The organism is Shinella sp. M27 (genome assembly GCF_049199905.1).
In the GTDB taxonomy this organism is placed as follows: Bacteria; Pseudomonadota; Alphaproteobacteria; order Rhizobiales; family Rhizobiaceae; genus Shinella.
In genome coordinates, this window is the sequence record NZ_JBLZPK010000007.1 from 85,312 (window position 1) to 140,876 (window position 55,565).

At 62.2% G+C, this 55,565-nt stretch carries 54 protein-coding genes and 2 tRNA genes (1 of these 56 running past the window's edge); 27 read left to right on the forward strand and 29 right to left on the reverse strand.

Going from position 1 to position 55,565, the window contains the following annotated elements; translation table 11 throughout:
* Positions 1-419, reverse strand: a 419-nt coding sequence (locus tag ACOZK4_RS01580) for a metallopeptidase family protein (RefSeq protein ID WP_421590031.1), incomplete at its 3' end; no start/stop codon positions are given.
* 386 nt (positions 420-805) lie between these two features.
* Here ACOZK4_RS01580 and ACOZK4_RS01585 point away from each other — a divergent pair.
* From ACOZK4_RS01585 to ACOZK4_RS01595, 3 genes are all read left to right on the forward strand, one after another.
* Positions 806-1,117, forward strand: a complete 312-nt coding sequence (locus ACOZK4_RS01585) for a (2Fe-2S)-binding protein (RefSeq protein WP_313524097.1) — start codon at positions 806-808, stop codon at positions 1,115-1,117.
* Complete coding sequence (bfr, locus tag ACOZK4_RS01590; protein ID WP_421590032.1) at positions 1,083-1,568, forward strand: bacterioferritin; 486 nt, start codon at positions 1,083-1,085, stop codon at positions 1,566-1,568. Before ACOZK4_RS01585 ends, bfr begins: the two co-directional genes overlap by 35 nt.
* Before the next feature lie 413 nt (positions 1,569-1,981).
* On the forward strand, positions 1,982-4,951 hold the full coding sequence (locus ACOZK4_RS01595) for a calcium-binding protein (protein ID WP_421590033.1): 2,970 nt from the start codon (positions 1,982-1,984) through the stop codon (positions 4,949-4,951).
* 55 nt (positions 4,952-5,006) lie between these two features.
* Here ACOZK4_RS01595 and ACOZK4_RS01600 read toward each other — a convergent pair whose 3' ends face one another.
* From ACOZK4_RS01600 to obgE, 10 genes are all read right to left on the reverse strand, one after another.
* Positions 5,007-5,534 (reverse strand): RNA pyrophosphohydrolase, encoded by a 528-nt coding sequence (locus ACOZK4_RS01600; protein WP_421590035.1) that lies wholly within the window; start codon positions 5,532-5,534, stop codon positions 5,007-5,009.
* 9 nt (positions 5,535-5,543) lie between these two features.
* Positions 5,544-6,749, reverse strand: coding sequence for a divergent polysaccharide deacetylase family protein (locus ACOZK4_RS01605; RefSeq protein ID WP_421590036.1), 1,206 nt, complete (start codon positions 6,747-6,749; stop codon positions 5,544-5,546).
* A gap of 70 nt (positions 6,750-6,819) precedes the next feature.
* Positions 6,820-8,142, reverse strand: coding sequence for a S41 family peptidase (locus ACOZK4_RS01610; RefSeq protein WP_313524109.1), 1,323 nt, complete (start codon positions 8,140-8,142; stop codon positions 6,820-6,822).
* Entirely contained in the window at positions 8,132-9,508 is a 1,377-nt protein-coding gene (locus ACOZK4_RS01615) for a murein hydrolase activator EnvC family protein (protein ID WP_421590169.1), read from the reverse strand. Before ACOZK4_RS01615 ends, ACOZK4_RS01610 begins: the two co-directional genes overlap by 11 nt.
* 206 nt (positions 9,509-9,714) lie before the next feature.
* Complete coding sequence (gene rlmH / locus ACOZK4_RS01620) at positions 9,715-10,197, reverse strand: 23S rRNA (pseudouridine(1915)-N(3))-methyltransferase RlmH (RefSeq protein WP_421590038.1); 483 nt, start codon at positions 10,195-10,197, stop codon at positions 9,715-9,717.
* A gap of 80 nt (positions 10,198-10,277) precedes the next feature.
* A complete protein-coding gene (gene rsfS, locus ACOZK4_RS01625; RefSeq protein ID WP_117371367.1) occupies positions 10,278-10,691 on the reverse strand; it encodes a ribosome silencing factor in 414 nt (137 codons plus the stop codon).
* 103 nt (positions 10,692-10,794) lie between these two features.
* The gene (locus tag ACOZK4_RS01630) at positions 10,795-11,403 is read right to left on the reverse strand and encodes a nicotinate-nucleotide adenylyltransferase (RefSeq protein WP_421590171.1); all 609 of its coding nucleotides are present in this window, start codon (positions 11,401-11,403) and stop codon (positions 10,795-10,797) included.
* A gap of 37 nt (positions 11,404-11,440) precedes the next feature.
* Entirely contained in the window at positions 11,441-12,718 is a 1,278-nt protein-coding gene (locus ACOZK4_RS01635; RefSeq protein ID WP_421590040.1) for a glutamate-5-semialdehyde dehydrogenase, read from the reverse strand.
* Entirely contained in the window at positions 12,711-13,880 is a 1,170-nt protein-coding gene (gene proB / locus ACOZK4_RS01640) for a glutamate 5-kinase (protein WP_421590041.1), read from the reverse strand. Before proB ends, ACOZK4_RS01635 begins: the two co-directional genes overlap by 8 nt.
* 1 nt (position 13,881) lies before the next feature.
* Positions 13,882-14,892 (reverse strand): GTPase ObgE, encoded by a 1,011-nt coding sequence (gene obgE, locus ACOZK4_RS01645; RefSeq protein WP_421590042.1) that lies wholly within the window; start codon positions 14,890-14,892, stop codon positions 13,882-13,884.
* An 85-nt stretch (positions 14,893-14,977) separates the two neighbouring features.
* On the opposite strand from obgE, the gene ACOZK4_RS01650 reads away from it, so the two are divergent.
* Positions 14,978-15,838 (forward strand): endonuclease/exonuclease/phosphatase family protein, encoded by an 861-nt coding sequence (locus tag ACOZK4_RS01650; protein ID WP_421590043.1) that lies wholly within the window; start codon positions 14,978-14,980, stop codon positions 15,836-15,838.
* A gap of 32 nt (positions 15,839-15,870) precedes the next feature.
* On the opposite strand, the gene ACOZK4_RS01655 is transcribed toward ACOZK4_RS01650, so the two are convergent.
* The 4 genes from ACOZK4_RS01655 to rplU form a co-directional block, all read right to left on the reverse strand.
* Entirely contained in the window at positions 15,871-16,461 is a 591-nt protein-coding gene (locus ACOZK4_RS01655) for a GNAT family N-acetyltransferase (protein ID WP_421590044.1), read from the reverse strand.
* Positions 16,458-17,090 (reverse strand): GNAT family N-acetyltransferase, encoded by a 633-nt coding sequence (locus ACOZK4_RS01660; RefSeq protein WP_421590045.1) that lies wholly within the window; start codon positions 17,088-17,090, stop codon positions 16,458-16,460. Before ACOZK4_RS01660 ends, ACOZK4_RS01655 begins: the two co-directional genes overlap by 4 nt.
* 126 nt (positions 17,091-17,216) lie before the next feature.
* On the reverse strand, positions 17,217-17,486 hold the full coding sequence (rpmA, locus tag ACOZK4_RS01665; protein ID WP_023515222.1) for a 50S ribosomal protein L27: 270 nt from the start codon (positions 17,484-17,486) through the stop codon (positions 17,217-17,219).
* 25 nt (positions 17,487-17,511) lie between these two features.
* Positions 17,512-17,880, reverse strand: coding sequence for a 50S ribosomal protein L21 (gene rplU, locus ACOZK4_RS01670; protein ID WP_050745338.1), 369 nt, complete (start codon positions 17,878-17,880; stop codon positions 17,512-17,514).
* Between the two features lie 340 nt (positions 17,881-18,220).
* Between rplU and ACOZK4_RS01675 the strand changes: the two genes are divergently transcribed.
* The 3 genes from ACOZK4_RS01675 (at position 18,221) to ACOZK4_RS01685 (ending at position 19,581) form a co-directional block, all read left to right on the forward strand.
* Positions 18,221-18,310: transfer RNA gene (locus ACOZK4_RS01675), tRNA-Ser, on the forward strand.
* A gap of 154 nt (positions 18,311-18,464) precedes the next feature.
* Complete coding sequence (locus ACOZK4_RS01680) at positions 18,465-18,686, forward strand: hypothetical protein (RefSeq protein ID WP_421590046.1); 222 nt, start codon at positions 18,465-18,467, stop codon at positions 18,684-18,686.
* Between the two features lie 193 nt (positions 18,687-18,879).
* Positions 18,880-19,581, forward strand: coding sequence for a hypothetical protein (locus ACOZK4_RS01685; protein ID WP_421590047.1), 702 nt, complete (start codon positions 18,880-18,882; stop codon positions 19,579-19,581).
* A 37-nt stretch (positions 19,582-19,618) separates the two neighbouring features.
* On the opposite strand, the gene ACOZK4_RS01690 is transcribed toward ACOZK4_RS01685, so the two are convergent.
* Both ACOZK4_RS01690 and ACOZK4_RS01695 read right to left on the reverse strand, forming a co-directional pair.
* Entirely contained in the window at positions 19,619-20,707 is a 1,089-nt protein-coding gene (locus ACOZK4_RS01690) for a HigA family addiction module antitoxin (protein WP_421590048.1), read from the reverse strand.
* Positions 20,708-20,749: 42 nt separating this feature from the next.
* On the reverse strand, positions 20,750-21,082 hold the full coding sequence (locus ACOZK4_RS01695; protein ID WP_421590049.1) for a type II toxin-antitoxin system RelE/ParE family toxin: 333 nt from the start codon (positions 21,080-21,082) through the stop codon (positions 20,750-20,752).
* A 166-nt stretch (positions 21,083-21,248) separates the two neighbouring features.
* On the opposite strand from ACOZK4_RS01695, the gene ACOZK4_RS01700 reads away from it, so the two are divergent.
* The 3 genes from ACOZK4_RS01700 to ACOZK4_RS01710 all read left to right on the forward strand — a co-directional run bounded on the left by ACOZK4_RS01700 (position 21,249) and on the right by ACOZK4_RS01710 (position 24,729).
* Positions 21,249-22,241, forward strand: coding sequence for a site-specific integrase (locus ACOZK4_RS01700; protein WP_421590051.1), 993 nt, complete (start codon positions 21,249-21,251; stop codon positions 22,239-22,241).
* A 938-nt stretch (positions 22,242-23,179) separates the two neighbouring features.
* On the forward strand, positions 23,180-24,196 hold the full coding sequence (locus ACOZK4_RS01705; RefSeq protein WP_421590052.1) for a hypothetical protein: 1,017 nt from the start codon (positions 23,180-23,182) through the stop codon (positions 24,194-24,196).
* A gap of 188 nt (positions 24,197-24,384) precedes the next feature.
* Positions 24,385-24,729: a hypothetical protein gene (locus ACOZK4_RS01710; protein WP_421590054.1), complete on the forward strand. Its 345-nt coding sequence runs from the start codon at positions 24,385-24,387 to the stop codon at positions 24,727-24,729.
* Positions 24,730-24,762: 33 nt separating this feature from the next.
* Here the strand turns inward: ACOZK4_RS01710 and ACOZK4_RS01715 are convergent, their stop codons facing one another.
* On the reverse strand, positions 24,763-25,017 hold the full coding sequence (locus ACOZK4_RS01715) for a hypothetical protein (protein WP_421590055.1): 255 nt from the start codon (positions 25,015-25,017) through the stop codon (positions 24,763-24,765).
* 204 nt (positions 25,018-25,221) lie between these two features.
* Between ACOZK4_RS01715 and ACOZK4_RS01720 the strand changes: the two genes are divergently transcribed.
* Positions 25,222-25,788, forward strand: coding sequence for a recombinase family protein (locus ACOZK4_RS01720; RefSeq protein ID WP_421590057.1), 567 nt, complete (start codon positions 25,222-25,224; stop codon positions 25,786-25,788).
* 126 nt (positions 25,789-25,914) lie between these two features.
* On the opposite strand, the gene ACOZK4_RS01725 is transcribed toward ACOZK4_RS01720, so the two are convergent.
* The 5 genes from ACOZK4_RS01725 to ACOZK4_RS01745 are packed head-to-tail and all read right to left on the reverse strand — an operon-like array spanning position 25,915 to position 33,640.
* Complete coding sequence (locus tag ACOZK4_RS01725) at positions 25,915-26,658, reverse strand: NYN domain-containing protein (protein WP_421590058.1); 744 nt, start codon at positions 26,656-26,658, stop codon at positions 25,915-25,917.
* The gene (locus ACOZK4_RS01730; RefSeq protein WP_421590060.1) at positions 26,648-27,433 is read right to left on the reverse strand and encodes a DUF429 domain-containing protein; all 786 of its coding nucleotides are present in this window, start codon (positions 27,431-27,433) and stop codon (positions 26,648-26,650) included. The genes ACOZK4_RS01725 and ACOZK4_RS01730 overlap by 11 nt, the downstream gene beginning before the upstream one ends.
* Positions 27,434-27,438: 5 nt before the next feature.
* The gene (locus ACOZK4_RS01735) at positions 27,439-30,867 is read right to left on the reverse strand and encodes a DEAD/DEAH box helicase family protein (RefSeq protein WP_421590061.1); all 3,429 of its coding nucleotides are present in this window, start codon (positions 30,865-30,867) and stop codon (positions 27,439-27,441) included.
* Positions 30,868-30,875: 8 nt separating this feature from the next.
* Positions 30,876-32,075, reverse strand: a complete 1,200-nt coding sequence (locus ACOZK4_RS01740) for a restriction endonuclease subunit S (RefSeq protein ID WP_421590062.1) — start codon at positions 32,073-32,075, stop codon at positions 30,876-30,878.
* Complete coding sequence (locus tag ACOZK4_RS01745) at positions 32,072-33,640, reverse strand: type I restriction-modification system subunit M (RefSeq protein ID WP_421590063.1); 1,569 nt, start codon at positions 33,638-33,640, stop codon at positions 32,072-32,074. The genes ACOZK4_RS01740 and ACOZK4_RS01745 overlap by 4 nt, the downstream gene beginning before the upstream one ends.
* Positions 33,641-33,737: 97 nt before the next feature.
* Between ACOZK4_RS01745 and ACOZK4_RS01750 the strand changes: the two genes are divergently transcribed.
* From ACOZK4_RS01750 to ACOZK4_RS01765, 4 genes are all read left to right on the forward strand, one after another.
* A complete protein-coding gene (locus ACOZK4_RS01750) occupies positions 33,738-34,688 on the forward strand; it encodes a DUF4357 domain-containing protein (RefSeq protein ID WP_421590065.1) in 951 nt (316 codons plus the stop codon).
* Positions 34,689-34,781: 93 nt separating this feature from the next.
* Positions 34,782-34,871: transfer RNA gene (locus tag ACOZK4_RS01755), tRNA-Ser, on the forward strand.
* Positions 34,872-34,980: 109 nt separating this feature from the next.
* Positions 34,981-36,603: an ABC-F family ATP-binding cassette domain-containing protein gene (locus tag ACOZK4_RS01760; RefSeq protein WP_421590066.1), complete on the forward strand. Its 1,623-nt coding sequence runs from the start codon at positions 34,981-34,983 to the stop codon at positions 36,601-36,603.
* A gap of 174 nt (positions 36,604-36,777) precedes the next feature.
* Positions 36,778-37,122, forward strand: coding sequence for a hypothetical protein (locus tag ACOZK4_RS01765; RefSeq protein ID WP_421590067.1), 345 nt, complete (start codon positions 36,778-36,780; stop codon positions 37,120-37,122).
* Here the strand turns inward: ACOZK4_RS01765 and ACOZK4_RS01770 are convergent.
* Positions 37,119-37,520, reverse strand: coding sequence for a (R)-mandelonitrile lyase (locus tag ACOZK4_RS01770; RefSeq protein WP_421590068.1), 402 nt, complete (start codon positions 37,518-37,520; stop codon positions 37,119-37,121). The genes ACOZK4_RS01765 and ACOZK4_RS01770 overlap by 4 nt on opposite strands.
* Before the next feature lie 125 nt (positions 37,521-37,645).
* Here ACOZK4_RS01770 and ACOZK4_RS01775 point away from each other — a divergent pair, with 125 nt between their 5' ends.
* Positions 37,646-38,860: a TIGR03862 family flavoprotein gene (locus ACOZK4_RS01775; RefSeq protein ID WP_421590070.1), complete on the forward strand. Its 1,215-nt coding sequence runs from the start codon at positions 37,646-37,648 to the stop codon at positions 38,858-38,860.
* Between the two features lie 5 nt (positions 38,861-38,865).
* Here ACOZK4_RS01775 and ACOZK4_RS01780 read toward each other — a convergent pair whose 3' ends face one another.
* Positions 38,866-39,654: an IclR family transcriptional regulator gene (locus ACOZK4_RS01780; protein ID WP_421590072.1), complete on the reverse strand. Its 789-nt coding sequence runs from the start codon at positions 39,652-39,654 to the stop codon at positions 38,866-38,868.
* Between the two features lie 227 nt (positions 39,655-39,881).
* Between ACOZK4_RS01780 and ACOZK4_RS01785 the strand changes: the two genes are divergently transcribed.
* From ACOZK4_RS01785 to ACOZK4_RS01820, 8 genes are read left to right on the forward strand one after another with little or no spacing between them, the layout of a single operon-like run.
* Positions 39,882-40,955, forward strand: a complete 1,074-nt coding sequence (locus ACOZK4_RS01785; protein ID WP_421590074.1) for an ABC transporter substrate-binding protein — start codon at positions 39,882-39,884, stop codon at positions 40,953-40,955.
* A 21-nt stretch (positions 40,956-40,976) separates the two neighbouring features.
* Positions 40,977-42,485: a sugar ABC transporter ATP-binding protein gene (locus ACOZK4_RS01790; RefSeq protein ID WP_421590075.1), complete on the forward strand. Its 1,509-nt coding sequence runs from the start codon at positions 40,977-40,979 to the stop codon at positions 42,483-42,485.
* Positions 42,482-43,447 (forward strand): ABC transporter permease, encoded by a 966-nt coding sequence (locus ACOZK4_RS01795; protein ID WP_421590077.1) that lies wholly within the window; start codon positions 42,482-42,484, stop codon positions 43,445-43,447. The genes ACOZK4_RS01790 and ACOZK4_RS01795 overlap by 4 nt, the downstream gene beginning before the upstream one ends.
* Positions 43,444-44,385: an ABC transporter permease gene (locus ACOZK4_RS01800; protein WP_421590079.1), complete on the forward strand. Its 942-nt coding sequence runs from the start codon at positions 43,444-43,446 to the stop codon at positions 44,383-44,385. Before ACOZK4_RS01795 ends, ACOZK4_RS01800 begins: the two co-directional genes overlap by 4 nt.
* Positions 44,382-45,338: an amidohydrolase family protein gene (locus ACOZK4_RS01805; protein ID WP_421590080.1), complete on the forward strand. Its 957-nt coding sequence runs from the start codon at positions 44,382-44,384 to the stop codon at positions 45,336-45,338. Before ACOZK4_RS01800 ends, ACOZK4_RS01805 begins: the two co-directional genes overlap by 4 nt.
* The gene (locus ACOZK4_RS01810) at positions 45,331-46,635 is read left to right on the forward strand and encodes an alanine racemase (RefSeq protein WP_421590082.1); all 1,305 of its coding nucleotides are present in this window, start codon (positions 45,331-45,333) and stop codon (positions 46,633-46,635) included. The genes ACOZK4_RS01805 and ACOZK4_RS01810 overlap by 8 nt, the downstream gene beginning before the upstream one ends.
* Before the next feature lie 35 nt (positions 46,636-46,670).
* A complete protein-coding gene (locus tag ACOZK4_RS01815; protein ID WP_421590083.1) occupies positions 46,671-47,015 on the forward strand; it encodes a RidA family protein in 345 nt (114 codons plus the stop codon).
* Between the two features lie 9 nt (positions 47,016-47,024).
* Positions 47,025-48,038, forward strand: coding sequence for a succinylglutamate desuccinylase/aspartoacylase family protein (locus ACOZK4_RS01820; protein ID WP_421590084.1), 1,014 nt, complete (start codon positions 47,025-47,027; stop codon positions 48,036-48,038).
* Between the two features lie 12 nt (positions 48,039-48,050).
* Here ACOZK4_RS01820 and ACOZK4_RS01825 read toward each other — a convergent pair whose 3' ends face one another.
* Complete coding sequence (locus tag ACOZK4_RS01825; RefSeq protein WP_421590085.1) at positions 48,051-49,235, reverse strand: hypothetical protein; 1,185 nt, start codon at positions 49,233-49,235, stop codon at positions 48,051-48,053.
* Positions 49,236-49,607: 372 nt separating this feature from the next.
* Here ACOZK4_RS01825 and purU point away from each other — a divergent pair, with 372 nt between their 5' ends.
* Positions 49,608-50,492 carry a formyltetrahydrofolate deformylase gene (gene purU / locus ACOZK4_RS01830; protein WP_313527043.1) on the forward strand — a complete coding sequence of 295 codons (885 nt, stop codon included), beginning with the start codon at positions 49,608-49,610 and terminating at the stop codon, positions 50,490-50,492.
* A gap of 54 nt (positions 50,493-50,546) precedes the next feature.
* Here the strand turns inward: purU and ACOZK4_RS01835 are convergent, their stop codons facing one another.
* Both ACOZK4_RS01835 and ACOZK4_RS01840 read right to left on the reverse strand, forming a co-directional pair.
* Positions 50,547-51,851 carry an NAD(P)/FAD-dependent oxidoreductase gene (locus ACOZK4_RS01835; protein ID WP_421590086.1) on the reverse strand — a complete coding sequence of 435 codons (1,305 nt, stop codon included), beginning with the start codon at positions 51,849-51,851 and terminating at the stop codon, positions 50,547-50,549.
* On the reverse strand, positions 51,851-53,200 hold the full coding sequence (locus ACOZK4_RS01840) for a glutamine synthetase family protein (protein WP_421590087.1): 1,350 nt from the start codon (positions 53,198-53,200) through the stop codon (positions 51,851-51,853). Before ACOZK4_RS01840 ends, ACOZK4_RS01835 begins: the two co-directional genes overlap by 1 nt.
* 179 nt (positions 53,201-53,379) lie before the next feature.
* On the opposite strand from ACOZK4_RS01840, the gene ACOZK4_RS01845 reads away from it, so the two are divergent.
* Positions 53,380-54,033, forward strand: coding sequence for a GntR family transcriptional regulator (locus tag ACOZK4_RS01845; protein WP_199564248.1), 654 nt, complete (start codon positions 53,380-53,382; stop codon positions 54,031-54,033).
* Here the strand turns inward: ACOZK4_RS01845 and ACOZK4_RS01850 are convergent.
* A complete protein-coding gene (locus ACOZK4_RS01850; RefSeq protein ID WP_421590088.1) occupies positions 54,027-54,743 on the reverse strand; it encodes an MOSC domain-containing protein in 717 nt (238 codons plus the stop codon). The genes ACOZK4_RS01845 and ACOZK4_RS01850 overlap by 7 nt on opposite strands.
* Before the next feature lie 160 nt (positions 54,744-54,903).
* On the opposite strand from ACOZK4_RS01850, the gene ACOZK4_RS01855 reads away from it, so the two are divergent.
* Positions 54,904-55,565, forward strand: partial view of an NAD(P)/FAD-dependent oxidoreductase gene (locus ACOZK4_RS01855; protein WP_421590090.1) — the 5' portion only. The gene runs 592 nt beyond the window's last position; only the first 662 of its 1,254 coding nucleotides appear in the window; its start codon is at positions 54,904-54,906; the stop codon falls past the right edge of the window.

Here is a 55,565-nt window from a genome sequence, read left to right on the forward strand (position 1 = left end):
TCCGCGCTCGCCTCGATGCGCTCCATGTCGTCGTCCGACAGGCCGAAATGGTGGCCGATCTCGTGGATGAGCACGTGGGTGATGATGTCGCCGAGCGTTTCCTCGTTCTCCGCCCAGTAATCGAGGATCGGGCGGCGGTAGAGGGTAATGCGGTTCGGCATCTCGCCGGTCTCGACGGTGAAGCGCTCGCTGATGCCGCGGCCCTCGAACAGGCCGAGCAGGTCGAAGGGCGTTTCGAGCGCCATGTCCTCGAAGACGTCGTCGCTCGGGAATTCGGCGATCTCGATGATGAGGTTGCCCGTCAGCGCGCGGAACTCTTCCGGCAGGTGACCATAGGACTCCAGCGCCAGCGATTCGAACGTGCTGATGGTCGGGGCATGGCGGTTGCGCCAATCCTCGGTCTGGTCAATGCGGGCCATGGGCTCTCCTTTGCCCGTCATATAGACGATTTCCAGGGTTTTTCGAGGGTACAATTGCAAAGCGCGCGGCTTCGGTCGCTGAAACCGGGCGGCTTGCACTCGATTCGGCCGCAGGGCCTTTCTGGATGTTTCGCCGGATTCAGAAATGCGCTCAGTGAAAACGGGGGTTTGCAACAATTCGTGATCGGTCAGTTTGACGCAGACGGAGGCCGCGCTGTCCACTGTCGTCGAACTGTAAGGTGCTGAAAAGACGATGATTCTAATCAAGATTAGAACGACTCTAAATTATTGAGTCAGCAAGCCTGACCTGTTCATTCTTGACACCCAATGTCCTCTTTTGCTTAATGCCGGAAATCCAGTGTTTAGCGTAAGACAGGCAAGACGAAATGCTCGTTTGCAGCTGCAATTTCATCACCGACACGGACATTGCCGACGTGGTCAACAGCCTCCTCGACGAGGACTGTTGGCAGCTGATCGTGCCTGCAAAGGTCTATCACGCGATGCAGAAGCGCGGCCGTTGCTGCGGCTGTTTCCCCAATGTCGTCGATATCATCATCCGCACCACCGAGCAGTATCACGCCCGCCGTGACTCGACGGGCGACGAGATATTTGATTTCATGACCCGCCTCAAACAATTCCATGAAGAAAACAGGAGAGCGGATCTTGAAAGGCGACAAAAGGGTCATCGAGCAGCTTAACGAAGCGCTCTATCTCGAGCTGGGTGCTGTTAACCAGTACTGGCTCCATTACCGCCTTCTCGAGGACTGGGGTTACACGCTTCTCGCCAAGAAGGAGCGTGCCGAGTCCATTGAAGAGATGCAGCACGCCGACAAGCTCGTCGCACGCATCATTTTCCTTGAAGGCCACCCGAACCTGCAGACGGTCGCACCGCTGCGCATCGGCCAGAACGTCAAGGAAGTCCTGGAAGCCGATCTCGCCGGCGAATACGATGCCCGCGCGGCCTACAAGAAGTCGCGTGACATCTGTCACGAGGCTGGCGACTACGTCACCATGAAGCTGTTCGAAGAACTGCTGATCGACGAAGAAGGCCATATCGACTTCCTCGAAACCCAGCTGGAGCTGCTCGGCAAGCTCGGAGAGGAAAAGTACGGCCAGCTCAACGCGGCCCCGGCCAACGAAGCCGAATAAGGGCCCGGCCCTTCGCGGCCAGCCATTCCGACTGATGAAAACCCCGGCTTGTCCGGGGTTTTTTCGTTTCCGGCCCCGTTTTTTGAGCCTGTTCCCCCGGTAACAGGGGGGCTCGCGCCGGTGCCGCGCGCCCCCCTGTCAGTTCCCGCGGGAACAGGGGCGTGACTTTTTTTGCACAATATAGCCGGCAAGAACGCATGCAGCCCGCAGCGTTCGACTGAACAGACGACGCCGGTCCCCGCCCGGAAAGATGCAAAAAATCGCAACTTGACGTTGCTCTTGGCCCTGCTTAGGCATTGTCCATCTGCGCGCCTGGTCAGGCATCTCTTCTCGGACCGCGATGCCTTCCGAGACGGCTTGGATGAGATCGTGGACGCCGGCGCATGTCCAGAAGGCTAGATCAGGAGACCTGAATGGGTACGGTAATAGGTACGGATGGCGTCGACAATCTGCTCGGCAGCGATCTCGAAGACGATTTCATCATGGCGCTCGGCGGCGCCGACAAGATCAACGGCGGCATGGGTAAAGACCAGATCATGGGCGGTGCCGGCGACGACACGGCCAATGGTTCCTTCCAGGACGACTTCCTCATGGGAGACGAGGGCAAGGACACGCTTTACGGCGACAGCGGCAACGACATGTTCGATGGCGGTGCGGGTGCCGACACGCTCTATGGCGGTTCAGGCCGTGACATGTTCATGCTCAACCGGCTGCAGACCGCGTCAGGCGACGTCGTCAACGGCGGTTCAGGCACCGACATTCTGAGCCTCAACTATTCCGATCAGGCAACCGGCCTCAACATAACGATCAAGGACTGGATTTCGCCGCAGGTGCTGACAGGCAATGTCACCGCGGTGCAGGTCGAGAGCTTCCAGATCACCGGCACGGATTTTGCCGACAAGATCACCGGCGGCAACTACACCGACATTCTGACGGGTGGTCTCGGCAATGACATCCTTTCCGGTGGCCGCGGCATGGACATACTGAGCGGCGACGCGGGCCAGGATACGCTACGGGGCGGCTACGGCCTGGATCTCATCGACGGTGGTGCAGATGACGATCTCATCTACGGCGACCAGGGCGAGGATATTCTCCAAGGTGGCGCCGGCAACGATACCGTTTATGGCGGCACCGGCATGGATTTCATCAATGGCGATGCCGGCAACGACAAGCTCTATGGCGATGCCGGTGACGATCTTATCGATGGTGGGGCCGGTAACGATACGATCAACGGCGGTTCCGGTAACGACACCGTGACCTATAAATATGGTGAGGGTAAAGACACCATCACCGATACGAGCGGCAGCGACCGCCTGGTGCTCGATGCCTTTACCGGCAACTTCACGGCCAAGGCGGCGACCGTCGTCAACACGATCGGCGGCGGCACGACCATTTCGGGCTTCGAACACTATACGGTTAACGCCACCGGAACCGGCGCCAACACGATCACGACGCTTGCCGGCAACGACGTCATCAATTCCGGGGCCGGCAACGATGTCGTCAATGCCGGCGACGGCAGCAACCGGGTCGATGCCGGTCTCGGCAGGGACAAGGTCACGACCGGCACGGGTGCCGACTATGTCAAGCTCGGTGACGGCGGTGCCGATACGGCCGATGGCGGCAAGGGTATCGACATGGTTTCCGTCGATCGCAAGACCGCGACGGCGGCCTTGACCTTCGAGGCCACCGGTGCCTCAGCCAAGATCAGCGACGGCACGGTGCTGAACAATTTCGAGACGATCGAGGTTGCCTTCGGTTCGGGCAACGATGTCGTCAAATCGGTGGGCTCGGCCAGCAGCGTGCGCTTCTATGGTTTTGCCGGCAATGACACGCTGATCGGCACGGCCGGCTCCGACGTGCTCGACGGCGGTGCCGGCAATGACAAGCTGACATCAGGAGCGGGCAATGACAGCCTGTACGATGCCGGCGGCACCAACACGATCAATGCCGGCGACGGCAACGACGTGGTGCGCGTCGGCGACCTGGGCTCGTCGATCGGCCACAACACGGTCGATCTCGGCGCGGGCAATGACAGCTTCTACCGCACGGCCTCCACCGGTAAGCTGACGCTCAACGGCGGCACGGGCACGGACTTTGCCTCCATCGATTTCAGCAAATATTCGTCGGGCATCACCTTCAAGGTGGCGCCGAGCGTCGTCGTCGCCGGCACGCCGGTTACGGTGAACAATATCGAGCGCGTCGCGCTTTACGGCGGGACGGGCAATGACGTCTTTACCGGCGGTGCGCTGAATGACGAGTTGCGCGGCGGTGCCGGCACCGACACGCTGACGGGCGGCGCGGGTAACGACATCCTCTCGGGTGATGCCGGCAACGACACCCTGCGCGGCGGCGACGGCAACGACACGCTCTATGGCGATGGCCTGAACAAGACCGGCGGCCGCGACAAGCTCTATGCCGAAGCGGGCAACGACACCGTCTATGCCGGCATCGGTGATGCCGCCGATGGCGGCATCGGTACCGACACCCTTGATCTCGATGTTGCCGAGCAGACGAAGGATATCAGCTTCAAGTTCACCACCGGCAAGGTGACTGTCGATGCCACGACCAGCTTCAACGCCTTCGAAACACTCGTCTATGACGGCTCAAAGGGCAAGGACACGGTCACCGGCGGTAGTCTCAATGACAAGCTATACGGCAATGCCGGCAATGACGTGCTGCATGGTGCCGACGGCCATGACTGGCTGGAAGACGGTGCCGGCGACGACCGGCTGTTCGGCGATGCCGGTCATGACACGCTCGTTCGCACCGCCTTCACCGGCAAGGACGTCTTCGACGGCGGTTCCGGCCAGGACACGCTGATGTTCAAGGACGGTCCGACCTCCGTCGTCCTCGATCTGGAAAACCAGGCGAAGAACAAGGGTCTGGCCCTCGGTCTCACCGTCAAGAATGTCGAGATTATCCACGGCAGCAGCGCCGACGACGATATCCGGGGCGATGCCGGCGCCAACACGCTCTATGGCGGCGGCGCCGACGACGTGCTGCAAGGCCGTGGCGGCGACGACATGCTCTCCGGTGGCGCGGGCGACGACTGGCTCACCGGCGGTTCCGGCAAGGATCTGTTCATCTTCAACCTCGAAGGCCGGGACGGCGAGGGTGATGTCATCACCGACTTCACCCGCGGTCAGGACAAGCTGATGATCGATCGCAGCGACTACGGCATCGCATCCGGTGACGCGGCCGTGACGCTGGTCGTCGGTGCCGATCCGGTGGCGACGTCGAGCAAGGGCACGTTCCTGTTCGAAAGCGACAATGGCCGCCTGTGGTTCGACGCCGATGGCAAGGGTTCGGACGCGGATCTCGAACTGGTTGCCACGCTGCAGGGCATCAAGACGCTCTCGACGAGCGACTTCGGCTTCCTCTGATCACGTCAGACCGAAGAGAACCCTCCCCGGCTCGCCCCGGGGAGGGTTTTTGCATTCAGGGCGCGAGATGCGCGAAGGCGGCGACGACCTCTTCATAGACCTTGCGCTTGAAGGGCACGATGAGTTCGGGCAGCTCGCGCATCGGCTTCCAGCCCCATTCGTCGAATTCCGGCTCGTGGCCGCCCGGTGGCGGGTTGATGGCGATCTCGCTTTCGGCCCCTTCGAAGCGGAAGGCGTACCAGCGCTGCGTCTGGCCGCGGAACTTGCCCTTGAGGCCGATGCCGATCAGGTGTTCCGGCAGGTCGTAATTGATCCAGCGCCCCGCGTCCGCGAGCAGCGAGACGCTCTTCATGCCGGTTTCCTCGTAGAGTTCGCGATAGGCGGCTTCCAGCGGATCTTCGCCCTTGTCGATGCCGCCCTGCGGCATCTGCCACAGCTGCGGCGAGCCGTCATATTCGGAATTGCCGATGGCGATGCGCCGGCCGGCCCAGACCTTGTTGTCCGCATTCAGCACCATGATGCCGACGCAGGGGCGGTAGGGCAGATCCTCGGCCCTGATCACCCTGTCTTTGTCCTTGCCCATCGAAAGGTCCTATTGTTTGGCGGGGATATCCGCGAGCGATGCGACGCCGACGATCTCGATGCCGCGGCCGCCTGCTTCCTCGCACCATTCGCGGATGGCGTCCACACTCTCGTCGAAGGCCGAGGCGATGCCGATGGCCGTGCCGTTGCGCCGCGCGATGCGTTCCAGCTCATCGAGCTTCTTCAGCACCGATTCGCGAGACAGGTCGGCATCGAGCTGGAGATCGGCGAAAGCATGTGACGCCTCGACGGCGCCGGCAATCGTGCCGGACAGCGACTGCGCCGAACTGCCGTCGTCGAGGAAGAGCAGGCCGCGGCTGGCGACATCGCGCATGACCGGTTCCAGGGCGTCCGCATCCGACAGGAAGCGCCCGCCCATGAAGTTCACGATGCCGGTATAGTTGGTGGTCTTCGCCATGGCGCGGTGCAGCTCGGCGAGGTTCTTGGCTTCGCTGAGATCGGTGCGCAGCGTGTGCGGACCGGGATCGTTCTCCGGGTAATCGAAGGGCTCGAAGGGCACCTGCAACAGGATTTCGTGGCCGTCGCGGCGGGCTTCCTGCATCCAGCGCGGCAGGCTGTTTCCGCTGGCCGCGAAGGCGAGCGTCACTTCACCCGGCAATTCCTTGATGGCGCGCTGCGTGCCCGTCTGGCTGAGGCCGAGGCCGCCGACGACGATGGCGATGCGCGTGCCGCGCGCACCCGACCAGGGCCGGGCGTATTGATCCATCGGCCGTGTGCCGTCGAGGCCGATCACGGGAATCTTGCCGTCCGACGTATCCTCCAGCAGGTCCTCGTTCGGGAAGGCGGCCGTGCGCGAATCCTGGCCGACGCCGCCGGCTTCGATGATCAGCGGGCCGGACCCTGTGCGCCCGCCGGGCTTGTAGGTACGCACGACATTGCCGTCATCTGTCAGCGTTTCCTCGACGCGTGCGCCTGATAGCCCTGACGTGCGGGGCACGCGTTCCCCGGCCACGGCAACCTTCTGGTCGGCCTTGGTGTCAGCGGTTTGGCTGCTATTGGCAGTTTCTTCTGCGGGTGCGGGCAGCGGCGTCGTGATGAGGCCGCTCGGCGCCATGGCCGTCCAGGAGGAAAAGCCGAGAAGGCCGGCGACGGTGAGGGCAAACATGACATTGCCGGCGGAGAACCGTGACGGTCCCGCCGGTTGCGGCCTTGCCTTGCGGTCCTGGCCGAGCGGTGCGTGAATGTCTGTGCCCAAGGTCAGTCCGCGCTGGCCGAAGCTGCATAGGACATCCGGGCCCGTGCGGTGACGGGCCCGGATGAGGGGATTAGTTCTTCAGCTCGGCCTTTTCCGGATTGGCCGGAAACGCCTTGTCGGTCTTCTGGCCGCGCAGCAGTTCCAGCGCGTACTGAAGCTGCACGTCGTCCTTGGCTTCCGGCGGCACATAGGCGGCCGAACCGGAGCCCTGATCCGTTTCGCTCTGGCCCTGGATATGGCCGCGCAGGCTGGATTCACCGGCGGTTTCCAGCTTGCCCTGCAGATCGGCCGGCAGCGGCTGTTCGACCGTGATGTCGGGCGTAATACCCGTGCCCTGGATCGATTTGCCCGACGGCGTGTAGTAGAGCGCGGTCGTCAGGCGAAGCGCACCGGCGTCACCCATCGGAATGATGGTCTGGACCGAACCCTTGCCGAAGGAACGCGTGCCGAGCACGGTGGCGCGACGCAGATCCTGCAGCGCGCCCGCGACGATCTCCGACGCCGAAGCCGAGCCGCCGTTGACGAGCACGATGACGGGCTTGCCGTCGGCATCGTCGCCTGGCGTCGCATTGAAGCGGCGGGTTTCGTCCTCGTTGCGGCCACGGGTCGAAACGACCTCGCCGCGCTCCAGGAAGGCGTCGGACACATTGATCGCCTGGTCGAGCAGACCGCCCGGATTGAGGCGCAGGTCGAGCACGTAGCCCTTCAGCTTGTCTTCCGGAACTTCCTTCTTGATCTTGGTGATCGCGGCTTCCAGGTCGTCATAGGTCTTCTCCGTGAAGGAGATGACGCGCAGATAACCGACATCGCCTTCCACGCGGGACTTCACGGCCCGGACGGCGATGATGTCGCGCATGATGGTGAGCTCGATCGGCTTGTCGGCGCCCTTGCGGATCAGCGTCAGCTTGATCGGCGTGTTGACGGCGCCGCGCATCTTCTCGACGGCTTCTTCCAGCTTCAGGCCGCGCACATCTGCGCCGTCGATCTTCGCGATGAAGTCGCCGGCCAGAACGCCCGCACGGGCGGCCGGCGTGTCGTCGATCGGGGTGATGACCTTGACGAGTTCGTCTTCCATCGTGACTTCGATGCCGAGGCCGCCGAATTCGCCGCGCGTCTGGGTACGCATGTCCTCGGCGTCCTTGGCATTCATATAGGACGAATGCGGGTCGAGCGAGGAGAGCATGCCGTTGATGGCGTTCTCGATCAGCTGGTCTTCCTTCGGTGGCGTCACGTACTGCGCGCGCACACGCTCGAACACGTCGCCGAAGATGGACAGCTCGCGATAGGTCGACGAGCCGGCGGCTTCGGCGGGCAACGTTGCCGTGTTGATGACGCTCATGGCCGTCGCACCCATGAGTGCACCGACGAGAACGAGTGAAGCCCTACGAATCATTGCGTGCCTTTCCAGAATATTTGGCGGACCACCACGGCTGGGAATCAACCGGTTTTCCGTTCTTTCGGAATTCAATGTAAAGTGTCGGCTTGTCTGTTTCCAGCGTCAAAGCATTGACACTCGCAACCCTTTTTTCACCCATCACGGCGAGCGGTTCACCCGCCACGACGAACTGACCCTCACGCACATTCACCTTGTCCATGCCCGAGAGCACCAGATGGTAGCCCTCCCCGGCATTCAGAATGATCATGCGTCCATAACTGCGAAACGTTCCGGCAAAGACGATCCATCCATCCGACGGTGCCGTGACGAGAGCGCCCGCATTGGTCGCCAGCGTCATACCCTGCGAATCATGGCCGGTACCGTCAGCGTCACCGAACCGGCGCAGCACGTCGCCGGCCACGGGATAGTCGAGTTTTGCCTGCAATTCCTGAAATTCGTATGCGGGAGCAATGCGGTTTTTGTCGGGCACGCTATCGCGGGCGAGCGCCCGCGCCTTCTCGCGCTCGGCGTCCGACTGGTTGCGCCGCGCCTCCTCCTGGGACTTGGCAAGCGCTGCGGCATCGCGCACCGAGCCGATCTCCTGCTCGAGGCTGCCGATCAGGCCCTCGAGGCTCGAGGCACGCGCCGCGAGCTCTTCGGCGCGGCGGCGCTCGGCGGCGAGCGTGCGGTTGTTGGTCGTGGCCAGCGCCTCGTTTTCGGCGATGAGCAGTTCCGAGCGCTTCTCCTCCTCGACGCGCTTTTGCATGGCGTCCGTCAGTTCGGTATGCTCGCGGTCGATGTCGCTCTTGATGTCCATCAGCGCGGAGAGATCGTCGATGAGCGCATCGGTCTCCTTGCGAATGCCGGGCACGACGGCGCCGAGCAGGATGGCGCTTCGCACCGAGGCGAGCGCATCATCGGGCGTCACGAGCAGCGCCGGCGGCGGGTTGCGGCCCATGCGCTGAAGCGCGGCGAGTACTTCGGCAAGCAGGCCGCGGCGATCGTGCAGCGAGGCGCGCACGCCCGCTTCCCGCTCGCGCATGCCTTCCAGGCGCTTTTCGCCGGCGAGAATCTTCTCTTCCATGTCCTTGCGCATCGCCGCGGATTTCACGATCTCGTCGCGCAGGGTCTGGCGAGACTTGTCCAGCTTGGCGATTTCGGCTTCCAGCGCCTTGGTCTTCTCGTCGGAGACCGTAATCGACTGGGACAGCGTTTCCAGTTCACGGCGCGTGCTGTCGCGGCGCAGCGACAGAGCGGCGGCGGGATCGACCTCGGCCTTCGGCAGGGAACCGGTCGTAACGGCGGCCTCGTTCGGCTCGGCGGCGATGGGATGGGGCAGGAGGGCAAGCGATAGCACAGCCGAAAGCAGCGCCGGCCGCAGCAGGCGGCTGACGTCTCCACCGGGAAAGGCTTTGCCGGTTTTCCTCATCGTTTCCCAAAATCTGTTCTGACCGCTCTAAGCTGATTTGGCGCTTTCGCCAAGAAATCCCGCAGCCTGAAGATCCCTTGGACAGAAGAGTGCCAAAAATACGGCCTCTGCCATCCTGGACCCCCGCTATTCTGAACCTGGGGGCTTGCGCGGCCATGGTGTCAGCTGCGGTGATAGGGATGGCCGGAGAGGATGGTGACGGCGCGATAAAGCTGCTCGGCGAGCAGGATGCGCACGAGCTGGTGCGGCCAGGTCATTTTACCAAGGCAGAGCGTCGCATCTGCTCGGTCGTAAAGGGCGGGGTCCAGCCCGTCGGCGCCGCCGATGGCGATCATCAATTCGCGTTTTCCCGCATCGCGGAAACCGCCGAGAAGATTGGCGAAACCGGGTGAATCGAGCGACTTGCCACGCTCGTCGAGCAGGATCAGCACGGCGCCGTCGGGCAGTGCCTTTTCCAGCATCGCCGCTTCCTCGCGCTTGCGCGTCTCGGCATTGCCGGCGCGGCTTTCGCCGACTTCGGCCATCTTGCCGAGTTCGAGGCCGATAGCGGGACCGGCCTTCACAAAACGGTCGATATAGCGGGCCGCAAGATCCTTCTCAGGGCCGGCCTTCAGCCGTCCAACCGCAAAAAGTCCAACCCGCATCGCCCGAAGCCCTGTCCGTTCGGGTGGCGCTTCAGCGGCGCCACCGTGTTTCCCCGCCGGACAGGAGCCCGGCGTGTTGTTTAGTGAACCGTACCGTCTTCCATCTCAGGAGCCGCCCACATCCTTTCGATGTTGTAGAACTCCCGAATCTCAGGCCGGAACACATGGACGATGATATCGCCCGTGTCGATGAGCACCCAGTCGCCGGCTTCAAGGCCTTCGACGCGGGCATTGCCCAGGCCTTCGTCCTTCATGTCGGAGATGAGGTGGTCGGCAATCGCCATGACGTGACGGTTCGAGCGTCCGGACACGACCACCATGTAGTCGCCCAGCGCCGATTTACCGGCAATGTTGATCGTGACGATATCTTCTGCCTTCGAGTCCTCGAGGCTAGCGAGGACCAGGTGAAGGGCACGGTCGGCGGCATCGTCGCTGCGGCCCGCGCTCCTGGAGAAAACGCCGATGACGTTTCCCTTTGCGTGCGCTGTTGTCAGGTTCGTTCCTTTCCGTAAAACAGGTCAAGCACGTCTCGTGCCGGTATATGTCGTCGCCGGCACCTACTAAATGTAGGCACCAATGGTTACCACTTTCAAGACGTCACTTCTGATGGATGGTTTTCTCTAGCGTTGTGCGTGTCCGCAGCGCCGTGGAGCTGAGAGGCGAGCGTGGCCCGTGGATGAAGGTCCAGGCGGGTGCGCGCCGGCCCGGCAGGCTCATCGCATCCTCCTCGTCGACGCGGGCATAGTCGAAGGTCTTGGCCATGCGCGAGGAGAGATAGGCGAGCGTCGAGCCCGGCCGATCGATAACGGCGATGGGGAAGGTGCAGGCGATCTTCTGCCAGTTCTGCCACTTATGGAAGGTTTTCAGATTGTCGGCGCCCATGATCCAGACGAAATTCACGCCGCGGTTCAGGGCCTGCACGCGTTCCAAGGTCTTGGCCGTATAGCTTTGGCCAAGCCGCTTTTCGAAGGCCGTCACTTTTACGCGGGGACTGGGAGCGATCTCTTCGCTGAGACGGATGCGCTCGGCAAGCGGCGCCAATTCCTTGTGGTCTTTCAGCGGGTTGCCCGGCGTCACCATCCACCAGAGCTGGTCGAGGCCAAGGCGGCGCAGGGCGGTTTCGGCAACCAGCGCATGACCCTGGTGCGGCGGGTTGAACGAGCCGCCGAACAGGCCGACCGACATGCCCTTTTCGACATGCGGCATCCTCAGATAACGCTCTGCAACCGCGTCCGCCGTCACCTCAGGGCCGCACCTGTCCGGTGCCGCGCACCCGGTATTTGAACGAGGTGAGCTGCTCGACGCCGACGGGGCCGCGCGCATGCATCTTGCCGGTCGCAATGCCGATCTCGCCGCCCATGCCGAACTCGCCGCCATCGGCGAACTGGGTGGAGGCATTGTGCACGAGGATGGCCGAATCGATCTCGCTGAAGAAGCGCTCGACCACATCGGGGTCTTCGGCGATCACCGCTTCCGTATGGGCGGAGGACCAGCGATTGATGTGTTCCACGGCGCCCGAAATGCCGTCGACCAGAGAGACGGAGATGATCGCGTCGAGATATTCCGTTGACCAGTCCTGTTCGCTTGCGGCGACAAGGCCGGGGATGCGGGCGCGAATCTCGTCCGTGGCGCGCACCTCGCAGCCGGCGGCGACGAGACCTTCGACGAGCGGGGTAAGATGCGTGTCGGCAACGGCGCGATCGATCAGCAACGTCTCAGCCGCGCCGCAGACGCCGGTGCGCCGCATCTTGGCGTTCACGACGATTCTCTTGGCCATGTCGAGGTCGGCCGACTTATCGACATAGATATGGCAGAGGCCTTCGAGATGGGCGAAGACCGGCACGCGCGCCTCGCTCTGCACGCGGGCGACAAGGCTTTTGCCGCCGCGCGGCACGATGACGTCGATCGATCCGTTGAGGCCGGACAGCATGGCGCCGACGGCGGCGCGGTCGGTGACCGGCACATACTGGATGGCGTGTTCCGGCAGGCCGGCGGTCTTGAGGCCGGCGGCGAGGCAGGAATGGATCGCCTGCGATGAATTCACGCTGTCGGAGCCGCCGCGCAGGATCACGGCATTGCCGGCCTTCAGGCACAGCGCGCCGGCATCCGCGGTCACATTGGGACGGCTTTCATAGATCACGCCGATGACGCCGAGCGGCGTGCGCACGCGCTCGATATGCAGGCCGTTCGGCCGATCCCATTCGGCGATGATATCGCCGACCGGGTCCTTGAGATCGGCGATGTCGCGGATCGCGGCGGCAATGCTGTCGATGCGCTCGGCGGTCAGCGTCAGCCGGTCGATGAAGGAGGTGGCGACGCCGCTTTCGCGGGCGTTGGCGAGGTCGATCGCATTGGCGTTGAGGATGGCGTCGCGGTTGGCGAAGATTTCGGCCGCCATGGCTTCGAGCGCGCGGTTCTTCTGCACGGCCGTGGCAATGGCCAATGGGCGGGCGGCGGCGCGGGCGTTGCGGCCGATCTTGGCCATCAGGGCGTCGATATCGGTCTTGACCTGATCAAGCATGGCTCACGTCCTTTCCCGCCTCCGCGGCCGATACGGCAAGGCCGGTCACCACGAGGTCGTCCCGGTGCACCATCGCGGCGCGGCCGGCATAGCCGAGGATTTCGGCGATATCGGCGGATTTCTTGCCGACGATCAGCCGCGCTTCGTCTGCATCGTAGCCGGCAAGGCCACGGGCGATCTCGCGGCCGTTCGTGCCGTAGATCGAAACCGTGTCGCCGCGCGAAAACGAGCCCCAGACACCGCGCACGCCGGCAGGCAGCAGGCTTTTGCCGGCGCTGAGCGCCGTTTCGGCACCGGCATCGATCTCCAGCCGGCCAGCCGGCTGCAACTGCCCGGCAATCCAGGTTTTGCGTGCCGTGACCGGCGAACCCGAAGGCGCAAACCACGAGGAACGCGCGCCCTCTTCTATGGACCGCAGGGGATGATCGACCTTACCCGACGCGATGATCATGGCGCAGCCCGCGCCGGTCGCGATCTTGCCGGCATCGATCTTGGTGCGCATGCCGCCGCGCGACAGTTCCGACGCCGCCCCGCCCGCCATCGCCTCGATCTCGGGCGTGATGGCATCGATGGTTTCGAGGAAACGGGCCTCGGGATCTAGATGCGGCGGCGCCGTATAGAGACCGTCGATATCCGACAGTAGAACGAGCAGGTCGGCACCGGTCATCGTCGCGACGCGGGCAGCGAGGCGATCATTGTCGCCATAGCGGATTTCCGTCGTGGCGACGGTGTCGTTCTCGTTGATGATCGGCACGGAGCCGAGCTTCAGAAGCTGGTTGATCGTCGCACGCGCATTGAGATAGCGGCGGCGCTCTTCCGTATCGCCGAGGGTCAGCAGAATCTGGCCGGCGACGATACCGTCGGAAGACAGGCTCTCCGACCAGGCGCGCGCCAGCGCGATCTGGCCGACGGCGGCCGCGGCCTGGCTTTCTTCCAGCTTCAAGGCGCCCGAGGGCACCTTCAGCACGGAGCGGCCGAGCGCAATGGCGCCGGAGGAGACGACGAGCACATCCGTGCCGCCGGCCTTCAGCGCCGCGATGTCCTTGCACATCGCATCGAGCCAGGCCTTCTTCAGGCCCGTAGCCCGGTCCACGAGCAGGGCCGAGCCGATCTTGATCACAATCCGGCGGTGTTTTCCGAGCGGTTTGCGGTTCTTCGTCATCTCAGTCGTCGGATCCGGCATTCTTCGATTGAACGATGATGTCGCGCACGGCGCGCAGCGCGCCGATCATGCCGACATTGGCGACGGCGGAAAGCTGCAGCACCGGCTGGCCGCAGGCCTTTTGCAGCGCCTTGGTCTTCTTCTTCAGCTCGTCTTCATCGAGAAGGTCGATCTGCGACAGCGCCACGATCTCCGGCTTGTCGGTGATGCCGCCGCCATAGGCTTCCAGCTCGTGTTTGACCGTCTTGTAGGCCTTGCCGACATCCTCTTCCTGCGCGGAGACGAGGTGCAGCAGCACGCGCGTGCGCTCGACATGGCCGAGGAAGCGGTCGCCGAGACCGACGCCGTCATGTGCGCCCTCGATGAGGCCAGGAATATCGGCGAAGATGAATTCGCTGCCGTCGATCGTCGCCACGCCGAGGTTCGGGTGCAGCGTCGTGAACGGATAGTTGGCGATCTTCGGCCGGGCGCGGGTGCAGGTGGCAAGGAAGGTCGATTTGCCGGCATTCGGCAGGCCGACGAGGCCGGCATCGGCGATCAGCTTCAGCCGCAGCCAGATGGTCTTCTCGTCCCCTTCGAGGCCCGGATTGGCCCAGTTCGGCGCCTGGTTGGTGGCGGACTTGAAATGCGAGTTGCCGAAGCCGCCATTGCCGCCGGCGGCGAGCTTGAAGCGCTGCCCCTCGGCCACCATGTCGATGATCAGCGTCTCGTTGTCTTCCTCGAAGATCTGCGTGCCGACGGGCACCTTCAGCGTCACGGATGCACCATTGGCGCCCGTGCGGTTGCGGCCCATGCCATGCGTTCCGGTCGAGGCCTTGAAATGCTGCTGGAAGCGGAAGTCGATCAGCGTGTTGAGACCGTTGACGGCCTCCACCCACACATCGCCGCCGCGTCCGCCGTCGCCGCCGTCGGGTCCGCCGAATTCGACGAATTTTTCACGGCGGAACGAGACAGCCCCTGCCCCGCCGTCGCCGGACCGGATATAGACTTTTGCTTCGTCCAGGAACTTCATCGGCTCGCCGTTCGCTTTATTCTGTTCAACATGCTCATTTTGCCGTCTTCGATATAGCCGCTTCCCGCAGAGGTCAAAGACTATCGTGAAATTCGTCAGCTATAACATCCAGTACGGCATCGGTCTCGATGATCGCCTCGACCTGCCGCGCATCGTCTCCTCGATCCATGGCGCCGATATCATCGCCTTGCAGGAGGTGACCCGCAACTTCCACCTCAATGGCGGCATCGACATGGTCGCTGAATTGCAGACCCTGCTTGCCAACCACTATTCCGCCTTCTGGCCGGCCTGCGATCTCGATGCCGGTTCGGCGATCGAGAAAGGCCGCGTGGTCAACCGCCGCTTCCAGTTCGGCAACATGATCTTTTCCCGCTGGCCGATCCTCTCGACCCGTCTCATTTCACTTCCCCGCACCCGCACGCTCGACAAGCTGAACCTCCAGCGCGGCGCCACCGAAGCGGTGATCGCCACGCCCGGCGGCCCGCTCAGGGTCTATTCCGTGCATCTCGACCATGTCCACCGCGACGAGCGCATCGCGCAGATCCGCTATCTCAAGGACCGCGCGCAACTCTACAGCTTCGAGGGCGGCGCGATTTCCGGTGCCCATGAATTCGGCCTGCCCGAACCGCCGGTGCCGGAAGACTATGTCCTGATGGGCGACTTCAACATGGTGCCGGAATCGCCGGAATATTGCGAGATGGTCGGCGATGTCGACGCGCTCTACGGCCGCCAGATCCGCGCCACCAATCCCGTCGATGCGCTGGCCGGTCTCGGCAAGCGCCATGCGGCAAGCTTCAGCTGGATCAACCCGAAGGATCATGCCGACCGCATGTTCCTCGACTATTGTTTTCTCAGCCACGGCCTCGTGGAGCGCCTGACGGATGCTTGGGTGGACGAGACCGCCTTTGGCTCCGACCACATGCCCGTCTGGTTCGAGCTGTCGTAAACCGGGGCGGATCTCTCCGCCCCGATCCTATTTTATCGCCGTGGGAAGGCCGGGCGAAAATCACCCGGCGCCAACAGCGTTTCGATATGCGGCACCATCGCGCCGCGGGCGGTGCTGAACACGTCGCTGCAGCCCGTGACGCGGAAGCCTGCCTTTTCCTGCACCTTGAGCGAGGCGAGGTTGTCGGCGAAGACGCCGGAATGGATTTCCGTGCCCGGCATGCGCATCAGAAACCGCGCGATGGCCGCATGCACCGCCTCGCTCATATAGCCGCGCCGCCAGTAGAAGCGGTTCAGCCAGTAGCCGATTTCCCAGCCGATTTCCCGCTTTTCGAAGGACAGGCAGCCGATATGCACGTCGTCACCAGCGGTGATGGCGAAGGCCCAGCCCTCGTTGAGATCGGTGGTCATGACCGAAAGCCATTCGGTGGCATCCTGCCGGTCATAGGGGGCGGGAACGCGCGCCAGCATGCGCGAGACTTGGAAGTCGGACAGCGACTGGGCGATGGCGTCCGCATCCGACATGCGGTGCGGACGCAGCGTCAGGCGGGCCGTCGTGATGGTCGGGCAGGGGCCGGGACCGGCAATGCGGGTCCGGTCCGTTGGGGTCTGCATGGCGTTCATCGCAGGCCTCCCCAGCTCTTCAGCGAGACCCAGGTCTTGCGATCCAGCCTGTACCATTCCACGGGCACCATGCCGCCGACGGCAAGGCTCTGCACCATGCCTGTCGCCTGGAACTGGAAGCCGCACTTCTGGATGACCCGCCGCGAGGGGATGTTCATGACCCTGCACCGGGCATCGATCTGGTCGACGTCACGGGTGCGGAAAACCATGTCGATCAGCGCATGGGCCGCTTCCGTGACATAGCCCTGGTTCCAGTAGGGTTCGCCCAGCCAGTAGCCGAGCTCGACGGTGCGTCCGTCCTCGTGCGGTTCGATGCCGCAGCAACCGAGGAAGGCGCCGTTGTCGGCTTTCGTGATGGCATAGACGCACTTGCCAATCGCGCCGGCGCGTGTGCGTCGCACGAAATCAGCGGCATCCGCAACCGTATAGGGGTGCGGCATGCGGGCGACCATGTTGGCGATATTGGCGTTGTTGGCGAGATGGGCAAGGGCGTCGATGTCGTCTTCGTGCGGGGCTCTCATGACGAGCCGCGGCGACAGTAAGATCGGGCAATCGGTCCTCGACCGGTCAGGCCTCAGCCTTTCCTGGGGAGACCGTGATTGGTCTTCCCGCAACAACTCGGTTTGCATGTTCAGTCCTCCAGAACGAAAAAGGGAGATAAGGTCTTGCCTCATCTCCCTTTTTCTTCTTCAGGCCTGAAACCTGTAGCGCCAGCCGGGTCGATGAGACGCCGGCTGTTTTAGAGCGCTACCGGCTTATTCCGCTGCTTCCGCTTTCGGGGCGACAGACACGTAAACGCGACCGTTGGCCTTCGTACGGAAATTCACATTGCCAGCTGTCAGAGCGAAGATCGTGTGATCCTTGCCGAGGCCGACATTGGCACCGGGATGCCACTGCGTGCCGCGCTGGCGGACGATAATGTTGCCTGCGAGGACGGCTTCGCCGCCGAACTTCTTCACGCCGAGGCGCTTGGACTGGGAATCGCGACCGTTGCGCGAGGAGCCGCCAGCTTTTTTGTGTGCCATGGGAGTTCTCCTTTACCTGTCCGGATTATTCGGCTGCGGCTTCGGCGGCGTCAGACTTCTTGGAAGCCTTCTTGGCCTTGCCGGCGCCGGCGATGTCGATGATGCGGACAGTCGTGTTGTGCTGACGATGACCGCGCGAACGCTTCGAGTTCTGGCGACGGCGCTTCTTGAAGGCGATAACCTTCTTGGCGCGGCCATGCTCGACGACTTCTGCGGTGACGACGGCGCCTTCGACGAAGGGCGCGCCGATCGTTGCATCGGCGCCAACGCCGACCATCAACACTTCGGTGAATTCGATCTTCGCACCAGCGTCGCCCGACAGCTTTTCAATCGTCAGAACGTCGTTGGCGGCCACGCGGTACTGCTTACCGCCGGTCTTGATGACTGCGAACATTTTATATCCTTTCATGTTCGTGCCGGCTCTTTGTCCCAAAGGGCAAGGCCGTCTTTTTATCAGTCGCGGGAATGACGATGCATTAGCGCATCGCCGGCTCGGGGAGGGTTCAGGCAGGCGGCCCTTGAAATCCAAGGCCGAAAGCGCAAAGAACCTCCGTAGCGGCACAAGTGAGACCTATGCCACTGCACCTTGCGCAATAGGTGAGCCGCCGGAAACTGTCAAGGGATTTCCCGTCACCATGACAAAGAGATGAATTTTCTCAGGCCCCGCCCCCTTGCGCCCCCGCCCGACACCCGCTATGTACCGCCCCGCGTCGCAAGGCGCCGACCAGCGAAGCGGAGAGGTGGCTGAGTGGTCGAAAGCACCGCACTCGAAATGCGGCATACGGGCAACCGTATCGTGGGTTCGAATCCCACCCTCTCCGCCATTTGATCCTTGGGCCCTAAGTTTTTTCCTACTTGATCGCCGCTGACAGTCCTAATCTTTTTATGGTTAGTTTCAGCAAGGGCCACACCAGCGGCGCGCTCAGCGTCGTTGCAACGTGATCCCGCTTCGGAAAAATGCACGACGTGGAGAACGCTATGGACGAGGACGAAATCATCGCGACTTTTATGAGCCAAGAGAACATTGGGCTCGCGGCTGATCACCAGGACTATGCTGGAGATCTTGTTGAGGATTGGAACATCGATCCTGCGGAATGGATCGAAGAGAACTTCGCTGATGTGGATCCGGCTATAGCTCAGCGCGCAGCTGACCGGATCAATGAAAGTGGTCCTTGGGTCTATTTGGGCCGCTTTGAATAGATCTTGGCCTTCCGGTCAGTCGTCCCTCGGGGAGCGTGCTTGATAGGAGGCAGTTGTGGTGCTATCGACGAGTTGCAGCAGTAGCTCAGCAAGGTCAGAGCGCGCGACCTAGTCGCGAGGCCCCGGTTCAATTCCGGGCTGTTGAAACGTTGTCTTGTCAGGCTGCGTTTCGACAGCCCGGGTTGAGTGTAAAATGGATAATGCATCCCGCCTGGCGGTTTACAGTGCGCAATGCACCAATGTTCGTGCGCTGGAAGTCGCTCGTAAGCAAATTAGGCGGGCAATCAATGACGCTTTACGAACCGGAAATCTCGTAGCGGTCGATGTGCATACGAAAGCGATGGCGCTGGTTTTTTGTGCCTGGGTAGAGGCGAACTTTTCAAAAACGATTCACACGCCAAAAGGCTTTTCCCTTGTTGAGATCGCGCAGATCAAGGCGTCTATACGTGCTGGGAGTGTAGTCGACGGCTGGGAAAAATGTATTCAGCTAGCGTTCTTGAAGACTGCAGCAAATAAAAGCAACTTCAAACCAAATGCCAAGCAAAGGTTAAAAAAGTGCGTTGCATCATTGGTGGCGGATCCTAGTCTAATCCGTAACAAGATTGCCCATGGGCAATGGATTGAAGCTCTTAATAGAGATAATACAAAAGTAAATCCCGATCTTACGGCGTCGATACATTCATTGGATGCCGTTAAGGTCGATATGTGGTTTGATTGCCAAAAAATTCTCTGCGAGATCGTGGAGCTATTGGTTGAATCCCCCAACAAAGCTTTCATGGCATCCTACTGGGGGATGATAGAAAAGGTCGAGCAAATTCCGATCGACCGGGCGGCGTGGACAATTTCATCGAAAAGGATGCGGCTTAAGGCGAAACGGGCGCCGGACAGAAGTTAACGGTCCTTTGGTGCCGCTAAATGCAATGAATCCCTCATCAGTCCGCCCATTCATACCGCGCTTTAAGCCCGTTTAAGTTGCGATGTGGAATTGCACCGCTGTGCTGTAGCATTCCAACAACGATGCCTGGATGGATCTCGACCTGCTTAGCGAACGCTTTCACAGCGACTTCAGACCTTGGGTTAGTTCTCTTGAAAGCGGCAAATCTAGTCCTGCCAACGAGGATTTCCTCCGCCCAGGCATCGGCCTCATCCTCCACTCCGTCACCCTCGCCGCCCTTATCGTCAGCGAACGCCCGTCCCCTATGAAGAGTTATGTGGGCGGCTTCATGGAAAAATGTCCACCAGAAATGGTCGTTACTCTTCATTCGCAACGACATCTGGATGATTGCTCTATCGCCCTCGAGCCATCGAGCGGAACCGAATAGACAGATTTTCGGAATCGGTTTCTCAAGCACAAATGCCACACCAGCGTTACGGCACAGATCCATCATACGAGGATAGAAGATCTCCGGCGGGCTGGTTGTCAGCTTACGGATTTCAAGCACAGCATTAGCGAACTTGTTGGCGTCAAACGCCGGCAGATTCATCCCGCGCGCTTTCCTCTCTCCAAGAAGCAACCATGCAGCAACATGATATTGGCTAGTCTCGAAAGCCTTCGATTGTCGATGATGAACTGCTAGATTTGCCCACCGGGCGTCGAAAGCATGCGGGCTTCCGACAGCAAAGAACTCCAGCAGGGAACTCAGAAGTCGGCCGTTATCATTAGTCGCGGGCAGCGCACCACGATCTTTCAGTTCTTTGATCGGGAACTTGGAAAGAACCTGATCAGCGTCTGCCAAGGCTCGATAGTTTACGGCTTTGGCTTCACGTAGATCCCACTTCGCCTGCAAGCCCGTCCAGATGCTGGCCTTTAATCCAAGAACGCGTTCTAGTTTCAGTGCCGTGTCTGCCGTCACCGGGTTGGTGCCGTTGATGATCGTGCTGACATGCTTCGGGCTCATGTCCGCGAGCCTGGAAAATTCGGCTTGAGACCATCCGCGGTCCTCAAGATACTCGGCAAGATGCTCGCCAGGATGAGTCGCCCAATCTGGCGTCCAGTCTTCCTTCTTCGCTACAGCAACCATCGCCCAATCCCAACGTCATTCACTTTTGAAAGGTCATTTGGTTCAGTGGTAGTCAACAATAGCGCGAATCCGAATCGCGACAACGGCGGCACGGTCTATGCCTCCGTCATCACGAATTGGGACCGGGTCGTGATCAGGCTCAAATATAAGCCGCCAATTCCCGGTGATAGCTACCGCAAAACAGCCAGCCCATTCACCATCAAGCTGATGGCATCGATCTGGCGGATCGGTAGGGACCTCGCTGAGATTGCTGGCCTGATCCAGCACGGCTAGCCGCATTTTTAGACGGCCAGCTCGATCACCATACGCCTTCTTCAATTCCCTGTCAGACTCCAACTGACGTCGAAGTTTGCCATTTGCAAAATCGATCTTCATCAGCGTGTGCCTGTTACCCATTAAGTAATAGAATCGGAATCGTTACGCAATAGGTAACACACAACGACGAGAGATTAAAGTTTTGCTGTCCGTAAGTGCCGGGATAATCCTTGGCACCCCTTCAGGGGCGTCCTACGCGTGACCTTCAACTTCGATTGGAGGTCACATGGCGACGATCCGGAAGCTCAGAGGACGCTGGCAAGCCCAGGTGCGTCGGCGAGGTATGAAGCCCCGCTGCAAGTCCTTCGACAGCAAGCAGGAAGCCGAGAAGTGGGCGCGCGATCTGGAAGCCCAGGTCGATCGTTTCGGTGCAGCTCCAGACGCGAAGATCCTCGAAAGCACGACACTCGGCCAGCTCCTGGAGCGCTACCAGCGCGAGATCTCGCCCACCAAGCGCGGGGCCGCCCAAGAGATCCAGCGGATTGATGTGCTGCGCCGTCATGATCTCGCTTATCGGACGCTGATCGGATTGAGCCAGCAGGACATCGCCTCGTTTCGTGACGAGCGCCTGCAGTCGGTAGCTCCATCTACCACCGTCCGCGAGCTTGCGATCCTAAGCCATGTGCTTGAGGTGGCGATCCGCGATTGGGGTCTGCCGCTCGCAAAAAACGTGGTGAAGCTGGTTCGCCATCCGGTGATCCGGAATGAGCGCAGCCGGCGACTGACTGGTGACGAGGAGCAAAGGCTTCTCGATGGCTGCGATGGTGGACAGACGCCATACTTCAAAACGCTGCTGATCCTGGCCATCGAGACAGGGATGCGGCGAGGGGAGATCCTCGGGCTGAAATGGTGCGACATCTCGCACAATCGCCGGGTGATCACGCTCGGCCTGACCAAAAACGGCTCCGGCCGTGAGGTGCCGCTGTCTCAGAGAGCATTTGACGCGCTGATGGATTGGAAGGAGCGCTCTGCGGTAGATCAAGCTACCGTCTTCCCCATGACGCCTGGAGCGCTGGAACAGGCGTGGCGTCGGCTGCTCATCAGGGCAGGGATTAAATCGCTGCGCTTCCACGACCTCCGTCACGAGGGCGTCAGCCGTCTTTTTGAGCGGGGTCTGAACATCATCGAGGTGAGCAGTATCTCCGGACACAAAGAGCTCCGGATGCTGAAGCGCTACACCCATCTGAGCGCCGACGATCTCGTTGCGCGCCTAGGGTAGATCTATCTACGTCAGTGCCGTCGCCTTGCTCTATGTTGACATAAACCTTGCCTAAGGGCCAAATCTGTCAAGGTCGCGGGACAAAAAGATCAAAAATTTATATCTTGGGTTGCGTTTGACCTTGCCTCCAACCTTCGAAACACTGCCGATTTTGGCCCGACCTTGTCATGATGTTTACATCACCTTGCGGATTTTGCCCATTTCAGGCGTTTTTGGTGCCGATGCAAAGGTTATGCAATGCGCTTGAGTTGCATCAAGCGCATTGCGCGTCGCTCCCTCTAAGTCAACAGCTTTGACTGCCAATTTTCCCGAACGCCGGACGGGTGAGCCAGTTGGTAGACGCTACCAATCCCTTGGGCGCCAGTGGCAAAAACATATCCGCTGGTGCGTCAGGATGCTTGCGAAGATCAATCTATACCCTCGTGCCAGCGCACTGGAATTGCCGGGATCTGCTGAGAGGATCTGATAGCGGTTGAGCGCTACCACACGCCTCAGCTCTACGCGGACGATCGATAGCAGAGCGTCCGCCTCTCGTTCACGCCCGCCCAATGCCGCGCAACCTCCTCTTCCATGGCTGCAGCGATCTTAGATCGAGACCCAGGTCGATCGGAGGACATCGAAGTCTTAGAAGAAATCAAGCTGCACGATGGGGATGCCTTCCGTAGCGGCGATGATTGGGCGACCTATCCTCCCATGCCGCAAATCGACAGAGAAGCTCACAGGCGCGCATCATCTGCCCGATGGTGCGATGTATCACTTTGATCAATGGAACGCGCCCACGCGAAACCTCGAGTCGAAGCGCGCAAGCCGAGGCTCGAAGATTCTTTGGCGATCTTCTGCGCTCGCGTCGTCATTTCGCTATACAGTAGATAGGCAAGCGCGTGCCCCCCAATCGATGAACACTAGCCGGACGACTTTGGTCGCCCGAAGGAGAACCTATGCCCTTTTATTGCAATTCATCCGCCCAGTGGTTGGATGACACTCTCGAAGCGATGCGTCTGGTGATGCCTGACGTCCTCGCACGTGAGCGCGAAATTGCGAACAAGAAGTGGTTCGAATACCGCTTCATGACGCCGATTGCCGCGAGTCGGCACTTTGCCAGCTTATACAGCCAGGGTTTCAAGGCATATGTTAGGTTTAACGGCGATCGCGACGAAGCTGAGGTTAGGCAGGGTCTAGGGGCTCGCCTTTTCCTCAAGCCCTGCGCCTCGCTCACGGAGCTCTGGCATGCGCGGCAGCGGACTGACGAACTCGGCCTTCCTTATGAGTTGCTCATCGAATTTGGCTTCAAGTTCGCCAGTGAGGGCGGCTGGAAGAACCCTCCTCGGCCTATGCAGCTCTTTGGCTCGACTGGATCTGACATTGCCTGGCCTCTCGAATTCGAAAAGTTCCTGAACGAGCGTTTGCCTCTCTTGGTCGACCAGTTTACGGGGCTCCCGCAGTATCGGATTGAGAACTATCGCGGTCTGCCGGTTCAGGATGAGTTTCGGGCATACCTCGCAAACCGCATTATTGAGTCAACCAAGCCGTGGGCAAGGCGGATGGTTGGGCCCTGCTTGCAGAAGCGTCATCTTCCTTTGCTGTCCGCGATCAAGCTCGCACCGAAGGATCAGCGTCGTCGCATTGTATCGGATCTTCGTGCTGAGCTAGAGCACGGCCTGGTCGCTGCCACGTCGAGTGAGCGTCTTCCCAAGATTGCATGCACGTCCTCTTGCTTAGGAGTCGCTGGACCTGATCCGAGTGCCTCAACCTGCTCGTCGTGTCCCTTCGCTGTGGAATGCCTTCACATGAGCACGATGGCGTCCAAGGAGATGATCAGGCGTTACGGTAGCGTCTCGGCGTTGAAGGATGCACGCGACGAGAAGCGGAAGGCGGGCCAGCGCCGCAGGACTGCGAGGTGCCGGGCAAAGAAGAGGCTCGCCGCGACATCTCCATTAGCAACTGCTGCGACCTGACCCCCGGAACATCAACACTGTAACGGTCAGCCGACATTCTTATTATTTCTATTAGAGTTAATAAATATTTGGTTGACCGTTACGTTTTGGATTGGAGTTCCGGGTGTTCAATCACCCCTACAAACTAGAAACGTTGCACCATCTGCGGCCTGGCGTGTCCTCGGCCCTTTTAAGAAGCAAGCCAACTTATGAATATCGACATCATCGACGTCCGCCGGTTCTTTCGCAACCGCGTCAACTACTACTCCGAGCTCCGTGACAGCCACTGCGTCGGCGTTCACGACGGGTGCCGCTTGACGCTGCGGCAGCTGTGCGAATACCTCGCCTTCGATCAGCACCCCTTCCCTCGCGAATACGAGCCTGAATTCCGGAGGCTCTGCGGCAGCTTCTACCCTTTGTGGCGTGGTAAGAGCCGCACTTATGGCGACGTGGTCGCTGTGCTGAACCAGAAGTTGGCAGAAGAAGAGGGACGTGCGGCATTCCTCGGAGGTGGTTCTGCACGTTACATTTCGAGCGACGTCGGACCGAGCTGATAGGACCACGAGCTAACGGCTGCTCGGAGCGTCTCATCCCAGCCAGGGGCGCTCCGGGTCTTTCGGGTTTGGCGCGAACTCGCCGTTACCCTGGCGTCGTTTCGACCGGTTGTCGGCAGATGACCTCTCTGCGGGTGTGAGTGCTGCGATCACGATCAATGCAATGATGCTGAAGAGGAAGCCGAGTGCGAACCAGCCGAGCGGGTCTCGGTATTTGTTCGCGGCCAAGATCGCGCAGGCACCACCGAACACGACGCCAGACGCAAAAATGATCAATGAAATGTCCATGAACTCCTCGCTGCGATCGGGCCTGGATGTGCCCGCGAGAGCGAAAGGGAACCTTTGTCCGATAGAGGTCAGCTGTAACTGCTGATCCGGTCGCATCCTATGGTTTCAAGGGCTTCCGGCGCAGCTCCATTTAATGACCGACAGAGCGAAAAGGTTCCTTTATGTCAATCGCTTAGCACCCATCGGAGCGTGAGGATATTGGAGATGAAGCTGGTCGGTTATGCCCGTGTATCAACAGTCGAGCAGAACCTCGATATGCAGATCGCCGCGTTGAAGGCGGCTGGCTGCGCGGAGATATTCACCGATCACGGATTGTCCGGTGCCGACTTCCAGCGTCCGGGCCTACTCACCGCTCTCAAACGAATCAAGCGGGGTGACATGCTCGTCGTTTGGCGACTCGATCGGCTCGGACGATCCCTTGTCGACCTAATTCAGACAGTAAACGGGCTATCGCAGCGGGGCTGTGATTTCCGATCGCTGACCGAGAGTATCGATACGTCGTCATCGGGCGGACGGCTGGTGTTTCACATGATGGCTGCGATGGCAGAATTTGAAAGAGCCATCATCAGTGAGCGCACCAAAGCGGGAATGGAAGCGGCGCGGGCAAGAGGATCGCGCTTAGGACGTCGCCCGTCGATGACCGAAGTGCAGACCGAGGCTGCAAAGCGCGCCGTCGAGATCGATCTGGAGCCGATTTCTGAGGTCGCGGGGAGGTATCAGGTCCATCCGAAAACGCTGGCTCGTATTCTACGGGGAGTCCGAATCGAATAGCCTGTCGAAATCGACAGGGAGACTCGCTAGCGCGTTTGGCATGCCGGGTGCTGCGACGCAAAGTCGGGATGCGCGGAGCCAGCCTGTGAGCGGCTATGAGTCAACCAGAAGCTTTCCGTTCATCTATCAGCTCTTCTTCTTTGGCCCTGGCTGTTTGATCCGGATCCTGAGTGGCTTACCGTCGGGCTGATCAACGTCAAAGGCACCAGTCTTTCGGACAAGGTCACTAAGCTTTCGGAATCCATAGGTGCGTGGGTCGAAGTCCGACGCCAAGTTAGCAAGTTGGTTTCCGATGGCCCCGAGCGGCACCCAGCCATCCTCAGCTTCCATCTGCCCGATCACCTTCTTGATGATCGGCGTTGCGGCGCTCGGCGGCTGAAGCGAATTTTGCGTGGTGCTCGCGTCGCTTTCGTTAGACGCCGGGGCCGGGAGCAGGTTCTCGGTGTAGATGAACCTGCGGCATGCCTGCCGGAAGCTCTCCGGGGTCTTCTGCTCGCCAAAACCAAACACGTCAACGCCCTGCTCACGTATGCGAGCGGCCAGGCGAGTGAAATCGCTATCGGACGACACGAGGCAGAAGCCGTCGAAGCGTCCACTGTGCAGCAGATCCATCGCGTCGATGACGAGCGTGATATCAGAGGCATTCTTGCCTGTCGTGTAGGCGAACTGCTGTTGCGGAATGATTGCGTGCTTGGCAAGCACGTCGATCCAGGCCTTCGAGCGTGCGCTCGCGAAGTCGCCATAGATGCGCCGGACGCTTGCCTCTCCGATTTTGGCGATCTCCTCGAACAGTCCATCGACGATTTTCGCCGACGCATTATCAGCGTCGATGAGGACCGCAAGGCGCGGCGAACGAGGTTCAGACGGCATGTCTTTGTCTCTGCAATTCGGTCGTATTTTGGGCCAATGCGTCACGAGCCCATTGAGCCCAGAGATTTGTGGACGGCAGCCAAAACCACCCACCTATCTCGTCGCCGACAACTTCTGATTTTCCAGTTGCCGCGCAAGCTGCGGTAAGGAGGCAGATCCAGGCGGCTCGCTTCTCGTGATCTGTCTCGGACAACACCGCATCTATCAGTTCAAGATTCAGCCAGCCGATCGTGTGAAACAGGTTCTCGAGAACGCCGCTATCGACGGCATGATCATAGAGCCAATCGAATTTTCTGCGCTTGCCTGCTGCCGGCATAAAGAAGCGCGCCTCGGGCAAGAGAACACCCAAGAATGCATTGGGAAATGCTTCAACGATTGAGGCGCCATTTCGAATGGCCCTATCGACCACAATATTCCGGTCGGCGAGATGAACGACCTGCTCCGCCGTCTCCGCAGCGGCACGCCGCAAATCGCGTCCATATCCAATGTGGCTCAAGCCAGGCTTGCAGCGAGCCTGAAAGGTGCCGCGAATAAACATCCGCTCGCAGAGGCGATCGAGACTCTCGTCAGAACCGAGAGGGACGAGCGGGCCGTCGATAGCGATGACGGAGAACGTCGTCGTCGCCGGAATATGCTGGCTGCGGCGCTGCCAGTCGGTGTGAGTTCTTGCGGCCTTGAATGCTCTGCCCTTGCTCCAGGCGATGCCCGTCGTCGGCCGGGATTTGGAGAAGCCTACGTCGATACCAAGAAGTGCGATACTGTCCAGGTCGATCATAGGCCTTACCCCGCCGCGCTTTCGTTCAAGCCCCGGATCACTTCGACCAGTTTCTTTGTCTTCTCGAAGTCGAAGACTTGCTGCGGTCCTTCGGGCGCGACGTCGATGAACGGGCTCTCGTAGAGCAGGCCGGGATCCATCACGCCCTTCTCCGTCAGGTGCTCGATCACCATGTCGATGAACTCGATCTGGTCGGCCGTGGCACCGCTGTCCGAGACGAAGCCGGAGAATGCTTCGGCGACGGCTGCGCGGTCGAGGCCGACCAACGAGCGGACGAAGGCACCGAAGCCGTGGGCTACCTCTGTCGCCTTCTCCAGGTGCTTTGCGTCGCCGATGCCGGCCGTCAATAGCATCGCTTGCAGTTCTTCGATGTCGGTCGTGGTCAGAGGCTTGCCATGGCGCAGCTTGGCGATGGCGATGTGATCCTCGTGTTCGCGCAGGAAATGCCGGGCCTTGCGCTTGAAGCGGGCGAAATCGACCTCACCGACCTCCGGCAGATCGATTTCGGCGCCCTGGCCGAGCTCGTCCTCGAAATCGGTGTAGACGATCTTGCGCTTGCCCCTCTCAATATGCTGCACGAGGCCGCGGAGCCTGAGCCGCACCAGTTCGAGCAGCGGCACGGTGATGCCCTCCCACGAGATATCGGAGAGGATATCGAGGATCAGCGGATGCTGTGCGGCGATGATCGGGATCGCAGTCTGCTCGTCGAGTGCCGAAGCGATTTCGATCAGCTGCTTCTTCAGCCTGTCGAAGCTCTTCGAGCCCTTGAGCAGCGCGAGCTCCAGGCCGAAGATCAGGAGATCGAAGCGTTTCGCCTCTTCCGCCTCGCCCTTCACCTCGCTCGGCAGGGGAGCGACCTCGTCGAGCAGCTCGTCGCGCATGGTGTCCGTCAGGTCGCTCCAGGCCTCGGCGGCTTTGTATTTCTCGACGGTGCGGCGCTTGCCCCGCACGATGAAGTTGTCGAGGTTCATGCCGGCGACATAGGTTTGCAGCGCAGCGAGCGCCTCGTCGCGGATCGTTCGCTCGTCGAGCGGCTTTTCGTCTTCCCGCTTTTCGACGCCGGCGTCATAGTCGTCCTGATCCGGCTCCGCCACACCCAGCCTCCGCTTCTCGTCCAGAGCGCGGACAAGGTCGAAGCGGGCGGCGAACAGCCGTTCGTTCAGGCTCCTGGCGTTTCGGCCATCGTCCGGCTGCGGGTTCTGGCGGAAGAATTCCAGGTTCTGGCAATAGTCGAAGACGCGGAAGAACTCCTTGTCCTCGCCGGGGCCGAAAAGATCGGGGCAGAGGCGCGTGCCGCGGCCGATGATCTGCCAGAACTTCGTCTTCGAGCGGATCAGCTTGAACAGCACGAGATTGACGACTTCCGGCACGTCGATGCCGGTGTCGAGCATATCCACCGAGATCGCGATATGCGGATTGCCGTCCTTCTTCGAAAAATCGTCGATCAGGCTCTGCGCATATTCGGTCTTGAAGGTGATGACACGTGCGAAATGGCCGGAAAGGTGCGGATAGGCACGGTTGAAGCGCTCCTCGATGAACTCGGCATGGCTCTGGTTCTTGGCGAAGATGATGGTCTTGCCGAGACGATCACCGCCGGAGACCTTCAGCCCCTCGGTCATTACATGCGCCAGGACCTTGTCGACAGTGTCGGCGTTGAACAGCCACTTGTTGACGGCTTCGGCGTTGACGCTGTCGGGCGGGTCGCCATCCTCCTCGTCCCATTCCAGCATGTCCCACTGCTCTTTCTCGTCATCGGAAAGATCGTCGTAGCGGATGCCCTCACGCTGGAATTTGAGCGGCACGGAAACCGAATGCGGCGGCACGAGATATTCGTCCTCCACCGCCTTATTGAGCGAATAGGCGTCGGTCGGCACGCCGTCCTCAAGGTCGAACAGGCCGTAGGTGTTGCGGTCGATCTCATCCTTCGGCGTCGCGGTGAGGCCGACGAGCAGGCTGTCGAAATAGTCGAAGATCGCACCATAACGCTGATAGACCGAGCGGTGCGCCTCGTCGATGATCACGAGATCGAAATGACCGGAGCCGAAACGCGCCTCGCCTGCCTTGCGCTCGTCGATCAGGTTCATCATCGTCGGATAAGTCGAGAGGAAGACGCGGCCCTCGCCGTTCTTCTCCGTCACCAGATTGACCGGCGACGTCTCCGGCAGCTGCCGCTTGAATTCGCGCACGGCCTGGTTCACCAGCGCCACGCGGTCGGCGAGGAAGAGCACCCGCTTCACCCAGCCAGCGCGCATCAAGAGGTCGACAAGCGCGATCACCGTGCGCGTCTTGCCGGAGCCGGTCGCCATGACCAGCAGGCTCTTGCGCTGCCTGTGGGTCTCGAACGCCTCGGCGACGCGGGAGATGGCGCGGGTCTGGTAATAGCGGCCGGCGATCTCCCTGTTGACGGCCAATCCCGCGATCGGCTTGCGGCTGGTGCGCCGCTGGATCATCAGCACCAGCTCGTCCTTCTTGTAGAAGCCGGAAACGGCGCGTTGCGGATAGGCGCTATCGTCCCAGATCCAGTGCTCGTAGCCGTTGGAGGTGAAGATCACCGGCCGCTGGCCGAACTGTTTCTCCAGGCAGTCAGCATAGAGCTTGGCCTGCTGCTGGCCGGCGCGGGGATCGCGCTTGGTGCGTTTGGCTTCGATCAGCGCCAGGGGCTTGCCGTCGTCGCTCCACAGAACATAATCGACGAACCCCTTCGCTTCGGCATTCGGCATGCCCTCGACCGGAAACTCGCGGTCGCGCGGGCTGTCCAGTTTCCAGCCCGCCTCCTTCAGCAACAGGTCGATGTAGAGATCGCGGGTCTCGGCTTCCGAATAGTCGTGACGATCGGGCCGAGCCTCGTTCTCGCGGCGGGCGTGGGCGACCTCGGCGCGTAGGCGCGCAAGTTCCGCGTCGAGATCGGCTTTGTCGCGCAACATGGCTTCGAAGGTCTTGTCCTTCGCCTCCATCTCGCCCTTCATGCGGGTGAGTTCGGCAAAGGCGCGCTTCACCACATCGTTTTTGCGGGAGAGGGCGGCGGGATCGAAGGCAAGGCTGTCGGCGGGACGCTCCTTGCGTGCATAGGTGCGGGCCAGCCAGAAGCATAGGTGGAACAACTCGCGCACGGCATTGGCCGCTTCGGCCGGCTTCGTCTCGCGGCTTTCATGGACCGCCTGGTTGCCGATCTTGATGATGACGCGCGCCTTGGAAAACACCGCCTGGCCGGCGAGTTTCTGAAAACTCGGCTCGTGGATCAGCGCCGAGATATTGCTCTGATAGGGAAATTTCAGGCCCGGATCATGCGTGTAGGCCCATTGCACCGCCAGTTCCACCGTCCGCCGCGCATAAAACGCAGCCGCCCGCGGATCGCCTTCGACCAAAACCTCCGCCCGCTTCGCGCTGTCGAAGATTTCGGGGAATTCGGCAGAGAGGAAGGCGAAGTTGGACATGGTGACCCTCAGAGCTGGCCGGTGAAGGCGCGGTGTTGGAGGGAGGAGAAGAGGGTTTCAGCTTCCGCCAAGCCCAAAAGCTGGCGCTTCTTTTGTGCGATGGTCGCCATGGCTTTGGCCTGAAATGATCTTTGGCTTTCGCCATCAGGCACCGGAATCAGAACTCCGCGGAGTTTTTCCTTGGATATGTTCGGCATCGATCCGGCAGATCCTCCAGCCAACGATTGAATCTGTGATCTCAGCCTACGGTTTGAGAGGCATGCCCACAAATACGTGGGCGATAGTTGCTCTTGGTCGCGAACCACCAGACGGAATATCAAATCAGAGAGCATAAGTTTGGATCTTACGTTGCCAACGAGTGCGCACGCAGCAACCAAATCATAGGTATTTTTTCGCGTAAAGAGGACATCGCCTGCTTGGATTTCAATTTTTGGTCGTGGTCTTAATTCGCTTGGCAAAGCTTTTTGCTCTGCCTCGCGGAAAACACCTGACGTTACAGCGCTAAGCTTTAGAACGCCCCATTCATGATCGAGCGCTGGCCGATCTAGGCAGCTTGGACTCCAGCCACTTTCGATATCGCTGAGAACGTCGCCGAGTGCTTCGGATCTCCATCCCTTCGGATTGCTCACCGGATCCCCGAACATCTCCAGAAAGATCGACTGGGTGAGGCTGTCGAGCAGCGTGATGGCCTGACGGCGTTTCTGGCGCATGTGATCGGCCTTATCCAGGATCGCTGCGATCCGCTTCTGCTCGCCGAGTATCGGGAGGGGGATTTCAAGGCGTTTCAGGAGGTCGGCCGGGACGCGCTTCTGGCCCGCACTGCCTGTCATTCCCTTCTCGCCAATCTTCCTGAATCGCTCGCTCCACAGCAGGTGAAAAGCATACTTCGGATCGAGAGCAAGCGAAGGACGTAGGACATGAAATTCCGTCGAGCCGAAGCCGAGCTTGTTCTGGATTGTCTCAGTCGAGGCCGCTTTTCCGTTCTCAAAGCAAGGCGTGATCTTGGCGACGAGAACATCACCGCGCTCGAAGTAGGTATAACCCTTCTTCACCTCACGATATATGCGCGCTTCCTCATACGCGACGTATCCATCTTCGGAAACCGCACTCATCGGAAGAAATGACACCACGGTATCGTCGTTTATATTCTTCGGCGCTCTTGGATTGATTTCGCAGACTTCATCGAGACGAGCAGTCCGAGCACTCACAGCATAGCCTCCAGCTCTTTTAGTCCCGCCGCGATCTCGTCCTCCAGCTTGAGCAACTCCGCAATGATCTCCTTCGGCGGTCGATGCTCCGCCGCCTCATGCACCACTTCCTTGTAGCGGTTGAGCGAAAGATCATAGTCCGCCGCCGCGATCTCCTCCCGCGTCACCGTGAAACTCCGCTCCGTGCGCGGGTTGTCGCGCTCGGTGCCGGCGCGCTCAGCCCAGCGGGCGACGACATCCGGCAGGTTGTTCTTCGCGTGCTCGCTATCGCTGAGCTTCTCCTTCGGCACCGGGCCGAATTTCTCCTCGGCCACCAGCATCTGACGTTTGTCGTCCAGGCTCATGCCGTCGGCCTGCAGGTCGTAGAACCAGACGTGATCCGTGCCGCCGGAATTGGTCTTGGTGAAGAGGACGATGGCTGTTGAGACGCCGGCATAGGGCCGGAATACGCCCGACGGCAGCTTGACGATGGCGTCGAGCTTGTGGTCGTCCACCAGCATTTTCCGGATCGCCTTGTGCGCCGTGGACGAGCCGAACAGCACGCCATCCGGCACGATCACGGCCGCGCGCCCGCCGGGTTTCAGGAGCTTCAGGAACAGCGCCATGAACAGAAGCTCGGTCTTCTTCGTCTTGACGATGGAAAGTAGGTCACTGGCGGTCGTCTCGTAATCCAGCGAGCCGGCGAAGGGCGGGTTGGCGAGGATCAGCGAGTATTTATCGGCATCGTCGCCATGGCTGGAGGAGAGCGAATCCCGGTAGCGGATATCGGCGCCCTCGACGCCGTGCAGCTGCATATTCATCGAACCGATGCGCAGCATGGTCTGGTCGAAATCATAGCCGTAGAACATGCCGTCATGGAAATGCCGGTTGAGCGCCGCATCGCGAAACAGGCCCTTGTGGTGCTCACGCAGATATTCGCCGGCCGCGACCAGGAAGCCGCAGGTGCCGCTCGCTGGATCGCAGATCACGTCCTGCGGCGTCGGTTTCGTCAGCTCCACCATCAGCTTGATGATGTGACGCGGCGTGCGGAACTGGCCGTTCTGGCCGGCCGACGCGATCTTGCCGAGCATGTATTCGTAGAGATCGCCCTTGGTGTCGCGGTCCTCCAGCGGGATTTCCGCCAGCATGTCGACCACCTTGGCAAGAAGGCCCGGTGTGGGGATGGTGAAGCGCGCGCCTTTCATGTGCTCGGAATGGGCCGTGCCTTTCTCCGCCATGTCGCGCAGGAAGGGAAAGACATTCTCCGAGACGATGAAGAACATGCGGGCCGGATCGTCGTTCTTGAAGCGCGACCAGCGCAGCATGGCATAGGCGATCTCTTCCCTGATCTCCCCCGTCTCTTCATCCCGCAAGGTGCGGTAAACGCCGTCCGGAAAGATCACCCGCTCCATCGGCCGGCCGAGCATGTTGGCCTTGTTTTCCTCACGGGTCTGGATGTCATCCAGGCCGCGCATGAAAAGCAGGTAGGTGATCTGCTCGATCACCTCGAGCGGATTTGCGATCCCGCCCGCCCAGAAGGCATTCCAGACCTGATCGACCTTCGAGCGAATTTCACCTGTGAGCATGCGCAGTCCCTGTCACCATCCGAATCGGGTTTGACACTACGGCATCAGGCCGTGCTACTGAAGATGCATCGGGAAGTTGAAGTGCTATGGGTGATGCATGAGTCTGGGTGAGCTCGTTGGCCGCGTCGTGAAGATCTTTATCACAGGCCAGGATCCGCGTAGTCTTCGAACGGTCGAGCTCGACAACTGGACGGGCGTGGCCATCACCGGACAGCCCGAGTTTTTCAAGAAGGCGCTCGAGGACGAAGTTCTCAGCCGATCTTGTGTCTATCTGCTGATCCGCTCGAGCGCCGACGACGACCTGCCGGAAATCTACGTCGGAGAAAGCGACGACTTTTCGCAGCGTTATACGAGCGGTAAATTTCCCATCGATTTCGACACCTTTCTCATTTTCACGAGCAAGGACGACAATCTGACACGAGCGCACGTTAAGTGGCTCGAGCGCGAACTATGGTCAATCCTGAAGGGTAACAGCGGCAAAGTTCTCGTCGCGAACACCAACAAGCCGACCGGCTCCAACCTGCCCCGCGCGGACATCGCCACGATGCGGACCTACCTCAGCAACATGATATATGTGCTTGAGGCGCTGGGATATGATCTGTTTTCTGTCCAGGAGCGCACATCTGCATCGCCCTCGTCTGCTAAGCCGACATTAGATCCTGTCGTTGGAAACGATGGCCTCTCGCTTAGGCTCTATTCGACACTACCCCGACGCCCTGATGACCGTGCATTTCTACGCTATGAGAACGGCGCCTACACGCTGATGTCTGGCTCCAGGATCAATGCCAAAATCACCGACAGTCTGCCGGCAAACGTTAGAAAGCTTCGGCAACAGCTGATCGAGGACGGTGAACTCGTCGGACATGGTGATTATCTCGAACTCATGCGAGACATACCATTCTCGAAGCCTTCTCCAGCGTCCGCGCTAGTTAAGGGCAGGAGCTCTACCGGATACATGGATTGGGCCAGAGAGATCGACAATATGCCCCTGGGCGCTATCCTCGGTATTGCTGCGACAGGTCAATCGCCTGACGATCCGGCACAGTGAGGCCACACTCGGCTCATCCCTCCCTTGAATTTGCCAGCACCTGAATCTGCAGATATTAACCACCCCGCGCTCAACAGAGCCGACCGACTATGCGGAGAGGTGGCAGAGTGGTCGAACGCACCGCACTCGAAATGCGGCATACGGGCAACCGTATCGTGGGTTCGAATCCCACCCTCTCCGCCATTGTTTCTTTGCCGAGGCTTGAAATGACCGGCGTTCCCGAAGGGAGCGCATGGACTTTGTGTGTCCCGCCGTGGCATAGGGCGCGGAACACGACGAGGCCCGTTTTTCCATGATCCGTATCGAGAATATCAGCAAGTCCAACAGCCACCGCATTCTCTTCATTGAGGCTGCGGCCGCCTTGAACAAGGGTGAGAAGATCGGGCTTGTGGGGCCGAACGGGGCGGGTAAGACGACGCTGTTCCGGATGATCACGGGGCAGGAGCAGCCGGACGAGGGACAGGTCTCCACGGAAAAGAATGTCTCGATCGGTTATTTCAGCCAGGATGTCGGCGAGATGGAGGGGCGCAGCGCCGTCACCGAGGTGATGGACGGCGCGGGCCCGGTGAGTTCGGTTGCGGCGGAGCTGCGGGAACTTGAGGCGGCGATGGTCGATCCCGACAGGCTCGATGAGATGGATGCGATCATCGAGCGTTATGGCGAGGTCCAGGCGCGCTATGAGGAGCTCGACGGCTATGGGCTGGAAAGCCGGGCGCGCGAGGTTCTGGCGGGCCTGAGCTTCAGCCAGGAGATGATGGACGGTGACGTCGGCAAGCTTTCGGGCGGGTGGAAGATGCGCGTGGCGCTGGCCCGCATCCTGCTCATGCGGCCGGATGTCATGTTGCTCGACGAACCGAGCAACCATCTCGATCTCGAAAGCCTGATCTGGCTAGAGCAGTTCCTGAAGACCTATGACGGGGCGCTTTTGATGACCTCGCACGACCGCGAATTCATGAACCGCATCGTGACGAAAATCATCGAAATCGATGCCGGGTCGCTCACCACCTATTCCGGCGATTACGGCTTCTACGAGCAGCAGCGCGCGCAGAACGAGAAACAGCAGCAGGCGCAGTTCGAGCGCCAGCAGGCGATGCTCGCCAAGGAGATTAAGTTCATCGAGCGCTTCAAGGCGCGCGCCTCGCATGCCGCGCAGGTGCAGAGCCGCGTGAAGAAGCTCGACAAGATCGAGCGCGTCGAGCCGCCGCGCCGCCGCCAGACCGTGATGTTCGAATTCCAGCCGGCGCCGCGCTCCGGCGAGGATGTCGTCAATCTCAGGAATGTCGATAAGGCTTATGGCAGCCGCACGATCTATAGCGATTTCAGCTTTCTCATCCGCCGCCGCGAGCGCTGGTGCGTGATGGGTGTCAATGGTGCGGGTAAATCGACGCTGCTGAAGCTGGTCGCCGGGGCGGCCACGCCGGACCAGGGCAGCGTGACGATCGGCGCGAGCGTCAAGGTCGGCTATTTTGCACAGCATGCTATGGATCTGCTCGATGGCGACCTGACGGTGTTCGAATGGCTGGAGACGGAGTTTCCGCGCGCAGGCCAGGGGCCGCTGCGCACGCTGGCCGGCTGCTTCGGATTTTCCGGCGATGACGTGGAGAAGAAGTGCCGCGTGCTTTCGGGCGGCGAGAAGGCGCGGCTGGTCATGGCGGCCATGCTGTTTGACCCGCCGAATTTCCTGATCCTTGACGAGCCGACGAACCATCTCGATCTCGACACCAAGGAGATGCTGATCAAGGCGCTTGCCGATTATGAGGGCACGATGCTGTTCGTGTCACACGACCGGCGCTTCCTCGGCGCGCTGTCAAACCGGGTGCTGGAGCTCAACGGTGACGACGTGCATCAATATCCGGGCGGTTATACGGAATATGTCGCTCAGTCCGGCCACGAGGCGCCCGGTCTCCACGTCTGATCGGCTGTCTCCGACGCGCGCCATGCGTTAAGACGGACGAGACCGGAGGGGCGCATGGACCGAAAGAAGTCGCTTTACCGCCACGTCAGCACGCGCACGCACGGTGTGCGCCACGGCGGGGGCGAGGACTAAAGGCCCTCCCGGCGGCGCGAGGAGCGTGTGCATGCGGGCGTGATGGGTGGCCGGCAGCGGCACGGGCTCGATTATACGCCGCTCTTCAAGTTCCTGCTGTCGCGTGTGGGGGACGATTGGGACGCCATGCATGCCGAGGCGATTGCCCGGCTCGACGGGGCCGAACCGATCTTCTGGATGGTCGCGCGGTCGGAGGCGGAGAGGAAGCCGTTCGTGGGCATGGGCGAGAGCGCCTATTACAGCGGCCTCTTCGTGGATGAGGCCAATCGTCTGCAGCGCGTGGATCCGCATTTGAGTGTCGTGCAGATGGAGCCGAGCTGCGCCTGCTGCACGCACACGTTCAACGGTGTGCCTTTCACGCGAAAATACCGGCCGCCGGTCGATTAGGATCGGCCGAGATATTGCGCGTCCGTCACCTTTTCCAGCCAGGTTACCGGCGAGCCGTTTTCCGATTCGGCGATGGCGATGTGGGTCATGGCGGTCTTGTCGGTGGCGCCGTGCCAATGCTTTTCGCCCGGCGGAAACCAGACGACGTCGCCGGGACGGATTTCCTCGATCGGCCCGCCGTCGCGCTGCGCCCAGCCGAGGCCGGATGTCACGATGACGGTCTGGCCGAGCGGATGGGTGTGCCAGGCGGTACGGGCGCCGGGTTCGAAGGTGACGATGGCGCCGCCGGCGCATCCGGGCGCTTCCGCCTTGAAGGGCGTGTCGAGACGGACGGTGCCGGTGAAATAGTCGGCCGGGCCGGAGGCCGAGGGGCTGGTGCCGTTGCGCTTGATATCCATGGATGTCTCCCGATTCGTCGTGCGATCCTATACCGGCCACGCTGTGCGTTCACGCGATAAGGCGATTGCTGGCGAAGTGGCGGCAGACGCTCTATGACGGCGCAGTGGGTTTTGAGGCGAAGCAAATGAGTGGACGACGGATCGGGATCGTCGGCGGCGGGCCGGCCGGGCTGATGGCGGCAGAGGTGCTGTCGGCCCGCGGCCATGCCGTGACCGTGCTTGAGGCGATGCCGACGATCGGGCGCAAGTTTCTGCTCGCGGGGAAATCCGGCCTGAACATCACCCATTCCGAGCCCTATGCACGGTTCGTCAATCGTTTCGGTGCTGCCAATGAACGGCTGCGCGCGACACTCGACGGGTTCACGCCAAATGACCTCCGGGCCTGGGCGGAGGGCCTTGGCACGAAAACCTTCGTCGGCACGTCCGGCCGGGTCTTTCCCGAGGTCATGAAGGCGTCGCCGCTGTTGCGCGCCTGGCGGGCGCGGCTGGAGGGGCAGGGGGTCGATATCCGCGTGCGGCATCGCTGGACGGGTTTTGCCGAGGGCGGGTTGGGGATCGAGACGCCCGAGGGCGAGACGGTGATGGGGTTCGATGCGGTGCTTCTGGCGCTCGGCGGGGCGAGCTGGCCGCGGCTTGGATCGGATGGCGCCTGGGTGGAATGGCTGGCGGAGAAGGGTGTCGGCATCGCGCCGCTGCGTCCGGCCAATTGCGGCTTCGACGTGGACTGGTCGCCTGTCCTCATCGAGAAATTTGCGGGTGCGGCGGTGAAGGGCGTGACCGCGCAATCGGCCGCCGGCACGGTTCCCGGCGAGTTCGTCATCTCGAAAACCGGAATCGAGGGCAGCCTGGTCTATGCCCATGCGGCGGTGCTGCGCGATGCGCTGGAGGTGGCGGGGTCGGCGGCGCTGGTGGTGGATCTTGCGCCGGGGCGAAGCGCCAAGCGGCTGGCTGCGGATTTTGCCCGCCAGGGCGGCAAGGCGAGCTTTTCGACCCGGCTGCGCAAGGGCGCTGGGCTGGATGGCGTCAAGGCGGCGCTCCTGCGGGAGTGCATTGCGGATGTCACGGGTCTCTCGCCGGAGGCGCTAGCGGCCGCGGTGAAGGCCCTGCCCATCCGTCTCGTCCGGCCACGGCCGATCGCCGAGGCGATCTCTTCGGCCGGCGGCATCCGTTTCGAGGCGCTTGGCGAGGATTATGGACTGAAGGCGCTGCCGGGCGTCTTCGCCGCCGGCGAGATGATCGACTGGGAAGCGCCGACCGGCGGCTATCTGCTGACGGCCTGTTTTGCGACCGGCCGCGCGGCGGCAGCCGGGATCGATCGCCGGCTATCCAATAAAATGTAAGGCGCTCAGGCGCGTTTCGCCTGCGCCGGCGTGTGGCCGCCAAGGCGCCGGGCGGCGTCCTTCAGGCAGGCGAGATATTGCTCGCGATTGGCAAGCCCGTCGGCGCGCGGCGCAACGAGGCAGAGCGTCGCGACGGCATGGCCTTCATCGCCCATGACGGGCACGGCAAAGCAGTGGGTAAAGCTGTCGACGATGCTGTTGAAGGTGAAATGGCCGTCGCCTTCGGCCGCGCGCACCTCGGCGAGGAAGGTGGCCGGATCGAGCCATTCGCCGCTCGGCAGCTGGAAATCCTGCGCCGGAATGAAGGCGAGGATTTCGGCATCGGTCATATGCGATACGAGCACGCGGCCTGATGCCGTCCACGGGATCGGCACGGACTGGCCGACATCGGTGGAGATGCGGAAGGGCCGCGCCCCTTCGCGCATGCGCACGACGGTGTATTTGTTGCCGTCCAGCATGCAGAACTGCGCGGTCTCGCGCGTCTCGTCGGCCAGCCGTTCCAGCGCCGCCTCGCATTCGCGCGTGAAATCGAAATGGTTCTCATAGGCCGCGCCGAGGAAATAGAGCTTTCGGCCGAGATAGACGCGGCCCTCGCCGCCGGTGAATTCCAGGATGCCGTTGCGCAGAAGCAGGTTCACCAGCTCGTAAACCGATGAGCGTGGCGCGCCGATCTGCGCAGCGATCTCGTTCGGCTTCAGCGCCTGGCGCTTCTCGCGCAGGAAGTCGAGGATCTCGAAGGCCCGGTCGAGCCCGCGTGCGCGCTTTCCCGCCGCTTCGTCCAGAACTGCATCCATCGTCGTTCCTTCCTGCCTCTCGTTGCCGCCAAGCTTCTCATCCCGGGCGCTGCCGCTGTCAATGCGTGCGCCTTGCCTTCCGCGCAGGAAATTTCGGCACCCCTCTTGCGGAGCGCAAAATTCGGCATAAGATCGCGACGTCCGGTATTTAGATCATTTGTACATTATATTGGACATTGACGGATGGCAAGCCCGTTTCTGCTGCCGCACACAAAAGGGGATCGACAATGAAGACTTTTGAGAACAACCCGTCCGCTTCGCTGCGCAGCCGCCTCTTCGCGGGCGCCGCCGTCGCCATGGGCCTGCTTGCGCTTTCGGCCGGCACGGCGTCCGCCGCCGCCAATTGCATCAAGGGCGATCGCAAGGCGCCCTATACGGTCGGCTGGGCGAACATCTATTCGGTGCCGACCTGGATGAAGCAGACGGAAGGCACGATCGCCGCCGAGGTCGAGGAGCTGAAAAAGGCCGGCCTCGTGAAGGACCTGATGATCACGGACGCGCAAGGCAATGCCCAGACGCAGATCCAGCACATCCAGTCGATGATCGATGCCAATGTCGATGCCATCGTCGTCATCGCCGGCTCGTCCAACGCGCTCGATCGCGTGATTTCCGACGCCTGCGACAAAGGCATCGCCGTCGTCAACTTCGACAGCCTCGTCAACACCGACAAGGTGACGGCGAAGATCAACACCGATTCCAGCGAATGGGGTGCGGGTGCGGCCAAGTGGCTGTCCGACCAGCTCGGCGGCAAGGGCAAGATCATCGTCATGAACGGCCCGGCCGGCATCTCCGTCAGCGATGACCGCCGCAAGGGCGCCCAGCCGGTGCTCGACGCCAATCCGGGCCTCGAAATCATCACCGAGACCAATACGGAATACAACGCGGCCCCCGCGCAGGAAGCGATGACCAGCCTGCTCTTCGCCAATCCGGAAATCGACGGCGTGCTCTCGCTCGGCGGCGCGCTGTCGGCCGGCTCCGTCATGGCCTTTGACCGCCAGGGCCGCGAGCAGGTTCCGATCACCGGTGAAAACGCCCGCCAGTTCCTCGAACTGTGGAAGGAAAAGGGCCTGAAGGGCTGGGCCACCATGCAGCCGAACTGGCTGGGCGCGCTCTCGGTCTATACGGCCGTTCAGGCGCTGGAAGGCAAGGATGTGCCGGCCTTCGTCAAGGTGCCGCTGCCTGTTATCGATGACAGCACGATCGACGGCTATCTCGCCCGCGCCGACCAGTTCCCGGCCGACGGCTACATCTACTCGGATTACGACCAGGCGCTGTTCGACAAGCTGCTCGCCCAGAAGTAATCCCGGTTGAAGGATGCCGTCATGACGGATCAAAAACCCCTGCTGGAAGCCCGGCAGGTGTTCAAGGGATTTTTCGGCAATCCCGTTCTGAAGGGCGTCGATATCGCCCTTCATCCGGGCAGGGTTCACGCCCTGCTCGGGGAGAACGGTGCGGGAAAATCCACGCTGATCAACCTTCTCTCCGGCGCTCTCCAGCCGGATAGCGGCACGATTGCCGTCGACGGCAGGCCGGTCGGGCGTTTCAGCCCGGCCGCCGCCCGCGCGGCCGGCATCGCCGTGGTGCAGCAGGAGCTGAGCCTCACGGCGGACCTGTCGATTGCGGAAAATATCGGGCTCGGCGCCTTCCCGCGCCGTTTCGGCCTGATCGACTATGCCGAACTGCATCGCGGCGTGCGTGACGTCTGCGCCATGGTCGGCCTCACCGAACCGCTCGATATGCCCGTCGCCGATCTCGCGCTCGGTCGGCGGCAGATGGTGGAGATCGCCAAGGCGCTCTATCGCAAGCCGCGCGTTCTGATCCTCGACGAGCCGACCTCCTCGCTCTCGGCGCATGAGGCGGGCATTCTTGCCGGTCTCATCGAGACCCTGCGCGATCGCGGCACGGCGCTTCTCTATATTTCCCATCGCCTTAACGAGGTTCAGGCGCTCTGCTCCCACGTCACGGTGCTCAAGGACGGCGGCGTCACGGCGGACCAGTCGCTGTCGGGCATCGACGGCGAGGGGCTGGTGCGCCTGATGGTCGGCCGCGAGACAGGTGATCTCTTCCCGCCGCGTGCCGCCGCCAATCCCGGCGCGTTGCGCATCCATGTCGAAGGCTTTTCCGCCGGTCTCGTGCGCGATATCGGCTTTTCCGGCCGGGCCGGCGAGATCGTCGGCATCGGCGGCCTGGTGGGGCAGGGGCAGGAAGACCTGCTGCTCGGGCTCTACGGCGCCATTTCCGCGAGAGCGGACAAGGCGGAGGTCTCCGGCAAATCGGGCCTGCCGGCCCATGTCGGTGCGGCGAACGCTGCCGGCCTCGTCTATGTGCCGGCCGACCGTAAACATGAGGGGCTGGTCCTGCCCCATTCCATCGCGTCCAACCTGATCCTCCCCTCGCTTGGACGCCTTGCCCGCAACGGTTTTCGCGATCGTGCGGCTGAAACCGGGCTGATCGCCGAGCTTGCCAGACGGCTCACCATCAAGGGCGACGTCGCCCGTCCCGTCCAGGCGCTTTCCGGCGGCAATCAGCAGAAGGTCGCGCTTGCCAAATGGCTGCCGCTCGATCCGTCCGTGCTGCTGCTCAACGATCCGACGCGCGGCGTCGACATCGAGACCAAACGGGAAATCTACCTGATGCTGCGCGGCTTTGCCGCCGAAGGGCGGCTCGTCATCATCGCCAGCTCCGATACGCCGGAGCTCGTCCATCTCTGCGACCGCGTCGTGGTGCTGCGCGAGGGACGCGTCGCTGCCGAGTTGGCAGGCGAGGCGATCAGCGAAGAGGCCATCGTCGGCGCGGCCATGGGCATCGACAGAAAGGGAGCGGCCGCATGAGCGCTGTTTCGTCCTCCTCATGGCTTTATGGCGCCATCCAGCGCCGCCGCAATCGCGGTCTCGGCGGACTCTATCTCGTCGTCGCCGCCTTTCTCATCCTCTATGCCGTGCTGTTTCCGGGCATCCTGTCGGTCGGCGGTTTCTCGAAATTCACGCAGAACTGGTTTCCGCTCGCGCTGGTGACGATGGCGCAGGCGCTGCTGATGCTGAATGGCGGCATCACGCTCGCCATCGGCCCGCTCGTCAGCCTCGGCGCCGTCATCGCCGCCACGACCATGGACGGTGTGTTTGGCGTGCCCGGCGGTATCGTCGCCGTCGCGTTGACCGGCCTTGCCATCGGTGCCGTCATCGGTGCAATCGTTGCGCATCTGAGACTGCCTGCGATCATCGTCACGCTGGCCGGCTCCTTCATCATCACCGGCGTCGCGCTGATCCTGCTGCCGCGTCCCGGCGGCTTCATTCCCGGCTGGCTGTCGAACATGCTGGCCGGCCACACGCCCGTCGCCTTCCTGCTGCTCGTCGTCGTGCTGGTTGCGTGGAAGGCGTTCCTCGCCACCCCGCTCGGCCTCGGCATCTACGCGGCCGGCGACAACCCGGTCGGGGCTTTCCGCTCCGGCGTGCCGGTGGAGCGGGCGAAGATCGTCGCCTTCGCTTTGTCGGGCCTGCTCACGGCGCTCGCCGGCCTCTTCGTCGCGGCTCAGACGGGCTCGGGCGATCCCGTCATCGGCGCGCCCTTCACGCTGAATTCCATTGCGGCCGCCGTGCTCGGCGGCGTCGGGTTCCTCGGCGGCAAGGGCACGATGCGCGGGGCGATCTGCGGCAGTCTGCTGCTTTCCGTCATGATCAACGTGATGTTCTTCCTCGGCTTTCCGCCGGTCGCGCAATACATCGCGCAGGGCCTGATCATCGTCGGCGCCGTCGCGGTGCCGGAGCTTCTGAAAGCATGGAGGGCAAAGCGTTGAGCGCCGTGAAATCCATCTTCCGCAATCCGCCGCTGCTCACCTTCGTTCTGGTGGCGCTCGTCTGGCTTATCGCCGGCCTCACCCTGCGCGGTTTCGGCGCCTATGGGCACCTGCGCTATCTGCTGGAGCTTGCCGCCGTCATCGGCATTGCCGCCGCGGGCCAGACACTGGTCATCCTGATGGGCGGCATCGATCTCTCGGTCGGCGCCATCATCACGGTGACGGCGATCCTGCTGCCGCTGATCTCGCCCGCCTGGGATCCGACCGGCCTCGTCGGCATTGCGCTGGCGCTCGCCATCGCCACCGGCATCGGTTTCCTCAATGGCGCGGGGGCGGCCTATCTGCGCGTGCCGCCGATCATCATGACGCTCGCCATGGCGACCTTCCTGCAAGGTCTGCTCGTCGTCGTCGCCGGCGGCAGCGCCGTCACGGTCAGCAATCCCGCCGTCATCCTGCTCGGCCAGGCCCGGCCGCTCGGTGTTCCCTCCGGCGTTCTGCTCTGGCTCGTCGTCTCGGCCGTCGTGCTGGCCCTCATCCACCGTATGCCCATTGGCGCGCGTTTCCTCGCCATCGGCGCCAATCCGCTGGCCGCCCGCCTTTCCGGTGTCAGCCTGACGCGCAACACGCTGATCCTCTACGCGCTCTCCGGCTTTTTCGCGGGCCTTGCCGGCATCCTGGTGCTCGGCATGAACCGGCAGGGTTATGTCGGCATTGGCGATCCCTATCTCCTGACGTCGATCGCCGCCGTGGTGCTCGGCGGCACCTCCATCCTCGGCGGGCGCGGCACCTATGCCGGCACCATTCCGGGCGCGATCCTTCTGGTCACGACGACTGCGCTCATCACCGTCGTCAACGCATCGCCCGGCTGGCGTTCCATCATGTTCGGCACGCTGATCCTGGCACTGCTGCTCGTTTCCGGCCGTGAGGCGCGGCGATGACGGAGCGTTATAGCGGGCCGGTCATCGACCCGCACCACCATCTCTGGGACCTGTCGCTCGGCCGCCATCCCTGGCTGGAAAAGGCGCGGGCGACGGGCGGCGAGATGGTCTATGGCAGCCTCGCGCCAATCCTGCGGGACTACGGCGTCGAAGATTATCGCCGGGATGCGGCAAACCAGAACATCGTCGCTACGGTGCATGTCGAGGCCGGCTGGTCCGATGCGCATCCGCTGGAGGAAAGCCGCTGGCTCGGCGGTCTCGACCGCAGCAGCGGCGTGGCCAGCCGCTTTATCGCTCGCGTGCCGCTCGACAGTCCCGATGCCATCGGGCTGATCGCAGCGGAGGCGGCCAATCCTCATGTCGTCGGCATCCGCGATATCGTCAGCTGGCATGCGGAACAGTCGAAAAGCTTTGCCCCGCGCGCCCATCGTATGGCCGATCCCGTCTGGCGGGCCGGCCTTGCCGAACTCTCCCGCCATGGCCTCGTCTTCGACCTGATGCTCTACCCTGCGCAGATGGGCGAGGCGCTCGATCTCGTGCGCGCCTTTCCCGAAACGCTCTTCGTGCTCAACCACGGCGGCAGCCCGGCCGACCGTGACGCGGCCGGCATGGTGATCTGGCGCAGCGGCCTGCGGGCACTGGGCCGGGAGCCGAATGTGCGGTTGAAGATTTCCGACCTCGTCGCCTATGACAATGACTGGACGCTGGAAAGCCTGTCGCCGGTCATCGAGCATTGCCTCGACTGCTTCGGTCCATCGCGTGCGATGTTCGCCAGCGATTTCCCGGTTGCCGGCCTCCATGCTTCCTTCGATGAGATCTACGACGTTTTCCGAACGCTGGCCGCGCCGCTTTCGCTCGATGAGCAGCAGGCCCTGTTCTTCACCACCGCCAATGAAACCTACCGTCTCGAACTGGCCGCACCCGCCGCGGCCAAGGGAGAACTGCATGTCTGACCTTCACGCCGCCGATATCCTGCTCGACGACCGCATTCGCGGCTTTCCGCCGGGCCACGCGGCCCTGCCGCTCCAAGCGATCGGCCGGCAAGGCTGGAAGCCGTTCGATGGAAAAATGGCGCTGCCGCTGATCTCGCTCGATCAGTCGGCCTTTGCTGGCAACGTTGCGGCGATGATGGCCTATGTGAAGAGCCACGGCGTCGAGATCGCGCCGCACGCCAAGACGCCGATGTCCACCGCCTTGTCCGCCGCGCTGCTCGCCGCCGGCGCCTGGGGCACGACGGTGGCCGATATCCGTCAGGCCGCCGTGCTGCTGAAGGCCGGCCAGCGCCGGCTGATCCTGGCCAACGAGATCGGCGGCCACGCCGCCGCCTGCCGGCTGGCTGGACTGCTCGCCCATTATCCAGATGCCGAACTGCATATCTTCGTCGATTCCACGCCGCTCGCCGCGGCGCTACGCGATGCCTGGCAATCGCGCAATGACCTTCCGCCGCTGGGCCTGATGGTCGAGCTCGGCGCCGGCCGCGCCGGTGCCCGCAGCATCGAAGCGGCGACGGAGATCCTGGACGTCATCCTCGCCGCCGAGAGCGCGGCCTTCCGCCTCTCCGGCGTGGCCGCCTATGAGGGTGCCGCCGCGACGGTGGATGCCGGGGAGACGCTTGCCCGCATCGACGGGCTGATGGAGCTTACGGCAAAATTCCTGCCGCAGGTTCGGGCGCGGGTCGGCAAGGATCGGCCGCTCCTTCTGACTGCCGGCGGCTCCGTTTTCTTCGACCGGGTCGTCGCCGGCCTCTCCGCAGCCGTTGCCGCCGATCCCGATTGCCGGCTTGTCCTGCGCAGCGGTGCGATCTTCTTCCACGATCACGGCATCTACGAACGCGGCCTTGCCGGCCTCGATGCGCGCGACGGGTTTCGCGTGGGGGCGGATGTCCGGTCTGCCGCGCAGGTGTTCAAGCCAGCGCTCCGGGTCTGGGCGGAGGTGCTGTCCCTGCCCGAACCGGGCCTTGCCATCTGCGGCATGGGCCTGCGGGACGTGGCGATCGACCAGGGTCTGCCGCGTCCACTCGCGCTCTATCGGGACGGGGCATTGCTTGCCGGTTTCACCGAGGCCGCCGTGCTGCGTCTTAATGACCAGCATGCCTTCGTGACACTCCCTGCGGGGGCCGATGTCGCCATCGGCGATGTCGTCGAATTCGGCATCTCGCATCCCTGCACCTGCCTCGACCGGCACGCCATCCTCTACGGCCTCTCGCCCGACCACACGGTCACGACGGCCTATCTCACCAGCTTCGGCTGATTACTCCTCCCAAGGCAAGAAAAGGAAAACACGTTATGATCCAGCGTTACCAGAAGGGGTCCCGCATGAGCCAGGCCGTCAGCTATGGCGGGCTCGTCTACATCGCCGGCCAGGTTGCGGAAGATCGCAAGGCTGGCATCGAGGGGCAGACGAGCGACGTGCTCGGCAAGATCGACGCCCTCCTGAAGGAAGCCGGCACGGACCGCTCGAAACTGTTGGCCGTCAATGTCTTCCTGCCCGCCATCGTCGATTTCGATGCGATGAACGGCGTCTACGATGCCTGGATCGATCCGGCAAACCCGCCGGCCCGCGCCTGCGTCGAGGCCCGCCTTGCCGATCCGGACCTGCGCGTCGAGATGACCGCCGTCGCGGCACTCTGAGGGGCTGCGATGCACAGCGGCCTCGTCAATCCGATCGACTTCGAAAGGGACGGCCGGCAGGCCGGGCATCTCGCCATCCCCTATTCGGTCGATCGCTCGCCCTATTACCAGATCCGCGTCCCGATCCTGCGCCTGAAAAACGGCGCTGGGCCGAGCCTGCTCCTGATGGCGGGCAATCATGGTGATGAATATGAGGGCGAGCTTCAGCTTGGCCGGCTGATGCGCCGGCTCGACGTATCGACGATGCGCGGGGCCGTCACCATCCTGCCGATGGCCAACCTGCCGGCCGTGATGGCGGCGAAGCGCTGCTCGCCCTTCGATGGCGGCAATCTCAACCGCGCCTTTCCGGGCGACCCCACGGGCACGCCGACGGCGCGCATGGCACATTTCCTCGAACACGATCTCTTCCCGCGGCATGACGCGGTGCTCGATCTGCATTCGGGCGGCACGTCCATGGCGCATCTCGCCTGCACGTTGATCGAGCGGCAGGCGGATGCCGCCCGCTTCGAGCGCTCTGTGGCGCTGATGCGGGCAATGGGTTCGGCCCATGCCTTCATCGCCGACAATGGTCCGGCAGCGCCGACCTCGATGGGTGCGGCCGGCCGTGTCGGCACGATCGGTCTTTCCGGCGAATTCGGCGGCGGCGGCACGGTGACGCCCGAGAGCATGGGCTTCACGGCGGCGGCGATCGACCGGTTGTTGATGGCGCTCGGCATTGTCGATGCGCCGCAGTTGTCGCGGGCGCCGCTCTCCCCGCCGCCTGCCCTGCAGCTTCTGTCGCTCGCGCGGCACAGCCAGGGCATCTATGCGAGCAGGCGCGGCTGGTTCGAGCCGGCGGTGCCGCTCGGCGCGCGGGTCACGGCCGGCGACCGTGCCGGCTGGTATCACGATCTCGAACGGCTGGACCTGCAGGAGGAGGAGCTACACTTTGCCGAGAGCGGCGTCGTCATTTCCCACCGCCTGCACACGGACAGCCAGGCCGGCGATTGCCTGATCCAGGTCGCCGAACCGATCGGCGGATAGGCGCTGGCGCGATCAGCCGATCGCGCCGACGGCCTCGCCCACCCAGTCGAGGCGCTTTGCCGGAATGAGCCCGTAGTTGTAGAAATTGACGCCGTCGGCGCCTGCGTCGACGGCGGCTTTCGCGCGTGCGGTGAGGATTTCGGGACCATCGACTTCCGGGTAGAAGACGCGTAGGCCAAGCCCGACGAACTTGTCCTCGCCGAGCATCGCCCGGCCGGCGCGAATGACCTCACCGATCGCCTCCGGTGTCATGTTGTAGCAGCAGAGGATCGCGCCGTCGCAGCGTTTGCCGACCTCGACGAGATCGACGCCGCCGAGCCAGGCATCCTTCAGGTCGATCAGCACGATGCGGGTCGCCGTATCGGCCGCGGCCTTGATCTCCTCGATCAGGCTCGTCACCGGCTCGAAGCGCCAAGTCAGGAAGGCATGCAGGTCCGGATGGGCGCGGAAGGCGTCGATGCCGGCTTCCGGGAAATCGGGGAACTGCTTTTCCGGCACGGCGCGCTCGCAAAGCTCGGCGATGAAGCGCGAGACGATTTTTTGCGCGCCTTCGATCGGTACGCCGGCCTTTTGCGCCCGTGTGGTGCAATGGTCGCAGAAGCAGAGAGAGAGCAGGAAATCGTCCTCGGCGTTCAGGCCGACGCCGTCCTTCTCATGATGGTGCTCATGCGCGAAGCCCATGAAGTTCGGGCTTTCGAGCTCCAGCATGTCGGGCTTGTAGTTCGTGGTGATATCGCGCACCAGCGTCACGACATAGTCGCGCGCCGCCGGGCTCGACGGGCAGAGATTGTAGGTGTTGGCATTGCCGAAAGCGTTGCGCGTCACGTGATCGGGATGCAGCAGGCCGAGCCGGCTGTTGTGCAGGCAGACCGTCCAGCACGAGACGGCGAGGCCGGTTTCCGCGCGGGCCTTGGTCAGCGCCTCGAGCATGTCGCCGCGCTCGACCGTGTTCTGCGCCATCAGCGGCTGGATCGTCTTGCCTTGCCAGAGCGTGTCGTCCGGGCGGAAATAGACCGTGCCGTCCTCGGGGAAATAGGCTTTCTGCTGCGGGCTGCGCGGCTGGAGGAACCGGCCGGCATGATAGGACGTGGCAAGGCTTACCGTGTTGAGGCCGGCGCGGCCCTTGAGGTCGGCGGCAAGCGCCTCAAGCCCCTGGTCCTGAACGTCCCAGGGGTAGGTCCACATGGAAAGATGCATGATCGGCTCCCGTCAAATCTGTCCAGTTTATAGAACATGTGTCCATAATAGTGTCCAGCGGGATTTTTCCGTTTCAGCGGGCTGGCTTGCATTGCTGCAAGAATCGCGCGCCACGCTCCGTCACATCAGGTCAAGTGCGGGCGGTCTTTGGCGCCGCGCAGGCCTTCCGAAGCGCCCTGGTGGCATTTTCGACGCATTGGATGTCGCGAACCGGAGGGATTCCTCGCAAGAGGCGGCGTAGCTTCTCGTCATTGCAGGGGCTTGCGTTGACGCAAGCGGCCTGAAATATGCGCCGAGCCGTAAAAATTCGGCGGCACACAAGGGGATCGCCGGTGCTTGCCCCCGCATCGGCCGAACGCGAGAAACGAACCGATGAAAAGCCACGTCCTGACCGTATCCTGCCAATCGACCCGCGGCATCGTCGCCGCGATCACCGGCTACCTCGCCGAAAAGGGGTGCTACATCTCGGATTCGTCGCAGTTCGACGATCTCGAGACGGGCCTGTTCTTCATGCGCCTGACCTTCCTCAGCCAGGAAGGCGTGTCGGAAGACGACATCAAGGCCGGCTTCGCCCCCGTCGCCAAGAAATATGCGATGACCTGGCGTTTCAACGACAGCGACGAGCGCATGAAGGTGCTGCTGATGGTGTCGCGCTTCGGCCATTGCCTCAACGACCTGCTCTACCGCTGGAAGATCGGCGCCCTGCCGATCGAGATCGTCGGCGTCGTCTCCAACCACTTCGATTACCAGAAGGTCATCGTCAATCACGATATCCCCTTCCACCACATCAAGGTGACGAAGGAGAACAAGCCGCAGGCGGAAGCCCGCCTGATGGAGGTGGTCGAGCAGTCCGGTGCCGAGCTCATCGTTCTCGCCCGCTACATGCAGGTGCTCTCGGATGCCGTCTGCAAGAAGATGTCGGGTCGCATCATCAACATCCACCACTCGTTCCTGCCGTCGTTCAAGGGTGCCAACCCCTACAAGCAGGCTTTCGAGCGTGGCGTGAAGCTGATCGGTGCGACGGCGCATTACGTCACCGAGGATCTCGACGAAGGTCCGATCATCGAGCAGGACGTCGCCCGCATCACGCATGCGCAGTCGCCGGACGATTATGTCTCTATCGGCCGCGACGTGGAGAGCCAGGTTCTGGCGCGCGCCGTGCACGCCCATATCCACCACCGCGTCTTCATGAACGGCAACAAGACCATCGTCTTCCCGCCGTCGCCGGGCTCCTATGCATCCGAGCGCATGGGCTGATAGACACTGCATGAAATGAAAAAGCCGGCGTTTCCGCCGGCTTTTTTGTTGGTCTCAGAGGCCGAAGGCGTCCTTGAACTGATACCACCAGGAACCGATGGTCGAGTACTGCGCCCGGAACATACGGCCGCCGGGGAACGGGATCCAGGGCAGTTTTTCGAACTGGCTGAAGCGCGAGAGGTCGCCATGGATCGCTTCGCTCAGGATCTTGCCGAACAGATGCGAGCCGGTGACGCCGTGGCCGCTATAGCCGTGGGCGAAATAGGTGTTCTTGCCGATCTTGCCCATCTGCGGCACGCGCGAGAAGGACAGTGCGAAGTTGCCGCTCCAGGCATAGTCGATCTTCACGCCCTTCAGCGACGGGAAGACCTTTTCGAGGTTCGGGCGGATTTTTGCCCGTACGTCGGCCGGGTCGGTGCCGCCATAGACGGTGCCGCCGCCGAAGATCATGCGCTTGTCGGCCGACAGGCGGAAATAATCGAGGATATAGCGCACGTCCTCGACACACATGTCGCTCGGGATCAGCGCATCGGCGCGGTCGCCGAGCGGTTCGGTGGCGACCATCTGGGTCGAGACCGGCATGACGCGCGAGACGAGTTTCGGCACGACATGGCCGAGATAGGCATTGCCGCAAATGACGGCGGTGTTGGCCGTGACGCGGCCCTTGGCCGTGTGGATGACCGGCTTTTCGGCGTCATGCTCGACGCGGATGACCGGTGACTGCTCATAGATCACGCCGCCGAGTGATTCGAGTGCTGCCGCCTCGCCGAGCGTCAGGTTGAGCGGGTGCATGTGACCGCCGGTCGTGTCCAGCATGCCGCCGATATAGGCGTCGGTCTTCACCAGCTTCTGGATCGCCGCCTTGTCCAGCATCTGGTGGTCGTCCATGCCGTAGCTCTTCCAAAGGGCCTTCTTGTGCTCGAGGTCCTTCATATGGGCGGGCGTATAGGCGGCGTAGATGTTGCCGGTCTTCATGTCGCAGTCGATGTTGTACTGCGAGACGATGCGGCGGATGATCTTGCCGCCTTCCTGCACGAGGCCGCCGACGAAGGCGCCGGCCTGGTCGCCGTAGCGGCGCTTGATCGTGTCGAGGCTGGCGTTCAGGCCGTTGACAATCTGACCGCCGTTGCGGCCGGATGCGCCCCAGCCGATGCCCGCACCCTCGACCATCACGACCTTGTAGCCCTTTTCGGCGAGGTGGATGGCGGTCGACAGGCCGGAATAGCCGGCGCCGAGCACGGCGACGTCGGCCGTTACCGCGCCCTCCAGCACTTTCGGCGTGCGGATGATGTTTCTGGAGGCAGCGTAGTAGCTGTCGGGATAGGCGCCGTTACCGGCATAGGACTGGGTGTTGGCCATCAGACGATTTCCAGGTAGGCGCTGAATTCGAAGTCGGTCACCTGTTCGGCGAAACCGGCGAGTTCCTGCCGCTTGCAGGCGATCAGCATGGAGCGGAGATCCGCGTCGAAGATTTCCGAGATGATCGGGCCGTTCTCGAAGGCGGTGACGGCAGAACCCCATTCCGAGGGGATGCGCGGCAGCTGCGAGAGATAGGCGCGGCCCGAGACGGGTGCCGGCGGCTCCCACTTGTTGCGGATGCCGACCAGCGCCGCACCCAGGATGGCGGCCATGACGAGATACGGATTGGCGTCCGCGCCGGCGACGCGGTGCTCGATACGCCGCGCCTTGTTGCTGCCGCCGGGAATGCGGATCGCCGCGGTGCGGTTTTCGTAGCCCCAGGAGACGGAGGTCGGCGCATGCGTATCGGGCCGCAGGCGGCGGTAGGAGTTGAAATGCGGCGCAAACAGCAGCGTCGATTCCGCCATGCCGCGCGTCAGGCCGGCGACGGCGTGTTTCATGATGTCGGAGCCTTCGGCCGTGCCGTCGTCGAAGACGTTGTTGCCGTCCTCGTCGATCAGGCTGAAATGCATGTGCATGCCGCTGCCCGAGCGCATGCCGTAGGGCTTGGCCATGAAGGTGGCGGCAAAGCCGTGTTTGCGCGCGATGCCCTTGACGATGCGCTTGAAGAACAGCGCGTCGTCGGCGGCCTTCAACGGATCGTCTGAGTGCATGAGGTTGATTTCGAACTGGCCGATGCCGTTTTCGGCGACCGCCGAATCCGCCGGCACGTTCTGCCGCTCGCATTCCGCATAGACGTCGGAGAAGAACTGGCCGAAATCGTCCAGCTCATCGATCGACAGGATGGCGTCGGAATCGAGGCGCTTGCCGGTATAGGGCGAGATCGGCGGCTGGGCGTGGTCGGGCTCGGCGTCGATCAGGTAGAATTCCATCTCCGAGGCGACGACGGGGCGAAGGCCGAGTTCATGATACTGGCGCACGATATTGGCGAGTGCCTGGCGCGGATCGGCCAGGAACGGCTCGCCGCTCTCCTTGAACAGCCAGAGCGGTACGACGGCGGACGGCTTCAGCGTCCAGCTGACGGGGAGCGCCCCGCGGCCGGTCGCCGCACAGATGCCGTCCATGTCGCCCGAGGCGAAGACGTGGCTGGAGCCGACGATATCCTCGCCCCAGACGTCGACGCCGACGATGGACAGCGGCATGCGGATGCCGCCCTTCAGCACCTTCTCCGCCTGTCCGACGGGCACGCGTTTGCCGCGCAGAATGCCGTTCAGGTCGCAGACGACGGCTTGAATGCTTTCCACGCCATCGGCGCTGATCAGCCACTCGGAATCTTCGCTCAGAGCCATGGGTCCCTTCCCTATCACATAATTATTTTTGTGATCACATTTTCAAAATATGCACACTTTCTTGTCGCCGGTCAAGCTGCTAGAACCTGTCACTAAGGATAGGTTAGCAACGAACAGCCTGTCACAGGAGGCATGGATTGGGCAATTTGGCGCTGGAACCGCTGGACCGACCGGACGGCATGACGACGCATGAATATGCGCATCGGCGCCTGCGCCAGGCCATCATGGTCGGCTCGATCCGGCCAGGCGAATCGCTGACCATCCGTGGCATTGCCGAGGCGATGGAAAGCAGCCCCACGCCGGTGCGCGAGGCGCTGCGCCGTCTCTCGTCGGAAGGGGCGCTGCGCGTGCTCGACAACCGCCGCATCATGGTGCCGCGCATGACCGCGGATCGTTTCAGCGAACTCGTCTCTTTGCGCTCCGTGCTGGAGCAGCATGCCGCCCGCCGCGCCGTGCCGCACATCACCGAGCGCTGTATCGACAGGCTCGAGGAAGTCGACCGGGCGCAGGACGAGGCGATCGCGCGCAAGGACAACGCGGCCGCGCTGCTCCTGAACCAGGAATTCCATCGCACGCTCTATTCCGCCAATCCCGAGCAGGTGATCATGCCGATGGTGGAGAGCATCTGGCTCCAGCTCGGTCCCTTCCTGGGCATCGCCATGGAACATGTCGCGCAGCTCTATTTCGTCGACCGCCATCAGGAGGCGATCGCCGCCCTGCGCAAGCGCGACGAGGATGCGGTGGCGGCGGCCATCAAGGCCGATATTTCCGAAGGCATCGGCGGTTTCGAACGCACAGCGATCGAAAACCTGCTGCGGCTGGCCGGTCAGTAGGCCTGTTCGACCGCGACGGCATCGCCGGATGCGATCCGGCCCGTTGTGACGACCTTTGCCAGAACGCCGAAGCCGCCGCCGCCGTGTTTGGCGATGGCGTGCAGCACATCCTTGTCGAAGGGGATGTCCGGCTGTCCGAGCGCCGTGAAGGCACAGCGCGTGCAGGGCTCGGTGATCTCGACAACCGCATTTCCGACGGTCAGCCGCTTTCCGATGAGGCGTTGCTCTACGAAATCAATGTCCCCCGCATCGGTCTCGACCAAGATGTTGGGCCTGAAGCGCCTCGTATCGATGACCGCCGCGGGCAGCAGTGCCTGCAAGCGGGCAAGCGACCCGGTCGTCAGGATATGCAGGTGACCGCGATCATAGCGTGGTGCCGCATTCGTCTCGCCGAAACGCCGGAAGCGCACCGGAAAATCCAGATGGTCCGACGCGACCCGGTCGGCATCCGGGGAGGGCACGGCATGCCAGGCGGCGCCATCGTGGCTGACCTGCGGTCCGTCGGCCGCCATCCGTGATCGCAGCCCCGGCACGGGCCGCCAGCGCCGCTCGCTCTCGGGGGCCGCGACATCCGTGCCGCCGGCATCGAACAGGCCCCATTGCCGGTCGCCGGCAACGCCCGTGTCGTCGAGATCGACGGTCTGGAGCCGTTCGCCGGTCAGCGAGCTGACCGGATAGCGCCAGAGTTCCCGTACCGTACCGAGCTGCATGCCGTTTCTCCCCGTCCATAACAGCGTGAAGCTAGCCGTCCGGCCGCGGACTGTCGATCTACCTTCCTTGATGTCGCTTTGACGCAAGCAAGCGTCTTGCATCCGCCGTTCGGGCCATGCAATGGATCACGACATGTGAATGTGGAATATGGGGCAGCACATGAAGACGGATGTCATAGTTCTCGGCGCAGGCGTGATCGGCATTTCGACCGCCATCCATCTGGCGCGACGCGGCAAGTCGGTGGTGCTCGTCGACCGGCGTGGCGCCGCCGAAGAGACATCCTACGGCAATGCCGGCCTCATCCAGCGCGAGGGCGTCTTCCCCTATGGCTTCCCGCACGATTTCGGCGCGCTGTTCCGCTATGCGCTGAACAATACCATCGACGCGCATTACCACCCCTCGGCGATCCCGGGCATCATTCCGTTCCTCGCCCGCTACTGGTGGCATTCCGGCTTCCGCCAGCACCAGAGCATCGCCCATCTCTATGCGCCGCTCCTCGAGAACTCGATTTCCGAACATGCCGACCTGATCGCAGCCTCCGGTGCCGAGGACCTCATCCGCAAGGACGGCTGGATGAAGGTTTTCCGGTCTGAGAAGGCGCGTGATGCGGCTTACGCCGAGGCTGAAAAACTCTCGGCCAATTTCGGCGTCAACCACCAGAAGCTGACGACGGCGGAAGTGGCGCAGATGGAGCCCTCCATCCGCGCGGAGCTGACCGGCGGCCTGCGCTGGACCGATCCGTGGTCGATCCTCGATCCGCAGAGCCTGATGAAGCGTTATCTCGCCTATTTCCAGTCGCTCGGCGGCCAGTTGAAGTCCGG

What these genes read in the sequence shown, in the direction of transcription:
- ACOZK4_RS01585 (WP_313524097.1), top strand. Translation starts at nt 806, where the DNA reads ATGCTCGTTTGCAGCTGCAATTTCATCACCGACACGGACATTGCCGAC.
- ACOZK4_RS01595 (WP_421590033.1), top strand. Translation starts at nt 1,982, where the DNA reads ATGGGTACGGTAATAGGTACGGATGGCGTCGACAATCTGCTCGGCAGC.
- ACOZK4_RS01600 (WP_421590035.1), bottom strand. Translation starts at nt 5,534, where the DNA reads ATGGGCAAGGACAAAGACAGGGTGATCAGGGCCGAGGATCTGCCCTAC.
- ACOZK4_RS01610 (WP_313524109.1), bottom strand. Translation starts at nt 8,142, where the DNA reads ATGATTCGTAGGGCTTCACTCGTTCTCGTCGGTGCACTCATGGGTGCG.
- rlmH (WP_421590038.1), bottom strand. Translation starts at nt 10,197, where the DNA reads ATGCGGGTTGGACTTTTTGCGGTTGGACGGCTGAAGGCCGGCCCTGAG.
- ACOZK4_RS01630 (WP_421590171.1), bottom strand. Translation starts at nt 11,403, where the DNA reads ATGCCGCATGTCGAAAAGGGCATGTCGGTCGGCCTGTTCGGCGGCTCG.
- ACOZK4_RS01635 (WP_421590040.1), bottom strand. Translation starts at nt 12,718, where the DNA reads ATGCTTGATCAGGTCAAGACCGATATCGACGCCCTGATGGCCAAGATC.
- proB (WP_421590041.1), bottom strand. Translation starts at nt 13,880, where the DNA reads ATGACGAAGAACCGCAAACCGCTCGGAAAACACCGCCGGATTGTGATC.
- obgE (WP_421590042.1), bottom strand. Translation starts at nt 14,892, where the DNA reads ATGAAGTTCCTGGACGAAGCAAAAGTCTATATCCGGTCCGGCGACGGC.
- ACOZK4_RS01655 (WP_421590044.1), bottom strand. Translation starts at nt 16,461, where the DNA reads ATGAACGCCATGCAGACCCCAACGGACCGGACCCGCATTGCCGGTCCC.
- ACOZK4_RS01660 (WP_421590045.1), bottom strand. Translation starts at nt 17,090, where the DNA reads ATGCAAACCGAGTTGTTGCGGGAAGACCAATCACGGTCTCCCCAGGAA.
- rpmA (WP_023515222.1), bottom strand. Translation starts at nt 17,486, where the DNA reads ATGGCACACAAAAAAGCTGGCGGCTCCTCGCGCAACGGTCGCGATTCC.
- rplU (WP_050745338.1), bottom strand. Translation starts at nt 17,880, where the DNA reads ATGTTCGCAGTCATCAAGACCGGCGGTAAGCAGTACCGCGTGGCCGCC.
- ACOZK4_RS01680 (WP_421590046.1), top strand. Translation starts at nt 18,465, where the DNA reads ATGGACGAGGACGAAATCATCGCGACTTTTATGAGCCAAGAGAACATT.
- ACOZK4_RS01685 (WP_421590047.1), top strand. Translation starts at nt 18,880, where the DNA reads ATGGATAATGCATCCCGCCTGGCGGTTTACAGTGCGCAATGCACCAAT.
- ACOZK4_RS01690 (WP_421590048.1), bottom strand. Translation starts at nt 20,707, where the DNA reads ATGGTTGCTGTAGCGAAGAAGGAAGACTGGACGCCAGATTGGGCGACT.
- ACOZK4_RS01695 (WP_421590049.1), bottom strand. Translation starts at nt 21,082, where the DNA reads ATGAAGATCGATTTTGCAAATGGCAAACTTCGACGTCAGTTGGAGTCT.
- ACOZK4_RS01700 (WP_421590051.1), top strand. Translation starts at nt 21,249, where the DNA reads ATGGCGACGATCCGGAAGCTCAGAGGACGCTGGCAAGCCCAGGTGCGT.
- ACOZK4_RS01705 (WP_421590052.1), top strand. Translation starts at nt 23,180, where the DNA reads ATGCCCTTTTATTGCAATTCATCCGCCCAGTGGTTGGATGACACTCTC.
- ACOZK4_RS01710 (WP_421590054.1), top strand. Translation starts at nt 24,385, where the DNA reads ATGAATATCGACATCATCGACGTCCGCCGGTTCTTTCGCAACCGCGTC.
- ACOZK4_RS01715 (WP_421590055.1), bottom strand. Translation starts at nt 25,017, where the DNA reads ATGGACATTTCATTGATCATTTTTGCGTCTGGCGTCGTGTTCGGTGGT.
- ACOZK4_RS01720 (WP_421590057.1), top strand. Translation starts at nt 25,222, where the DNA reads ATGAAGCTGGTCGGTTATGCCCGTGTATCAACAGTCGAGCAGAACCTC.
- ACOZK4_RS01725 (WP_421590058.1), bottom strand. Translation starts at nt 26,658, where the DNA reads ATGCCGTCTGAACCTCGTTCGCCGCGCCTTGCGGTCCTCATCGACGCT.
- ACOZK4_RS01730 (WP_421590060.1), bottom strand. Translation starts at nt 27,433, where the DNA reads ATGATCGACCTGGACAGTATCGCACTTCTTGGTATCGACGTAGGCTTC.
- ACOZK4_RS01735 (WP_421590061.1), bottom strand. Translation starts at nt 30,867, where the DNA reads ATGTCCAACTTCGCCTTCCTCTCTGCCGAATTCCCCGAAATCTTCGAC.
- ACOZK4_RS01745 (WP_421590063.1), bottom strand. Translation starts at nt 33,640, where the DNA reads ATGCTCACAGGTGAAATTCGCTCGAAGGTCGATCAGGTCTGGAATGCC.
- ACOZK4_RS01750 (WP_421590065.1), top strand. Translation starts at nt 33,738, where the DNA reads ATGAGTCTGGGTGAGCTCGTTGGCCGCGTCGTGAAGATCTTTATCACA.
- ACOZK4_RS01760 (WP_421590066.1), top strand. Translation starts at nt 34,981, where the DNA reads ATGATCCGTATCGAGAATATCAGCAAGTCCAACAGCCACCGCATTCTC.
- ACOZK4_RS01765 (WP_421590067.1), top strand. Translation starts at nt 36,778, where the DNA reads ATGGGTGGCCGGCAGCGGCACGGGCTCGATTATACGCCGCTCTTCAAG.
- ACOZK4_RS01770 (WP_421590068.1), bottom strand. Translation starts at nt 37,520, where the DNA reads ATGGATATCAAGCGCAACGGCACCAGCCCCTCGGCCTCCGGCCCGGCC.
- ACOZK4_RS01775 (WP_421590070.1), top strand. Translation starts at nt 37,646, where the DNA reads ATGAGTGGACGACGGATCGGGATCGTCGGCGGCGGGCCGGCCGGGCTG.
- ACOZK4_RS01780 (WP_421590072.1), bottom strand. Translation starts at nt 39,654, where the DNA reads ATGGATGCAGTTCTGGACGAAGCGGCGGGAAAGCGCGCACGCGGGCTC.
- ACOZK4_RS01785 (WP_421590074.1), top strand. Translation starts at nt 39,882, where the DNA reads ATGAAGACTTTTGAGAACAACCCGTCCGCTTCGCTGCGCAGCCGCCTC.
- ACOZK4_RS01790 (WP_421590075.1), top strand. Translation starts at nt 40,977, where the DNA reads ATGACGGATCAAAAACCCCTGCTGGAAGCCCGGCAGGTGTTCAAGGGA.
- ACOZK4_RS01795 (WP_421590077.1), top strand. Translation starts at nt 42,482, where the DNA reads ATGAGCGCTGTTTCGTCCTCCTCATGGCTTTATGGCGCCATCCAGCGC.
- ACOZK4_RS01805 (WP_421590080.1), top strand. Translation starts at nt 44,382, where the DNA reads ATGACGGAGCGTTATAGCGGGCCGGTCATCGACCCGCACCACCATCTC.
- ACOZK4_RS01810 (WP_421590082.1), top strand. Translation starts at nt 45,331, where the DNA reads ATGTCTGACCTTCACGCCGCCGATATCCTGCTCGACGACCGCATTCGC.
- ACOZK4_RS01815 (WP_421590083.1), top strand. Translation starts at nt 46,671, where the DNA reads ATGATCCAGCGTTACCAGAAGGGGTCCCGCATGAGCCAGGCCGTCAGC.
- ACOZK4_RS01820 (WP_421590084.1), top strand. Translation starts at nt 47,025, where the DNA reads ATGCACAGCGGCCTCGTCAATCCGATCGACTTCGAAAGGGACGGCCGG.
- ACOZK4_RS01825 (WP_421590085.1), bottom strand. Translation starts at nt 49,235, where the DNA reads ATGCATCTTTCCATGTGGACCTACCCCTGGGACGTTCAGGACCAGGGG.
- purU (WP_313527043.1), top strand. Translation starts at nt 49,608, where the DNA reads ATGAAAAGCCACGTCCTGACCGTATCCTGCCAATCGACCCGCGGCATC.
- ACOZK4_RS01835 (WP_421590086.1), bottom strand. Translation starts at nt 51,851, where the DNA reads ATGGCCAACACCCAGTCCTATGCCGGTAACGGCGCCTATCCCGACAGC.
- ACOZK4_RS01840 (WP_421590087.1), bottom strand. Translation starts at nt 53,200, where the DNA reads ATGGCTCTGAGCGAAGATTCCGAGTGGCTGATCAGCGCCGATGGCGTG.
- ACOZK4_RS01845 (WP_199564248.1), top strand. Translation starts at nt 53,380, where the DNA reads ATGACGACGCATGAATATGCGCATCGGCGCCTGCGCCAGGCCATCATG.
- ACOZK4_RS01850 (WP_421590088.1), bottom strand. Translation starts at nt 54,743, where the DNA reads ATGCAGCTCGGTACGGTACGGGAACTCTGGCGCTATCCGGTCAGCTCG.